Annotated in this window: 53 protein-coding genes and 1 other RNA gene (1 of these 54 only partly in view); 35 read left to right on the top strand and 19 right to left on the bottom strand. The window is 61.6% G+C overall.

The window, feature by feature from the left end; all coding sequences use genetic code 11:
* Positions 1-159: 159 nt before the first annotated feature.
* The 4 genes from ACGKZZ_RS14820 to ACGKZZ_RS14835 form a co-directional block, all read right to left on the bottom strand.
* A complete protein-coding gene (locus ACGKZZ_RS14820; RefSeq protein ID WP_411224363.1) occupies positions 160-954 on the bottom strand; it encodes a hypothetical protein in 795 nt (264 codons plus the stop codon).
* Positions 955-1,284: 330 nt separating this feature from the next.
* Positions 1,285-2,643, bottom strand: a complete 1,359-nt coding sequence (locus ACGKZZ_RS14825; protein WP_411224364.1) for a tyrosine-type recombinase/integrase — start codon at positions 2,641-2,643, stop codon at positions 1,285-1,287.
* Between the two features lie 266 nt (positions 2,644-2,909).
* Positions 2,910-3,248 carry a hypothetical protein gene (locus ACGKZZ_RS14830; RefSeq protein WP_411224365.1) on the bottom strand — a complete coding sequence of 113 codons (339 nt, stop codon included), beginning with the start codon at positions 3,246-3,248 and terminating at the stop codon, positions 2,910-2,912.
* A complete protein-coding gene (locus tag ACGKZZ_RS14835; protein ID WP_411224366.1) occupies positions 3,245-4,192 on the bottom strand; it encodes a DnaJ C-terminal domain-containing protein in 948 nt (315 codons plus the stop codon). Before ACGKZZ_RS14835 ends, ACGKZZ_RS14830 begins: the two co-directional genes overlap by 4 nt.
* A gap of 178 nt (positions 4,193-4,370) precedes the next feature.
* On the opposite strand from ACGKZZ_RS14835, the gene ACGKZZ_RS14840 reads away from it, so the two are divergent.
* Entirely contained in the window at positions 4,371-6,326 is a 1,956-nt protein-coding gene (locus ACGKZZ_RS14840) for an autotransporter domain-containing protein (protein WP_411224367.1), read from the top strand.
* A gap of 34 nt (positions 6,327-6,360) precedes the next feature.
* Here ACGKZZ_RS14840 and ACGKZZ_RS14845 read toward each other — a convergent pair whose 3' ends face one another.
* Positions 6,361-7,134 (bottom strand): lipo-like protein, encoded by a 774-nt coding sequence (locus tag ACGKZZ_RS14845; RefSeq protein WP_411224368.1) that lies wholly within the window; start codon positions 7,132-7,134, stop codon positions 6,361-6,363.
* A gap of 142 nt (positions 7,135-7,276) precedes the next feature.
* Positions 7,277-7,846: a YcbK family protein gene (locus ACGKZZ_RS14850; RefSeq protein WP_411224369.1), complete on the bottom strand. Its 570-nt coding sequence runs from the start codon at positions 7,844-7,846 to the stop codon at positions 7,277-7,279.
* 347 nt (positions 7,847-8,193) lie between these two features.
* Here ACGKZZ_RS14850 and ACGKZZ_RS14855 point away from each other — a divergent pair, with 347 nt between their 5' ends.
* The 8 genes from ACGKZZ_RS14855 to ACGKZZ_RS14890 all read left to right on the top strand — a co-directional run bounded on the left by ACGKZZ_RS14855 (position 8,194) and on the right by ACGKZZ_RS14890 (position 16,677).
* The gene (locus ACGKZZ_RS14855) at positions 8,194-9,804 is read left to right on the top strand and encodes a L,D-transpeptidase family protein (RefSeq protein ID WP_411224370.1); all 1,611 of its coding nucleotides are present in this window, start codon (positions 8,194-8,196) and stop codon (positions 9,802-9,804) included.
* 29 nt (positions 9,805-9,833) lie between these two features.
* Complete coding sequence (gene lpxD, locus ACGKZZ_RS14860) at positions 9,834-10,925, top strand: UDP-3-O-(3-hydroxymyristoyl)glucosamine N-acyltransferase (protein WP_411224371.1); 1,092 nt, start codon at positions 9,834-9,836, stop codon at positions 10,923-10,925.
* Between the two features lie 40 nt (positions 10,926-10,965).
* Entirely contained in the window at positions 10,966-11,226 is a 261-nt protein-coding gene (locus ACGKZZ_RS14865; protein WP_411224372.1) for an acyl carrier protein, read from the top strand.
* Positions 11,227-11,232: 6 nt separating this feature from the next.
* Positions 11,233-12,441, top strand: coding sequence for a beta-ketoacyl-[acyl-carrier-protein] synthase family protein (locus ACGKZZ_RS14870; RefSeq protein WP_411224373.1), 1,209 nt, complete (start codon positions 11,233-11,235; stop codon positions 12,439-12,441).
* A gap of 383 nt (positions 12,442-12,824) precedes the next feature.
* Positions 12,825-15,614 carry a glutamine-synthetase adenylyltransferase gene (locus tag ACGKZZ_RS14875; RefSeq protein ID WP_411224374.1) on the top strand — a complete coding sequence of 930 codons (2,790 nt, stop codon included), beginning with the start codon at positions 12,825-12,827 and terminating at the stop codon, positions 15,612-15,614.
* A gap of 3 nt (positions 15,615-15,617) precedes the next feature.
* Positions 15,618-15,881, top strand: a complete 264-nt coding sequence (locus tag ACGKZZ_RS14880) for a hypothetical protein (RefSeq protein ID WP_411224375.1) — start codon at positions 15,618-15,620, stop codon at positions 15,879-15,881.
* A 134-nt stretch (positions 15,882-16,015) separates the two neighbouring features.
* On the top strand, positions 16,016-16,270 hold the full coding sequence (locus ACGKZZ_RS14885; RefSeq protein ID WP_411224376.1) for a hypothetical protein: 255 nt from the start codon (positions 16,016-16,018) through the stop codon (positions 16,268-16,270).
* A 65-nt stretch (positions 16,271-16,335) separates the two neighbouring features.
* Positions 16,336-16,677: a hypothetical protein gene (locus ACGKZZ_RS14890; RefSeq protein WP_411224377.1), complete on the top strand. Its 342-nt coding sequence runs from the start codon at positions 16,336-16,338 to the stop codon at positions 16,675-16,677.
* A 101-nt stretch (positions 16,678-16,778) separates the two neighbouring features.
* Here ACGKZZ_RS14890 and ACGKZZ_RS14895 read toward each other — a convergent pair whose 3' ends face one another.
* From ACGKZZ_RS14895 to ACGKZZ_RS14910, 4 genes are all read right to left on the bottom strand, one after another.
* Complete coding sequence (locus tag ACGKZZ_RS14895; RefSeq protein ID WP_411224378.1) at positions 16,779-17,285, bottom strand: bactofilin family protein; 507 nt, start codon at positions 17,283-17,285, stop codon at positions 16,779-16,781.
* Positions 17,275-18,588: a DUF5930 domain-containing protein gene (locus ACGKZZ_RS14900; protein WP_411224379.1), complete on the bottom strand. Its 1,314-nt coding sequence runs from the start codon at positions 18,586-18,588 to the stop codon at positions 17,275-17,277. Before ACGKZZ_RS14900 ends, ACGKZZ_RS14895 begins: the two co-directional genes overlap by 11 nt.
* A gap of 211 nt (positions 18,589-18,799) precedes the next feature.
* Positions 18,800-19,630 (bottom strand): ferritin-like domain-containing protein, encoded by an 831-nt coding sequence (locus ACGKZZ_RS14905; protein WP_411224380.1) that lies wholly within the window; start codon positions 19,628-19,630, stop codon positions 18,800-18,802.
* Positions 19,631-19,700: 70 nt separating this feature from the next.
* The gene (locus ACGKZZ_RS14910; RefSeq protein ID WP_411224381.1) at positions 19,701-20,168 is read right to left on the bottom strand and encodes a peroxiredoxin; all 468 of its coding nucleotides are present in this window, start codon (positions 20,166-20,168) and stop codon (positions 19,701-19,703) included.
* An 81-nt stretch (positions 20,169-20,249) separates the two neighbouring features.
* Between ACGKZZ_RS14910 and ACGKZZ_RS14915 the strand changes: the two genes are divergently transcribed.
* The 5 genes from ACGKZZ_RS14915 to ACGKZZ_RS14935 all read left to right on the top strand — a co-directional run bounded on the left by ACGKZZ_RS14915 (position 20,250) and on the right by ACGKZZ_RS14935 (position 28,335).
* Entirely contained in the window at positions 20,250-23,543 is a 3,294-nt protein-coding gene (locus ACGKZZ_RS14915) for a DUF3971 domain-containing protein (RefSeq protein ID WP_411224382.1), read from the top strand.
* Between the two features lie 107 nt (positions 23,544-23,650).
* The gene (locus ACGKZZ_RS14920; protein WP_411224383.1) at positions 23,651-25,045 is read left to right on the top strand and encodes a PAS domain S-box protein; all 1,395 of its coding nucleotides are present in this window, start codon (positions 23,651-23,653) and stop codon (positions 25,043-25,045) included.
* Between the two features lie 102 nt (positions 25,046-25,147).
* Positions 25,148-26,194 (top strand): tRNA preQ1(34) S-adenosylmethionine ribosyltransferase-isomerase QueA, encoded by a 1,047-nt coding sequence (gene queA / locus ACGKZZ_RS14925; protein WP_411224384.1) that lies wholly within the window; start codon positions 25,148-25,150, stop codon positions 26,192-26,194.
* A 131-nt stretch (positions 26,195-26,325) separates the two neighbouring features.
* Positions 26,326-27,630: an MFS transporter gene (locus ACGKZZ_RS14930; protein WP_411224385.1), complete on the top strand. Its 1,305-nt coding sequence runs from the start codon at positions 26,326-26,328 to the stop codon at positions 27,628-27,630.
* 126 nt (positions 27,631-27,756) lie between these two features.
* Complete coding sequence (locus ACGKZZ_RS14935; protein ID WP_411224386.1) at positions 27,757-28,335, top strand: DUF924 family protein; 579 nt, start codon at positions 27,757-27,759, stop codon at positions 28,333-28,335.
* A 28-nt stretch (positions 28,336-28,363) separates the two neighbouring features.
* On the opposite strand, the gene ACGKZZ_RS14940 is transcribed toward ACGKZZ_RS14935, so the two are convergent.
* The 3 genes from ACGKZZ_RS14940 to ACGKZZ_RS14950 all read right to left on the bottom strand — a co-directional run bounded on the left by ACGKZZ_RS14940 (position 28,364) and on the right by ACGKZZ_RS14950 (position 31,985).
* Complete coding sequence (locus ACGKZZ_RS14940) at positions 28,364-29,251, bottom strand: fructose bisphosphate aldolase (RefSeq protein WP_411224387.1); 888 nt, start codon at positions 29,249-29,251, stop codon at positions 28,364-28,366.
* Positions 29,252-29,337: 86 nt separating this feature from the next.
* Complete coding sequence (locus ACGKZZ_RS14945) at positions 29,338-30,726, bottom strand: cytochrome P450 (protein WP_411224388.1); 1,389 nt, start codon at positions 30,724-30,726, stop codon at positions 29,338-29,340.
* A complete protein-coding gene (locus ACGKZZ_RS14950) occupies positions 30,723-31,985 on the bottom strand; it encodes a hypothetical protein (RefSeq protein ID WP_411224389.1) in 1,263 nt (420 codons plus the stop codon). The genes ACGKZZ_RS14945 and ACGKZZ_RS14950 overlap by 4 nt, the downstream gene beginning before the upstream one ends.
* Before the next feature lie 132 nt (positions 31,986-32,117).
* Between ACGKZZ_RS14950 and ACGKZZ_RS14955 the strand changes: the two genes are divergently transcribed.
* The 4 genes from ACGKZZ_RS14955 to ssrA all read left to right on the top strand — a co-directional run bounded on the left by ACGKZZ_RS14955 (position 32,118) and on the right by ssrA (position 34,205).
* Positions 32,118-32,477: a DUF4345 family protein gene (locus ACGKZZ_RS14955; protein ID WP_411224390.1), complete on the top strand. Its 360-nt coding sequence runs from the start codon at positions 32,118-32,120 to the stop codon at positions 32,475-32,477.
* Between the two features lie 65 nt (positions 32,478-32,542).
* Positions 32,543-33,442, top strand: coding sequence for an MBL fold metallo-hydrolase (locus tag ACGKZZ_RS14960; RefSeq protein ID WP_411224391.1), 900 nt, complete (start codon positions 32,543-32,545; stop codon positions 33,440-33,442).
* Between the two features lie 9 nt (positions 33,443-33,451).
* Positions 33,452-33,838, top strand: a complete 387-nt coding sequence (locus ACGKZZ_RS14965; RefSeq protein ID WP_411224392.1) for a rhodanese-like domain-containing protein — start codon at positions 33,452-33,454, stop codon at positions 33,836-33,838.
* Between the two features lie 14 nt (positions 33,839-33,852).
* Positions 33,853-34,205, top strand: a transfer-messenger RNA (tmRNA) gene (gene ssrA, locus ACGKZZ_RS14970).
* A gap of 23 nt (positions 34,206-34,228) precedes the next feature.
* Here ssrA and ACGKZZ_RS14975 read toward each other — a convergent pair.
* Positions 34,229-35,494 carry a SulP family inorganic anion transporter gene (locus tag ACGKZZ_RS14975; protein ID WP_411224393.1) on the bottom strand — a complete coding sequence of 422 codons (1,266 nt, stop codon included), beginning with the start codon at positions 35,492-35,494 and terminating at the stop codon, positions 34,229-34,231.
* Between the two features lie 158 nt (positions 35,495-35,652).
* Between ACGKZZ_RS14975 and ACGKZZ_RS14980 the strand changes: the two genes are divergently transcribed.
* The 5 genes from ACGKZZ_RS14980 to ACGKZZ_RS15000 all read left to right on the top strand — a co-directional run bounded on the left by ACGKZZ_RS14980 (position 35,653) and on the right by ACGKZZ_RS15000 (position 38,930).
* Positions 35,653-36,300 (top strand): DUF1194 domain-containing protein, encoded by a 648-nt coding sequence (locus tag ACGKZZ_RS14980; protein ID WP_411224394.1) that lies wholly within the window; start codon positions 35,653-35,655, stop codon positions 36,298-36,300.
* Positions 36,301-36,393: 93 nt separating this feature from the next.
* Positions 36,394-36,891: an SspB family protein gene (locus ACGKZZ_RS14985; protein WP_411224395.1), complete on the top strand. Its 498-nt coding sequence runs from the start codon at positions 36,394-36,396 to the stop codon at positions 36,889-36,891.
* 89 nt (positions 36,892-36,980) lie between these two features.
* Entirely contained in the window at positions 36,981-38,375 is a 1,395-nt protein-coding gene (gene fumC, locus ACGKZZ_RS14990) for a class II fumarate hydratase (RefSeq protein WP_411224396.1), read from the top strand.
* Between the two features lie 136 nt (positions 38,376-38,511).
* On the top strand, positions 38,512-38,685 hold the full coding sequence (locus ACGKZZ_RS14995) for a DUF4169 family protein (RefSeq protein ID WP_411224397.1): 174 nt from the start codon (positions 38,512-38,514) through the stop codon (positions 38,683-38,685).
* Positions 38,682-38,930 carry a ribbon-helix-helix domain-containing protein gene (locus ACGKZZ_RS15000; protein WP_411224398.1) on the top strand — a complete coding sequence of 83 codons (249 nt, stop codon included), beginning with the start codon at positions 38,682-38,684 and terminating at the stop codon, positions 38,928-38,930. Before ACGKZZ_RS14995 ends, ACGKZZ_RS15000 begins: the two co-directional genes overlap by 4 nt.
* Here the strand turns inward: ACGKZZ_RS15000 and ACGKZZ_RS15005 are convergent.
* The 3 genes from ACGKZZ_RS15005 to ACGKZZ_RS15015 form a co-directional block, all read right to left on the bottom strand.
* A complete protein-coding gene (locus ACGKZZ_RS15005; protein WP_411224399.1) occupies positions 38,914-39,363 on the bottom strand; it encodes an RDD family protein in 450 nt (149 codons plus the stop codon). The two genes, ACGKZZ_RS15000 and ACGKZZ_RS15005, sit on opposite strands and share 17 nt — an antisense overlap.
* 68 nt (positions 39,364-39,431) lie before the next feature.
* Positions 39,432-39,854, bottom strand: a complete 423-nt coding sequence (locus tag ACGKZZ_RS15010; RefSeq protein WP_411224400.1) for a DUF2852 domain-containing protein — start codon at positions 39,852-39,854, stop codon at positions 39,432-39,434.
* 108 nt (positions 39,855-39,962) lie between these two features.
* Positions 39,963-40,430 carry a YbaK/EbsC family protein gene (locus tag ACGKZZ_RS15015; RefSeq protein WP_411224401.1) on the bottom strand — a complete coding sequence of 156 codons (468 nt, stop codon included), beginning with the start codon at positions 40,428-40,430 and terminating at the stop codon, positions 39,963-39,965.
* Positions 40,431-40,871: 441 nt separating this feature from the next.
* Here ACGKZZ_RS15015 and ACGKZZ_RS15020 point away from each other — a divergent pair, with 441 nt between their 5' ends.
* Entirely contained in the window at positions 40,872-43,694 is a 2,823-nt protein-coding gene (locus ACGKZZ_RS15020; protein WP_411224402.1) for an Rne/Rng family ribonuclease, read from the top strand.
* 56 nt (positions 43,695-43,750) lie between these two features.
* Here ACGKZZ_RS15020 and ACGKZZ_RS15025 read toward each other — a convergent pair whose 3' ends face one another.
* Complete coding sequence (locus ACGKZZ_RS15025; protein ID WP_411224403.1) at positions 43,751-43,972, bottom strand: sulfurtransferase TusA family protein; 222 nt, start codon at positions 43,970-43,972, stop codon at positions 43,751-43,753.
* 92 nt (positions 43,973-44,064) lie between these two features.
* Between ACGKZZ_RS15025 and ACGKZZ_RS15030 the strand changes: the two genes are divergently transcribed.
* A complete protein-coding gene (locus tag ACGKZZ_RS15030) occupies positions 44,065-44,817 on the top strand; it encodes a cytochrome c biogenesis CcdA family protein (protein ID WP_411224404.1) in 753 nt (250 codons plus the stop codon).
* Positions 44,818-44,831: 14 nt separating this feature from the next.
* Here ACGKZZ_RS15030 and ACGKZZ_RS15035 read toward each other — a convergent pair whose 3' ends face one another.
* On the bottom strand, positions 44,832-45,554 hold the full coding sequence (locus ACGKZZ_RS15035) for a FadR/GntR family transcriptional regulator (protein ID WP_411224405.1): 723 nt from the start codon (positions 45,552-45,554) through the stop codon (positions 44,832-44,834).
* Positions 45,555-45,621: 67 nt separating this feature from the next.
* On the opposite strand from ACGKZZ_RS15035, the gene ACGKZZ_RS15040 reads away from it, so the two are divergent.
* The 10 genes from ACGKZZ_RS15040 to ACGKZZ_RS15085 all read left to right on the top strand — a co-directional run.
* Positions 45,622-46,374, top strand: a complete 753-nt coding sequence (locus ACGKZZ_RS15040) for a DUF2182 domain-containing protein (protein WP_411224406.1) — start codon at positions 45,622-45,624, stop codon at positions 46,372-46,374.
* Positions 46,375-46,388: 14 nt separating this feature from the next.
* Positions 46,389-47,054 (top strand): DUF1326 domain-containing protein, encoded by a 666-nt coding sequence (locus ACGKZZ_RS15045; protein ID WP_411224407.1) that lies wholly within the window; start codon positions 46,389-46,391, stop codon positions 47,052-47,054.
* A gap of 98 nt (positions 47,055-47,152) precedes the next feature.
* Positions 47,153-48,139 carry an acryloyl-CoA reductase gene (gene acuI / locus ACGKZZ_RS15050; protein ID WP_411224408.1) on the top strand — a complete coding sequence of 329 codons (987 nt, stop codon included), beginning with the start codon at positions 47,153-47,155 and terminating at the stop codon, positions 48,137-48,139.
* A gap of 298 nt (positions 48,140-48,437) precedes the next feature.
* Positions 48,438-48,851, top strand: coding sequence for a universal stress protein (locus ACGKZZ_RS15055; protein WP_411224409.1), 414 nt, complete (start codon positions 48,438-48,440; stop codon positions 48,849-48,851).
* A gap of 79 nt (positions 48,852-48,930) precedes the next feature.
* The gene (locus ACGKZZ_RS15060; RefSeq protein ID WP_411224410.1) at positions 48,931-50,574 is read left to right on the top strand and encodes a BCCT family transporter; all 1,644 of its coding nucleotides are present in this window, start codon (positions 48,931-48,933) and stop codon (positions 50,572-50,574) included.
* A 122-nt stretch (positions 50,575-50,696) separates the two neighbouring features.
* On the top strand, positions 50,697-51,896 hold the full coding sequence (locus ACGKZZ_RS15065; RefSeq protein ID WP_411224411.1) for an aminotransferase class V-fold PLP-dependent enzyme: 1,200 nt from the start codon (positions 50,697-50,699) through the stop codon (positions 51,894-51,896).
* A 132-nt stretch (positions 51,897-52,028) separates the two neighbouring features.
* Entirely contained in the window at positions 52,029-53,444 is a 1,416-nt protein-coding gene (locus ACGKZZ_RS15070; RefSeq protein WP_411224412.1) for a cryptochrome/photolyase family protein, read from the top strand.
* Between the two features lie 174 nt (positions 53,445-53,618).
* A complete protein-coding gene (locus ACGKZZ_RS15075) occupies positions 53,619-54,827 on the top strand; it encodes a class I SAM-dependent methyltransferase (protein WP_411224413.1) in 1,209 nt (402 codons plus the stop codon).
* Between the two features lies 1 nt (position 54,828).
* On the top strand, positions 54,829-55,269 hold the full coding sequence (locus ACGKZZ_RS15080; RefSeq protein ID WP_411224414.1) for a TrgA family protein: 441 nt from the start codon (positions 54,829-54,831) through the stop codon (positions 55,267-55,269).
* 6 nt (positions 55,270-55,275) lie between these two features.
* Positions 55,276-56,130, top strand: partial view of an NUDIX domain-containing protein gene (locus ACGKZZ_RS15085; protein ID WP_411224415.1) — the 5' portion only. Its footprint extends 282 nt past the window's final position; 855 of the gene's 1,137 nt are visible here — the first part of the coding sequence; the start codon lies at positions 55,276-55,278; its stop codon lies beyond the right edge, outside the window.

The following is a 56,130-nucleotide window of genomic DNA, read 5'->3' on the forward strand; positions in this document are numbered from 1 at the left end:
CTTCGTTCATAGCCGCCTCAGATTGTGCCTCCTCGATGCAAACTTTCCAAACCTGTGCCTGCGATTCCTTAGGGCAGGTAATCAAAAACAATGCTGTGAAAGCAAGATGACGCAGCCTAATCCTCTTGCTGATCAACAATTCAATACTCCGATTTGCGATTAACGTAGGCGCCTGAATGCTTCGGGAAGTCTCTCTTTTGGAGAATACTTGACACGGAATTGAAGAAGTGGATTCCCTGGCTCATAGTGTGGATCCCTAATCAATACACTGAAAAAACAAGCTGGATACTGGTCAGACTGTTCCTCTGCTCCGCAGGTCGTGTTCGCACCCGAGCGTATCTTGAGGGACCCAACTTCACCAATTGGTGAGTTCAAACTTATTTCCACAATTCTCGTCGAATCTGTTGCGTCAATTCCACCTACTGACAAGTTGACATTTCGCGCGCGGAGCACAGAATTTATTATTACTATTCGATAATTGTCGTCTCTTGGGTGGAACACAAGATCCGGATTTTCGCCTGCGGCTACCATCGTGCGAATGAATTCGGCTGCGGCGGTTAGCGTCTCTGAGTAGTTCTCACGGCTGGCTCCGACAACGGAATAAGTCGATTGTGCTGCGATCGATGCTTCGATAACCGCCTCTTGGCCAGATAATTCTGATGGAATCCCGGTTATGTTTAGACCGGAGACACCTGTTGAAGACTGACGTCCTGCTACAGTTGCAGGGCTCTTTGACGTTAGCGGGATTTGTAACGTTGTAACCGGTTCGAGTTCGTTGTTTTGAATGTCCCACACAAACATTTGCCCCGGTGAAAGAAATCCCGCGTTTTGAGTGCCAAAACCGCCGGCGTTTGAGTAACGGAAGTCAGTTGTAACGACTGGAATCGTCCCACCAACAGGACCAAAGCAACCTGCGAGTCCAAAAAGAAGAAGTATCAGGACGGAACAGCGCATCAGAGTTTCCTAAGCCGATTGCTATGTCATAGTATCAGAAGGCCCACTCCATGTTAAGTTGCATCGATTTTGGAGGATCGGGCAGAAACCGAAGGCGTCAGAGACGTTTGGGCCGTTTGTGTGTGCGGATCATGTGCAAAGGGCGTGTCGGCGGGTTCCTCTGCAGGCGACAAAGCCGAAAATCGCGTAACCCGCACCTTTTCACGCCGCGCCTGCCAATTCTACGCCGCAACCCGCGGGACCACCCTCTCGACCAGCCGCGAAAATCGTGAGTTGCGAGCCCCCGCAACTAACGGTGGCTGCGATGTGTTCGCAACCCTCGGCGCAGAATCAACGACCCGCTTCACGATATTCAAGCAGCCGTGGCTTTGGCGCAGGCCGCGACTCGATCAACATGTGTTCGATCGCCGACCGTCGAGACTCGCGGTCAAGCGTGTAGGTGTTCCGTCGGAATTCGACGCCTTCCAGCAAGGCTTTCAGATACCCGGCGACCGTGTCGGCCGCCATGATCAGCGTCGAGTCGAGCGTGTGCACGTACCGGCTCGTGACGGAGCCTTTCGCGTGGCCGATCAGGGCAGCGATCGTGATCTCGGTGAAGCCGAGGTCATTCGCGATGCTCGCGAAGCTGTGCCGCAGGACATGCGGTGTCACATCCCAGAGCGGCGTGTCAGTCAGGAGTTTCTTCCAGCTTTGGGGAAAGTTACCCACCGCGTTGTCGATGCCTTGGCCGGGAAAGACATAGGTGCCGGTTCGCGTTGAGCGCTTGCTTTCCAGGTACTCGATCACGGGAAGCCCGATGGGACGCACCGACGCGCCTTCCTTGCTGTCGATCAGCCGCAGGCAACTCCCTTCGATATCGACCTCGCTCCATCTGAGATTGATGATCTCGCCGCGTCGGCAGCCGGTCACGGCGAGGATCCAAAGGATCTCTGCGTGCAGGCGATAGTGGTCGCTCGTCTGCGCCTGTCGCAAGATGCCGCCTAGGATCCGGTACTCCGCTTCGCTCAGCCGGCGGTCGCGCACCTGGTACTTCGGCTTGCGCAATCCATGGGTCGGATTGTGATCGATCACACCGGATTCGACCGCGTAGGAGAATATGCCGCCAAGCAGCCCCATGGTGCGGATGGCCGTGCCGCGACCACCGCGAACGATGGCCTTGCCGCGCAGCTTCTCCGTCTTCATCACGACGCGCGTCTTGCCCGCGATAATATCCTTCATCAGGTTGTTCATGTCTGGCTTGGTGATGTCGCGGACCCGTCGGGTGCCGAGCAGGGGGATGATGTGCCGGCGAATGCGGCCCACATCAATCTCGATCGTCGAGGCCTTTTTGGGGCGACCGCCTTTGCCCATGATCAGGCCGGCCTCCATATCCTCGATATACTGCTCGCAGAGTTGCTTGACCGTCAGCGCCTTGCGCTCCTCGTCGCGTTCCTCGGCCGGATCGTTGCCCCTGGCGACGCGGCTTAGCAGAGCTTTCGCCTCACGTCGTGCTGTCTCGGGCGTCCAGACACCGTGAAGGCCGATCGTGTAGCGGCGGGACCGACCCCGTGCGCGGTACTGGACGATGTAGCTGCGCTTGCCGGAGGGATAGACGCGGAGCCCGAAGCCCGGCAGCTCGTCATCCCAGATCGCTTGGCTTTTGGCCGCCGGTTCGACCGCTTCGACAAATCGTTTCGTGAGCTTCGGCATGCTCCTGATCCTCGCCTGCGCCCGGTTTCGAGTAAGCACCACGCAAGCACGCGGACGGAAAACAAGGCGTATTTTCGGATAGAGCTTTCGGAGCGGCGTTTCAGAATGTCTATATAATTCGGATGGTTATCGCGCTCTGGCGGGCTCTGTCGTACATTTCGGAAAGGCCATTAGGCCAGCTCCGAAGGCAGAGGCCAGAGGTTCGAATCCTCTCGGGTGCGCCACTCTCCTGTATGTCCACTTTCGATGAAAACCCGCCCTCCCGTTCAGGTCGGCCCGGTGTCGAGCAGTCTCTGGGACAGGCGCAACTTGATCTCCGCAGGTTCGGCGCCGATGGCCTGCACGATGCGATCGAGCCGTCCATGCGCGCCGTGCAATTGGTCGAGCAGCGACATGATGATGACGAGCGCATCCTCGTTGACCTCGAAATCGTCGGTCAATTCGCACAGCAGGGTGATGCGGCGCATGTCGATCGTGCGGTAGCGGGGGCCGTCGCGCGTGGTCACCGGAGTGACGATGCGCAGCTGTTCGAAATGACGAAGACGCTCGCGGGTCAGAGGCGCGATGCGCTCGATCAGGTCTTCGGGGGCAAAAACGTCGGTCATGCTGTCTCCTTTCCGCCGCGCGGGTCATAGGCGTGGTCTTTGCGCCAGCTTTCCATGAAGCGTTTCAGATCGTCATCCACCCGGGGCGGCGACACGATGCGCAGGGTGACGCGGTGATCGCCCTTGCCCGAACGGGTTTCGACACCGCGCCCCTTCAGGCGCAGCATCTGACCAGAACTCGCGCCCGCAGGCACACTCATGTTGACGGCACCGCTCAGGGTCTCGACCCGAACCTTGCCGCCCAGGATGGCCTCGTCGATCGAGATCGGAACTGTGGACAGGATGTCGTTGCCGTCCCGCTCGAAATCGGGGTGCGGGCTCACATCAAGCGTGATGTAGGCGTCGCCAGCCGGACCCGCGCCATAGCCCGGCTCCCCCTTGCCGCGCAGACGCAAGGTCTGACCGTCGCGTGCGCCCTTGGGGATCGTGACCTCGAGCGCGGAGCCATCGGGCAGCGTGATGCGGGTCTTCGCGCCGCGTGCGGCATCCAGAAACGGCACCGCAAGCCGGTACTGGACGTCATGGCCGGGAAAATCGCCCGCAGCACCGCTGAAGCCGCCACCGGCCCCACCGCCGCGTCCGCGGGCGAATTGGGCGAAGAAATCATCGGCATCGAACCCGTCTCCGAACGGATTTCCGCCGGGCGGCGCGCCGCGCTGGGTATAGGGGTTTTCCGGTCGCCGCGCCTCTTGGCGGTAGTACCCGCGCGGCGCTTGTTCGGCCCCCGTCGCGTCAATTTCTCCGGCGTCAAAACGGCGGCGCTGTTCGGGATCCTTGAGCAAATCATGCGCCCGTCCCGCCGCCTTGAACCGCGCTTCGGCGCCCGGATCGTCCGGGTTGAGGTCGGGATGATCGGTGCGCGCGATCTTGCGATAGGCTTTCTTGATCTCATCCGCCGTGGCGTCTTTGGTCAGGCCGAGGGCGGCATAGGGGTCTTGTGTCATGTCTGGCTCCGCAATCTGGTATCAATCTATGATATGCGCGCGTGATTGCAACGCGCTGGCGCACCTTGGATTTTTGCGGCGCGATCTACACATTTGCGTTGACTCCCCCAACGTCACTTCTCTTTCCTGTGATCCAAGCACAACGGCTGCCACACGCCGCCACCGGGGAGGACCATCAATGACATTCAAGACACTCGCATGGGCGAGCACAATCCTGACAAGCGCGGCGGCGATGGGTCAGGCGGACGAGCTGCGCTTTGATGACGTCTACATCATCGGCGATTCCCTGAGCGACGCAGGCACCTATTCGCAATCGGTGTTTGCGGCCGGCCTCGGGGCTTTGCCCGATATCGATTACAAGTTCCTGACCAACGCGCCTGACGGATCATCGCTGACCTATGGCGAGGTGCTGGGCCGGGAACTGGGGCTTTCGCTTGGCCCGAACACATATTCTGCCGTGCCGGTGGCCGGAGTGTCCGAAAAGTCGCCCGGCGGCACGATCTACGCCGAGGGCGGAGCGCGGGTGAGCGACCCCAACGGCACCTCGTTCGATCCGTCACTTGGCGTGACCACGCGCTCCCTGACCGAACAGGTCGATCGCCTGTTGGCCGACCGACCGGAGTTTGACGAGAACGATCTGCTGATCCTGTGGGGCGGCGCGAACGACGTCTTTGCCCAGGCCGACGCGGTTGGATCGGGCACTATCTCTGCACAGCAGGCCGCCGCGAACATGGCGCAGGCCGCCACAGACATCACCGGGCTGGTGGACCGCGTCAAGAACGCCGGGGCGGAATCGGTGATCGTGGTCACCGTGCCCGACATCGGCACAACGCCGTTTGGCCTCAGCCTTGGCCCGCAAGGCGCAGGGCTGCAAACGGCGCTGGTGGATGCGTTCAACACCACGCTGCTGTCGCAGATCGGTGACCGCGCGGTTGTTGTCGATGCGGGCAAACTGCTGAGTACGGTGCAGGACGATCCGGTAAAATACGGCTTTACCGCGCCAAACGCCGCCACTGTTCCGGCCTGTCCCGAAAGTGCGCTTGGTTGTCTTCAGGGTATTAATGCCAGCGCTGACAGCGAAGACCGCATCTTTGCGGATGGCGTCCATCCCACAACGTCAGCACACGCGCTGTTCGGCGAGGCGGCCTTCGCCGGGCTTCAGGCCGCGACCCAGACCGGCATCATTGCCGTGTCGGCCATGACCGCGCTGCGCCAGCACGGGCTGTCTATCGAGAACCGGATGAACCCGACCGTCCTGCGCACCACCAACGAAGACGGAACCGCGCGCAGGCGCACCGTCGGAGAGGTCGACGTCTATGCCAGCCTCGATGTCGGCAGGTTCGAGGCGGATGCCCAACAGGTGACACCGGGGCTTGAAGGCAACACGCGCGTGCTCAAGGCCGGAGCCGACATCGCAGTCGCCCCCAATGCCACCATCGGCGCAGGCATCAGCCTTGATTACGGCGAGGTCGATTTCGACAACGATGCCGGCGGGTTCGACACTGACCTGCTGATCGGTGTTGTCTTCGGGCAGGTCGCGCTGTCGCCAAACTATTACCTCAACGCGGCGTTCGGCGGCGGCCGGATCAATGTCGATGACATCACCCGCAGCTTTGACCTGGGCGCGGCGCGGGAACGCTACACCGCCGACACCGAGGGTGATTACCGCTTTGCCCGCATCGGCGGCGGCGGATTGTTCGCACTCAATCCAGAGGTCAGGCTCAACCCGTTTGCGCATTACACCTGGGAGAAGGTCTCGATCGACGGCTTCACCGAGTCGAACGGCGCGGCAAGCCTCTCGTTCGGCGACAGCGAGTACGAATCAAGCCGCCTGACGGCTGGTCTGTCGGCGATCTTCACTCCGCAAAACATGGATGGCTGGGCCTTCAACCTGCGCGGATCGGTGGAGCATGACTTCAACGACGACCCGCTGAAAGTCTCGCTTGGCCCGAATGAAGACGTGCTTGGCACCGTGTCAGCGCCGCGCCCGGATCAGACATGGGGCTATGTCTCTGGCTCCGTCGTCAAGGATTTCGGCTCGGGCGCGTTTCTCAGCCTGACCGGCGCAAGCTCTGTCGGGCTTGACGGATCACGCGGCTTTACCGGCGCGGTGACGTACAAGATGACGTTCTAGGCCGCATCGCTTTGAATTCGGTCCTGGGCAGGGTTCACCTGTCCCAGACCAGTTGATGAAAATTGAACCCCTCTTCAAGCGTCGGTTTGATCACCGCGAAATAGGGCGAAAGATCGAAATCTCGCGGCGCGAAAAGCGATTTGTCACGGATATGGTAAACCTCGCGGCGGGCGGCCGTGTCGGCTGCGTCAATGACAGTGATATCCGGCAGGATCGGGTATTTGACCGTCTGAAACGCCTGCGCAATCAACGACGAACAGATCGCCCGCGTCGGATCTCCCGATCCCGCAGACAGCATCCTGCGCCGCCACCGCGCGGGCAGTGGTGGAGTGGGAAAGAAATAACGCAGCAAATCAAAGATATTGCGCAGATCGTATTGCACCCCGATCTTGCCGATCATGAAATCAAGCAACGCCGCTTTTTCCGCGTCGCTGATCGCGCTGGCGCGGCAGATGCGAAGATTGAAGCCCTCGTATTTGCCCAGAGGAGAGGCCACGCATCCTTCGTGCATGTTCACCTCGATCAGTCGCGGACGTTCGGAGCCGTCCCGAGGTTCGGGCAAGGCGTCGCCGACGAAGAATGCAGCGTGCGACCAGGTGGATTGCGTGAGGTATTTGATCGCGTCGGAGATGCGCTCGTTTCCCTCGACGAGTAAAATATCGCATGGCTGCAGGGTCGCGCATATGTCGTGAAAATCGCAATGTGCGCGTGGTTTGTAATTAGGGTTTTGCGCATGCAACTTGCCAGCCATGACGCGACCAAGCCGGTCAAGCAGGGTGTTGCAGGACTCACGAACGTTCCAGGACATGAAACTGAGTTTACAGACACGGAAGGATTTTCAATATCATTTTGATCGCGGTCGCGTTTTCCATCCGCACCCTGCGTCCTGGCCCCAAACGCGAAAAAGCCGCCCTGAAGGCGGCCTCTTCACGTTGGTCTGCTAGTTGAACCTACCGGCCCCAGGCGCGAACCGGGCCGCAATCCATGTGTACGAAGTTGGAATTGGAGTAGCGCCCGACACCCCCCGCCTTGCAGGCTGCGGCCGCACGGGCCATCTGGTTGACCGAGCGCGCATTCATGCGCAGATCGGCGGCCTGGCCCTTGAGGTGAAGCGAGTTCTTGGCAACGCCCGAGCCGCGGCTGCGCAGCATGTTGTTGGTCTTGGGGCTGCGATACCCGCTGAGCAGCATATAGGGTTCGTTCGATTCCATCAGACTATGCGCGGCGGCCATGATGTCGATGGTGCGCAGGTCGATGTACTTCACGTCATTGGTGCGCCAGTCGCGCATGAAATGGTGCACTTCGCGCACCGCGTCCTCGATATAGTTGCCTTCGATCCAGTAGATCATGTCGATCCGTTCGCCGGTGCGCCCCGAATACATCTTGATCCGTCTGATATCCCCACCGCCGCGCAGGAACCCTGCTGCGTTTGAATAGGTGGGGGTTGCTGCGAGTGCTGTGGCTGCAAATGCGCCAAGCAGTCCACGGCGCGTCATGCCGCCAGATGCGATTTCCGTCATTGTGAAGTGCCTGTCCCGTGTTCACTTTGCTGGTGAGTGACCCACGACGTTGCGCGGGTTCTGCCGAATGCCTTGTGATGTTGCAGACTATTACACAGCACGAATCCCAAAAAAACCTAAAGTTCCCAAATTTAATTTTGCTCAAGCATTTTCGGCAAAAAACTGCTTAAACGCGCGAACTGTGGTAAAGTTCCTCGGTCCTGTGGCAGCGGTGCATCATTACCGCAAGATGCTGGAAAGTTGGTAAAAAACCATTTTGTGAATGGACAGTGTGCAGCCGCACCACGAACCATGGGAAAAACGGCGCTCCTCGTTGTGAGGCAGCGCGGACTTGAGGAGAGCGATTGATGACCCACCGGATGCTTCTGCGCAGCGTAGCGATTCTCGCGATCTGCGCGGCCGGATACACCGCGCCCACCGCGGCCGGTGCGGTACAGGTCACTGCATTCCAGCAGGCGGTCGCCGAAAATGTCTCACGCGACAGCCAGGTGGCTGCCTTTTACCGCGACCGCGGCTTCGCGCCGATCTGGACCGGGGGCACTCAGGAGGATCTGGAGCGGCGCACCGCCTTGCTCGAAGCGCTGAGCAGCGCGCGCCATCACGGATTGCCCGCCGACAGGTACAAGCCGGAAACGCTCCTGTCGCGCATGGCGTCGGTGCGTTCGGGCTATGACCGGGGTGAAATGGAAGTGGCGCTGACGGAACTCTATCTGCGGTTCGCGCGCGATCTGCAAACCGGCATCATCGACGAGCCGCGCAGCGTGCGCCGCGCAATCGTGCGCGACGTGCCACGGCGCGATGCGCAATACTATCTGTCCGGCCTGATGTCGGAGTCACCCGGCGCCTTCATCGCGCAACTGGCGCCGAAATCGCACGAATACGCCCGGCTGATGAAGGCCAAGATGCGCCTTGAACACCGTATCGCACATGGCGGATGGGGCGCGCCGGTGCCGATGGGAAAGCTTGAACCCGGCCAGACCGGAGCGGGCGTAATTGCTTTGCGCAACCGCCTGATCGCGATGGGTTATCTGGAGCGCACCGTGTCGGCCCGCTATGACGCGCCGATCATCGAGGCCGTGCAGCAGTTTCAGGACAGGCACGGCCTGGTGATCGACGGCATTGCCGGCAGTTCCACCATCGAAGAGATCAACGTGACGCCGCAAGAGCGTCTGAAATCCGTCATGGTCGCGATGGAGCGCGAGCGCTGGATCAACAAACCCGAAGGGCTGGGGCAGCGTCACATCCTGGTCAACATCACCGATTTCACCGCCCGCATCTTTGATGACGGTAAGCTCACCTTTGAGACCCGCTCGGTTGTCGGCCATCAGGATTTCGACCGCCAGACGCCGGAATTTTCCGACGAGATGGACCACATGGTCATCAACCCGAGCTGGTATGTGCCGCGGTCCATCGTGGTCGGGGAATACCTGCCCAAGCTGCGCGCCAATCCCGGCGCGCTGTCCCATATGGAGATCACCGACAGCCGGGGCCGCGTCGTCAGCCGCAACCGCAGCTTTGCCGGCTACACCGCCCGCAACTTCCCGTTCTCGATGCGCCAGCAGCCCGGACCGCGAAACGCGCTGGGCACGGTCAAGTTCATGTTTCCCAACAAGTACAACATCTATCTTCATGATACGCCGTCCAAAAGCCTGTTCGACCGAAGCGTGCGGGCCTTCAGCCACGGCTGTGTCCGGCTAAGCGATCCGCATGATTTCGCCCATGCGCTGCTGGCATTGCAGACCGACGATCCCGAAGGGCTGTTCAACCGCTATCTGCGCACCGGGCGTGAAACCCGCGTCAACCTTGAAACGCCCATCCCCGTGCACCTGATCTACCGCACGGCGTTTACGTCGCCGAAAGGCGATGTTCAGTACCGCCGCGACATCTACGGACGCGACGATGCGATCTGGAATGCGCTCAGCGCGGCAGGGGTGGAGATCAGCGGAATTCAAAGCTAAACCTCTTGCCAGTCAGGCCGGAGGTGCGAATGCCATTTACCATCGCTGAGATTGCCCAAGCCCTGGGCGTGCGCGCCGAGGGTGATACGGGTGTCATCGTCACTTCGGTTGCGGAACCCGCCGATGCTTCGGCGGATGATCTCGCGCTGGCGATGAAGTCGGAATTTGCCGAACAGCTGGCACAGGGGGCGGCGCGGGCCGCCATGCTCTGGGATGGCGCGGATTGGCAGGGTCTGGGTTTGAAGGCAGCGTTGCTGGCGCCGCGTCCGCGGTACGCAATGGCCGGGCTGACCGCGATACTGGACGCGGGCCCGCATTACCGGCCGGGCGTACACCCCACCGCGCTGATCGACCCCGAAGCGCGGCTTGACGATGATGTGTCGATCGGACCCTACACCGTGGTCAACGCCGGTGCGACGCTGGGTGCAGGCACGATGATCGGTGCAAACGTGTTCATAGGCCACGGATCGACGATCGGTCCGAACGCCCTGATCCACCCTGGCGTCCGCATTGGCCACAACGTCCGCATCGGCGCGCGTTTCATCGCCCATTTCGGCGCAACGGTCGGGGCCGACGGGTTCTCTTTCGTGACGCCCGAACCCTCGGCCGCTGAGAATGTGCGCGACACGCTGGGCGATCAACGGGACGCACAAGGCCAAAGCTATGCCCGCATCCACTCGCTGGGCGGCGTGGTCATCGGTGACGATGTGGAGCTTGGTGCCAATTCCTGCATCGACCGCGGCACCGTGCGCGACACGCGGATCGGCAATGGCTGCAAGTTCGACAATCTGGCGCAGGTCGGCCACAACGTCGTCATCGGCAACGACTGTCTGATCTGCGCGCAAGTCGGCATCGCCGGATCGACCCGCATCGGCAACAACGTGGTTCTGGGCGGCCAGACCGGTGTCAGCGACAACCTGTTCATCGGCAACAACGTCATCACCGGCGGCGCCACCAAGGTGCTGTCGAACGTACCGTCGGGCCGCGTGATGCTGGGCTATCCGGCGATGAAAATGGACCGCCAGCTTGAGCTTTACAAACAGTTGCGCCGACTGCCGCGGCTGTTGGCTGACGTGGCGATGCTTAAGAAAGCGGTTTCAAAGACAGATGCGACAGACTAGATCACGCCACACGAGCAAACCGTCTGGCGAGGATAAGGAAATGAGTGTCGAAGACCGGGTCATTCGCATCATCGCGGATCAAGCGATGATCCCGCCATCCGATATCGTCCTGACCGACACCATGTCCGATCTCGGTGTCGACAGCATGGGTCTGGTCGAGTGCATCTTCGCGCTTGAAGAAGAGTTCGACATCGACGTGCCCTTCAACGCCAATGAGCCGGCCAAAAGCGATTTCGACATTTCGTCGGTCAGAACCGTGGTGGCGGGAGTCGAACGTCTTATCGCCCAGCAGCACGGATGATCTGACATGCCGCGCGTCGTCATCACCGGGGCAGGGACGGTCAACGCGCTGGGGTTGAACGTGCCAGACACGCTTGAGGCGATGCGCGAAGGGCGTTGCGGCATCGGTCAACTGGCGTTCCGCGACGTGGAGCGCCTGTCGATCCAGATCGGCGCGCAGGTGCATGATTTTCAGGGCGAGGCGTATTTCAACCGTCAGCAACTGTCGCTCTATGACCGCTTTACCCAATTCACCCTGATCGCCGCGCGCGAGGCACTGGCGCAGTCGGGACTTGCGTTTACCGGCGACCTCGCGGCGCGATCCGGTGTCATTCTGGGCAATTCGGGTGGCGGCATGACGACGCTCGACGACAATTACCGCGCGGTTTACGAAGACGGCAAGAACCGCGTGCATCCCTTTGTCGTGCCCAAGCTGATGAACAACGCCGCCGCGTCCCATGTGTCGATGGAGTTCAACCTCAAGGGGCCGTCTTTTACCGTCTCCACCGCCTGCGCCTCAAGCAACCACGCCATGAGCCAGGCGTTCCAGATGGTGCATGGCGGGCTGGCGCCGGTGATGATCACCGGCGGGTCGGAATCCATGCTGTGCTTTGGTGGCGTCAAGGCGTGGGAAGGCTTGCGCGTCATGTCAAAGGACGCCTGCCGTCCGTTTTCAGCCAACCGCAACGGCATGGTTCAGGGCGAAGGGGCTGGCGTCTTCGTATTCGAGGATTACGAGCACGCACGCGCAAGGGGCGCGGAAATTCTGGCCGAAGTGGTGGGCTTTGCGATGACCTCCGATGCCTCTGACATCGTCACCCCATCAAAGAACGGCGCCGCGCGCGCAATGGCGGGCGCTCTGGCTGATGCGCGACTCAACCCCGAGGACGTGGGCTATATCAACGCCCACGGCACCGGCACCGCGGCAAATGACAAGACTGAATGCGCCGCCGTGGCGGATGTGTTCGGCGCCCATGCCGACAAGCTGATGATGTCGTCCACCAAGTCGATGCACGGCCATTGCATCGGTGGCACCGGAGCGGTCGAATTGCTGGCCTGCATCATGGCGGTGCGTGACGGAGTGATCGCCCCCACGATCAGCTACCAGGAACCCGACCCCGAATGCGCGCTCGACGTGGTGCCGAACGAGGCACGCGACGCCAAGGTCAAGGTAGCGCTTTCCAACGCCTTTGCCTTTGGCGGGCTCAACGCGGTTCTGGCGTTGCGTGCAGTGTGACGCGCATTTCGAAATGCCTTCCCCGCGCAACGCCCGCCCTGTTTCCCTAGCCTTAACACCCGACGCCGATGCTTCCCCCACGGTGCGCACCGAGCGGGCAGGGGGGTCTCCCTGTCTGCGACACGATGAACTGACACTTCTCTCACACGCCGAAAGGCCGACCATGAGAGACCGGTCTGAACAGGCTTCGGTATCCCCGGAGTACAGGTCCCGGATTGAATTCCGGATCGTGAGAGAACGGTCAGTCCCGACAGGGCGGCGCCGCTTTTCGTTCAAATCCCGTCATCGACAGATGGCGACACGCATAAAAACCCTCGCCGGATCACTGCCGCGCGGGGGCCTGACCCATTGCACTTCCGACCAACCCATGCCCATCTAGCGGCATGGATTTCGCCCGACGCATCACCCGCCTGCCGCACGCTTTTGACCCCGATCAGGGCGCCGATGGTCTGGCCGCAACGCCTTGGGCAAGTGGCGATATCGCCAAGCTGATCGAGGGCACCGCCGGATGCAGCCCCTATCTCAAGTCGCTGATCGAAAAGGAAAGCGACTGGCTGCAAGAGGCGCTTGACGCCCCCGACGTAGCTTTGCCAAAGGTCGCCGAAACGCTGCGCGGCACCGCCCCCGACGCGCTTGCGTCAAAGCTGCGCGAAGGCAAGCGCCGCGTTGCGATTCTGACTGGGGTGGCCGATCTGGCCGGCGTCTGGCCGCTCGAAACCGTGACGCAAGCGCTGACGGACTTTGCCGATCTGTCAGTCAGTCTTGCCCTGCGCGCCACCATCGGCGCTGAAATCAAACGCGGCAAGCTTCCCGGCCAGAGCGAGGACGATATTGATCAGGCAGGCGGCATGGTGGTGCTGGCGATGGGCAAGATGGGGGCCGGTGAACTGAATTACAGCTCGGACGTGGACCTGATCTGCCTGTTCGATGAAACCCGGTTCGATCCAGACGACTATCACGACGCCCGTGCCAGCTTCGTGCGCGCCACGCGCAAGATGTGCGCGATGCTCAGCGACCTGACCGGCGAAGGCTATGTCTTTCGCACTGATCTGCGCCTGCGCCCCGATCCATCCGTCACGCCCGTCTGCATCGCGATGGAAACCGCCGAGCGCTACTACGAAAGTCTGGGCCGCACATGGGAACGCGCCGCCTATATCAAGGCCCGCCCCTGCGCCGGAGATATCGCCGCCGGTGACGGATTTCTTGACACGCTGACGCCGTTTGTCTGGCGCAAGCATCTTGATTTCGCCGCCATTCAGGATGCCCATGACATGGTTCAGCGCATCCGCGATCACAAGGGGCTCGGCGGTGCGGTCACCCTGGCCGGCCACAACATGAAACTGGGGCGCGGCGGCATTCGCGAGATCGAGTTCTTCACCCAGACCCGCCAGATCATCGCCGGCGGACGCGACCCCGATCTGCGGGTGCGCGGCACCGTTGCGGGGCTTGCGGCGCTGGTCGAAAAGGGCTGGGCCGAGGCGGATGTGGCCGAAAAGCTGACCTCTCACTACCGTGCCCACCGCGAGGTGGAGCACCGGTTGCAGATGATCCGCGATGCGCAGACGCATGACCTGCCGCAATCCCCGCAGGGGTTCGACCGGCTCGCCGCGTTCATGGGCACCGACCGCGCGACATTGCAAAAACAGTTGAACGACCGGCTGGAAGAGGTGCACGAACTGACCGAAGGCTTCTATGGCAGCGATACCCCGCGCTCTGCCGCCGATGTGCCCGAAGACCTCGCCAATTCCGAAATCGTCGGCCGTTGGCGCACCTATCCGGCGCTGCGATCGGCGCGCGGCAGCGGCATTTTCAAACGTCTCCAGCCCGAGATTCTCAGCCGCCTTGCCAAAACCGCGCATCCGCATGACGCGCTGTCGGCGTTTGATGGATTCCTCAAGGGTCTGCCGGCCGGAGTGCAGGTGTTTTCGCTTTTCGAGGCGAACCCCCAGCTGATCGACATGCTGGTGGACATCGTCGGTGTCTCGCCCGAACTGGCCCGCTACCTGTCGCGCAATGCCGCGGTGTTCGATGCGGTGATCGGCGGCGATTTCTTTGCCGTCTGGCCGGGGCAGGCGGCCTTGCAGGCGGCGCTGGACGAGACGTTGGAACGCGAGGCCGATTACGAGGACAAGCTCAACGCGACCCGGCGATGGGGCAAGGAGTGGCACTTCAGAACAGGCGTGCATCTGCTGCGCGGCCTGATCGACGCAGAAGAAGCGGGCCGCCAATACGCGGCTTTGGCCGATCTGACGCTAGGCGCGCTGATGCCGGTGGTGCTGGGTGAGTTTGCCCGCAAGCACGGCGCGCGCCCTGGCAACGGCGCAGTCGTGCTCGGCATGGGCAGTCTCGGCTCCAAACGGCTGCACTCACGCTCTGATCTCGATCTGATCGTGATCTATGACCCGGCCGATGCCGAAACTTCCGAAGGCCGCCGCCCACTTGCGCCGCGCCCCTATTACGCGCGTCTGACACAGGCGTTGATTACCGCGATGACCGTGCCGATGGCCGAGGGGCGGCTTTACGAGATCGACATGCGCTTGCGCCCCTCCGGCAATCAGGGGCCGGTCGCCACCAGCCTGGCCTCGTTCCGCAATTACCAGATGAACGAGGCGTGGCTCTGGGAACACCTTGCCATGACGCGCGCGCGGGTGGTGGCCGGACCGCAAGACGTGAGCGACGCGGTGCGCGCGGTTCAAGCCGACGTCATGTCGATCCCGCGCGACCGCGCCACGGTGCTGCGCGACGTGGCGATGATGCGCAACCGGATCGCGGCCGCGAAAGGTGACGGCGATGTGTGGGATCCGAAACTCGGCCAGGGACGGATGCAGGACATTGAGCTGATCGCGCAAGCCGCCGCCGTTCTGGCCGCGCATCCGGCAGATTCGGTTCCCGACGCCCTGTTGAACGAGGCCGCCCAACGCTGGCTTGGCAAGGACGACGCGCAGCACCTGAGCGACACCTACCAGCTGTGCTGGGCGCTCCAGATCGGTGCGCGTCTGATTTCCGCCGACACGTTGACCCCCAAGGACGACACCAGCCCCGGATCGGTGTTCCTCTGCCGGATCACCGGCACGTACGACATCGAAGATCTGAAACAGACGCTGGCCCGCAAAACCAGCCGCGCCGCCGAGATCATCAACGCGGTCCTCCCCGATGTCGATCAGGAAAGGTAGGCCGTGCGCAAAGGCGATTCCACAGATCCCAAGGGCCTCATCGCCGACGCGTTCAAGATGGACGGCATCACTTACGAGGAATGTCGCTCGATCTTCCTCGACTGGGCGCTCTCGGTGCCGATGGACGCCGACAGCCCGGCGCTGATCGAGAGACTCCTGGCGCGGCAGCCGCGCGCTGACCACCCGATGCGGCGGGTGCTCGAGGAAGGGCTGGCATCGGCCAAAACACCGATCAGGCGCGGTGGCTGGAAAGGCCGACGGAGTTAGCAAATCATTTCCCGAGGCGGCAAGGGGCCGAAACAGGCTCCACGAACATTGAAATGTCGTTCAGTACCACATAGTTAATGTCATCACGCAGAGGTCGGGCTGATGTGTGCGAACCTTGTGATATTGGATAATCCATGAAGATTTTATCCGGCCTTTTGGCCGCCGTGTTGGGCTTTTTCGTCGGCGTCGCAATCCTGAGTTTCTCGGGAAAACCGTCGAATGACCCGGTAAGCCTCAATCCAGTGGACGCGCTATCAACCTACTTCTTTTCTTTCTCCTGGGTTGGCGGCGTGTTCGGCACCATCCTTGGCGCGGTGCTTCTTTTGGCCTATCTGGCGCTTTGGTTTTACGTCGGTGTCAGGATATACGCATGGTTGTCCAAAGCCTAAGCAGCGGGACGATCCGCTCTCATTGGGCCGCACAACACGCGTGAGTTCGACACAATCAAAGGAGCGTGGCCATCCCGACGCATATCAGTTTCCCGCGCCCGCGCGACAACGAGCCATTCGCCTGGGGTCTGTCCGGCCCCGAACCTGTCGAGATTTGGGAGCGGTTTTCCCCGGCATATGAAGCCCAGTTGGAAAGGTTGGTCTCAACTTTGCGCGAGATGGGTTTCAGCCCGGCAATCGGTGGCGCGGGCTCGGAGGATGGGGAATATGTTCGCGCGGAATACCGGGACAACAGCCGCATCGTGTTTTTCTACCATCTCGAAGATCCCGCCGATGCAAAGTTCCTGTTGTCTCTTGATGAGGAATCGTTGCGTGACTGGATCGTCAGGTCTTGGATGGGCGGATAGCCCCAATCGCCCAAACTGCGGCATGTCGCGAGCTGCAATTGGCCGCAGAACGAAAAAAGGCCACCCAAGGGCGGCCTGTCTTCTTCTGCGATGTCCGAGGGTCAGCCCGCCGAGGTGTTCGCCGGAGCCGGTGTCGGCAGCGGTTTGGCCTTCCCGCCATTCAGAGGATCGTCCTGGCGCTGCACGGACCCTTCGAAATGTGCCCCTGATTCGATCGCGATGGTCTTGTGAATGATGTCACCCTCAACCCGCGCGGTCGCGGTCAGGCGGACTTTCAAACCGCGCACGCGGCCAACCACACGGCCATTGACGACGACATCGTCCGCCACCACTTCGCCCTTGATCGTGGCGCTTTCGCCAACGGTCAGAAGATGCGCGCGGATATCGCCCTCGACGGTGCCTTCGACATTGATGTCGCCGGTCGTCTTGAGATTGCCGGTGATGTGCAGGTCGCTCGACAGGGTCGATGCAGCAGGCTTGGCTTTCGGCGCGGACGCCTTGAAATCCGATGCGCCCGAGGGGCGGGATGTGTCAGGCATGGCCGGCTTCGGCGCGCTACCCTCGTCGGCCTTGTGGCCGGGCTCGTTTATCTTGCTTTTAGAAAACATCGTTTGCAGCCTTGATGTAGATCATGGGGTTGACGGGTTTGCCGCCGACACGAACCTCGTAATGTAGATGGGTGCCGGTCGAACGTCCAGTGTTGCCCATAGCAGAGATCTTATCCCCGCGCGAGACCCTTTGGCCCTTCTCGACGTAGAGTTTCGAGTTGTGCGCATAGCGCGTTTCGATGCCGAATTCATGCTGGATCTTGACCAGCCTACCATATCCTGACTGCCAACCCGCCCATGTCACCACACCGTCCGCGGTGGCATAGATCGGCGTGCCATGCGCGCCTGCAAAGTCGGTGCCTGCGTGCAGGCGGCCCCAGCGATAGCCGAATCCCGATGTAAAGCGGAACGAATCCTTGATCGGCATCGCGAAGGGCGCTTTCTGCGCGGCGATGCGATAGAGGTTCAGCTTGTCCATCTGGTTGAGCAGCCGGTTCGCGCGCAGCACATCGCCGGAGGGTTCCTCGCCACGGGTAGAGAACACCAGAGGCATCAACGGGCCACCTTGCCCGGAATAGCCGCTGCGCACCTTGTTCAAAATCTTGTCGGGATTCATGCCCGCCGCTTCGAACATCTTGTCGAGCGGTTTGACCGACACCGTCATCGCCTCTTCCAGCTGGCGGAAGATGGTGTCGTTCTTCTCCTGCATCAGCTTGATCTCGGTTGCCATCTCGTCTGCGGCAACCAGGGCGTCCTGCGCGTCGGCGACCACTTGGTCGCGTTCTTCAGCGGTGCGGGCGAGCGCGGCGGACAGGAAATCGAGTGTCGTCGTATCAAGAGCGCCCGAGGAGGCCAGCGCGCTGCTGCCCTCTTCGATGTCGCCGCGCAGTCCGGCCAGTTCGGTGCGCACATCCTCGCGCCCCCGGATGGCATCGCGCAGCTTCAACTGCACCGCCTCGAGCCCGGTCTCCAGCTCGACGCCGCGCGTTTCGGCATCCAGCAGCTTTGACTGCATCACCGATACCTGCTCAAGCGCACTGTTGAAGCGCTCTTGGGCGGCGACGGCCTCGGCCGCGCGGGTGTTGCGTTCCTGTGAAAGGATATTGAGCCGCAGTTGATAGGTCTCGAGGTCGCGCCGGGCCTGTTCGCGGAAATTCCCCGAGCCGATGGAATCCATCAGCAACACAGCGGTGGCGATGATGCTCCAGGCCAGAACCAGCGACGCGCCGCCAAAGGCCAAAGCCTGCGTGCCGGATTTCAGTCGGATGAACCTTGTGTCGGTGTCGGATCGCAAAAACAGGCGGCGTTCCGGAAAAAATCGTTCGAGTATGCCATGCAGTTTAATCGCAAGTCGTGTGCGCACCTGTATGTTCCTCTGTCCCGTCCCTCTATCGCGCCTCGAAGTTCTTGTAGTCCCGACTTCGGGCGCGCATCGGTTATGGCTCTATCGTCACATTCAGAAAATCGCAACATTTTTGACCTTGTGATTCTATATGCCGCGCGGCCTGCCGCCGAATGAGCAACATTTCGCCGATTTTCCCGTGGTTTAACCTGACGTCAACTTGCGCGCGGCCTCATCCGGTCTCCGTCACGTGCTCTGTAAACGGCCAATAGAAATCCGGCGGCAATCCCGCCTCGGCGCGCTTTTCTTCGTTGAAAGGGGGCTTTAACGCGCCTTTGAAGTATTTTCGCACCAATGCGTGAAAGGCATCTTTCGGGTCCATCTCGTGACGGCCACACAGGAAGTGAAACCACTTCGAGCCATAGGCGACATGACCGACTTCCTCGCCATAGATGATCTCCAGGGCCTCGATCGCACGGGTGTCCTTCGCCTTTCGGAAAATCTCGATCATTCCGGGGGTTACGTCCAACCCGCGTGCTTCGAGCACCATCGGAACAACCGCCAGACGGCCCATGAAATCGTCTGCCGTATCCTCGGCGGCGCGCCACATGCCGGCATGGGCGGGAAGCGCGCCGTAATGGCTTCCGGCGTCTTCAAGACAATCGCACATCAGGTTGAAATGTTTGGATTCCTCGTCCGCGGCCTTGACCCAGTCATCATAGAACCCGAGCGGCATTTTCACATGCGCAAAGCGCGCGATGATGTCCCAGTGAAGATCGACCGCGTTCAATTCGATATGCGCCACGGCATGCAGCAACGCGATGCGCCCCTGCGGTGTGCCGGGCTTGCGCTTTGGCACATCGCGCGGGTTCAGCAAGGCAGGCGCGTCGGGCCGCGCCGGGCGCAGCGGCGGGGCGGCCTGTCCGATCCCGATCGGGCTTTGCGCATCGCGCGCGGCGAACCAGCGCGCGGCGTAACCGCGCGACTTCGCCGCCTTTTCCCGCCCGTCCGCCGTGGTCAGCACATCGACGGCCATTTCGCTCAGTGACATTGCATCAGCCATGACCCTGCTATCCCCTGATCTTCTCCGGTTCAAAAATACCTCGGGAGTATGAGGGCAGAGCCCTCATGTTTCACAACGCCTTGGCGGCCTCCAGAACCTCTTCGGCGTGGCCCGGCACCTTCACCTTGCGCCATGCCTTGGCAATGCGCCCCTCGGCGTCGATCAGAAAGGTCGACCGTTCGATGCCCATGAATTTTTTGCCATACATGGATTTTTCGGTCCAGACGCCAAAATCCTCGGATGCGGTGCCATGTTCGTCCGACAGCAGCGGGATGGACAGGGCGTGTTTGACCATGAATTTTTCGTGACTTGAAATGCTGTCCTTGGAAATTCCGAACACCTTCACGCCGATCTGGCCGAACTCGTCTTCGAGGGCCGTAAATGCCTCGTTTTCCTTGGTGCAGCCGGATGTGTCGTCGCGCGGATAGAAGAACAGAACCACCGGTGTGCCGCGCAATTCTGACAGGGTGATATCGCTTTCGGTGCCACCCTGCGCGGGCAGGGTGAAGTCGGGGGCCAATTCCAGTGTGTCGCTCATTGCAGTATCCTTTAGAAGAGAACGGGCAGGGTGCCATGTTGCCCAGGCCCGACAGAGTAAACCAAAAGGATGCCGCGTCCAGTGACCGAGCCGCCGGAACAGACCGAGACGCCACTGACACCGCACCGCCGGAGTCGGGCACGCTGGGCCTTGGCCGTCGTGCTGACACTGGTGCTGGCAGTCGGACTCACCGGATGGGCGATGCTCGGACGCAGCCTGTCGGCCCCCGACTGGGTGCGCGACACGGTCGAAACTCGCCTGGCCGACGCGCTACCGGGGTTCCGGGTTCTGTTTGGCGACGTGCAACTGCGGATCGAACGCGATGGAGAGACCCGGATCATCCTGCATGACGTGGATGTGCAAACGGCGTCCGGCGGGCCGGTCGCGGTTCTGTCCAATATCGGGATCGGGCTGGCGGCACAGGATCTGGTCCGGCGCAAGATCGTGCTGCGCGATCTCGCCGTGAACGGCGCGATCGTGACGCTGAAACGCGACCGCTCCGGCGCGCTGGGTCTGGCGCTCGGGGATGCCTTCGCCACCGACGGGGAGGCTCCGGACGTGCCGACACTGGTGGCGCAGATCGACCGGTTGCTGATGGACGAACGTCTGTCGCGGTTGCAGAGCGTCGAGGCCAATGCCCTGACACTGCGGTTCGAGGACGCCCGTGCCCGGCGCGGCTGGACGGTGGATGGCGGTCGGTTGCGGATCGAGCGCAACAATGCGCTGTTGCGCCTGTCGGGGGATTTCGCGTTGCTCGGCGGCGGCGCCACGGCGACGCGATTGCAACTGGATGCCTCCTCGCCCATCGGCGAGACCGAGGTCGGTTTCGGTTTGTCGCTGACCGACATGCCGTCGCAGGATATCGCCACCCAAGGCCCCGCGCTGGCCTGGCTGGGTGCGTTGAAGGCCCCGATCTCGGGCGCGCTGCGTGGCACGATGCGCGGCGATGGCAGCCTGGGTCTGCTCAACGCCAGCCTTCAGATCAACGCCGGCGTGGTGCAACCGGGCCGTGACACGCCGCCGATCCCGTTTGACTCCGCGCGCAGCTATTTCACCTTCGATCCCGATCGCTCGCAGATCGAGTTCACCGAGTTGTCGGTCGACAGCGCGATGGGGCGCGCGTTGGCCGAAGGCCGCGCCACCCTTGAAGGGTTGCGCAACGGCATCCCGTCCGAAATGCTGGGCCAGGTTCGGCTCACGGTGCTGGACATCGCACCCGACATCGTTCTGGACGCGCCGCTGTCGCTGAACGCGGCCGAGGTCGATTTCCGGCTGCGTCTGAAACCGTTCGCACTCGATCTCGGCCGCGTCTGGATAGATGATCCGCAAGTGCCGCTGCGGTTGCAAGGGCGGGTATCGGCGACGGATGCGGCCTGGTCCTATGCGCTTGACGGCGCGATCGGTCGCTTGACACCAGAGGCGCTGTTGCGGCTGTGGCCGGTCTCGATGGTGCCCAAGACGCGCAAATGGGTGGTGGACAATATCCAGAGCGGGCAGGTGCAAAAAGGCCAGTTTGCGCTGCGCTCGCAGGAAAACGCGCGCCCGGTCGTTTATCTGAACGCCGCGTTCGACGGTGCCAGCGTGCGCTATGCCCGCACCCTACCGGTGGTGGAGAACGGTAAAGGCACGCTGACGCTGGATGCCAACCGCTTTGCGGTGCGGGTGAACGAGGGCCAGATCATCCCGCCGCAAGGCGGCGCCATCGACGTGACCGGCAGCACGTTTGTCATTCCCGATACCACCAAACGCCCGGCGGACGGGGAGGTGACAATGGCGGGCGAAGGCTCCATCGAGGCGCTGCTGTCCTATCTTGACAGCCCCAGGCTGGAGATCATGCAAAAGGCCAAGCGTCCGGTGGACCTGTTGTCCGGCCGTGTCCGGTTCGACGGCACGCTTGATCTGCCGTTGAAACGCGGCAACCGCCTGCCTGACATGGTGCTGAACGTCACCGGCCGCGCCAGCGATGTGACAAGCGACACCATCGTGCCGAACCGCAGCCTGACGGCGCAGGCGCTTGACGTGGAGGTGACCAACGAAGCCTTGCGCGTCTCGGGCCGCGCCGAAGTGTCCGGCGTGCCGTTCGAGGGGTCGTGGATCCTGCCCATCCCGGAACCCGGCACGCCCGCGACCGGCAGCACGCTTGACGGGGTCGTCACCCTGTCCGATGACGCCGCCAGGGCGTTCGGAGTGACCTTGCCGGGGGGCATGGTCACGGGGGCCGGACCGGGGCGCTTGCGCGTCGATCTGCGCCGGGGCACTCCACCCGAATTCGAACTGACATCGACATTGAGCGGGATCGGCTTGTCGCTGCCGCCCATCGGGTTCAGCCTGCCGCGCGGCGGCACCGGCGATCTCAGGGTTGCCGGAGTGCTGGGCCGTCCGGTGCAGGTGAATACGCTGGCGCTCGATGTGCCGGGGCTGGAGGCGCGGGGCGCGGTGCGTCTCAACGCCGACGGCTCGCTCGACGCGATCGACCTTCACCGGGTGCGCGCGGGCGGCTGGCTCGATGCGCCGGTCACGCTGGGCGGACGGGGCAAGGGCGCGTCACCATCCGTCACCATTCGCGGTGGCCGGATCGACCTGCGCAACGCGCCGTTCGGTGGCGGCGGCGGTCGGACCGCATCGCAAGGCGCGGTGCCGCTGACACTGGCGCTGGATGGGTTGCAGGTCTCCAACAGCGTGGAGCTGAAGGATTTCCGCGGCACGCTCGTGGCGCGCAACGGCCTGACCGGAGATTTTACGGCCAGCGTCAACGGCAAGGCTCCGATCACCGGAGAGGCGGTGTCGCAGGGGGGATCGACGGCATTCCGCATCCGCTCCGACAACGCGGGCCGGGTGTTTCGCGAAGCCGGTATCCTCAAGACCGTGGCGGGGGGCGACATGTCGCTGGCGCTGGTGCCGGTGTCGGGCCAACCGGGCAGTTATGACGGGGCGCTGGATGTCACCAACACGCGGCTGAGGAACGCGCCCGCAATCGCGTCGCTTCTGGACGCGATCAGCATCGTCGGCCTGCTTGACCAGCTTGATGGTCCGGGCATCCTGTTCACCGAGGTCGAGGCGCGGTTTCGACTGACGCCGGACCGTCTGACCCTGACGCGCTCCAGCGCGACCGGGCCGTCGATGGGGATCTCGATGGACGGCTTGTACAATCTCTCGACGACGACACTGGATTTGCAGGGCGTGCTGTCGCCGATCTTCTTCCTCAACGGGATCGGCAGTTTCCTGACCCGGAAGGGCGAGGGGCTGATCGGTTTCAACTTTACCCTGCGCGGACCGGCCAGCGATCCGCAGGTCGGTGTGAACCCGCTTTCCGCCCTGACACCCGGCATGTTCCGAGAGATTTTCAGACGCCCCGCACCGACGCCGGGGCAGTGATCGCAAAGCCAGAGCGGAAATTGCATCTCTTTGGATTCCGTATTATCCTGCACACACAACGAGATACGCCGACACCGAGTTGTTCGTCCAAGCGCGAGGAATTTTCGATGCCTGCAACGGTGGGTAGAAACGATTTATCCAGCCTACTTGGCGTGCTCAATGCGCTGGATGACGAGATTGTTGTACTTGACGCCTCTGGACACATCCTGGCCGTGAATGCGGCGTGGGACAGGTTCTGCGTCGAAAACGGTGGCGATGTGGAAAGCTGTTCGATCAACAGCAACTACTTGGCGGTTTGCACATCCGCCCAAGGCCCGTCCAGCGCGTCAGCCCAGACCGTAAAGGCTGGCCTTGAAAGGACGCTGCAAACCGGAACCACGTTTCGATGCGAATACCCCTGCGACAGCCCGACAGAAAAGCGCTGGTTCGAACTGACCGCCAACCGCTATCAGCAGAACGGCCGTTCGTACCTGATTCTACAGCACCGCAACATCACCCGCAGACATATCGAGCGCGAAGAGATCGAAGAGTCCTACATCAAGGCCAACGCGATGGCTGCATTGATTGCCACGAGCAGCGATGCCGTCATCAGCTTTGATCTGGAGGGGAAAATCATCACATGGAACGCGGCTGCCGAAAAGCTCTATGGTTACAAGAAGCCCGAAATTCTCGGCCTCTCACTCGAAGTGCTTTACCCCGACACATGGCCCAAGCCAGTCGCTTTTTATCGCGATGAGATTATCGCCGGCAGGCTGGATGATTTCGAAGCGACGCGCGTGGCCAAGGATGGAACGGCGCGCGACGTCTGGATCAGCTGCGCGCCCATTCGCAGCCCCGACGGAGAGGTGATCGCGATCTCGAACATTCATCGCGATATCTCGGAGGTCAGAAACGCAGAGCGTGCGCGCGACCTCATCGCGAACGAGGTGATCCATCGGGCCAAGAACATGTTGAGCGTCGTGATGGCGATCCAGCGCCAGACAGCACGCTCCACCGACTCACTGGAAGACTTCAACAAGAAATTCGGCGCCCGCCTGGCGTCGCTTGCGAAATCGACGGACCTCTTGGTTCACAACGCCTGGACAAGTGTCTCGCTCAGAGACGTCGTGGAGGGCCACCTCGAGCCGTTCACATCTGCCGAAGACACCAAGCGCATCGCGATTGCCGGGCCGCATGTGGACCTGCAACCGGAATTTGTGCAGACGATCGGAATGGCGATCCACGAACTGGCGACCAATTCCGCCAAATACGGTGTCATGAAGCAGGGTGTCGGTGAGGTTGCGATTTCCTGGCATGTCAAGGAAGACGACAGTCTTTTTCAGTTTCGATGGCGCGAAACCGGGATTGCCATTCACGAGAAGGCCGACAGCAAGGGCTTTGGACACACGGTCCTGACCAGCCACGCAACGACGGTCCTGGACGCAGAGGCCACCTATGACATCGGTGCTGACGGGGTCGAATGGAAGTTGGAAGTGCCGCCTGCGCATTTCCATGCGCGCTGAGGCGTCTTTGCTCTTTCTCGCGAGGGCAGGGCGAAATGTGCACTTTTGTTGCGCGTCGGGTTTCGCTATGCGGATTTGCAAAACAGCATAGCGACGGATGACATGCAACTCAGCGATTTCGATTTCGACCTGCCGGACGATCTGATCGCGACCCGGCCCGCCGTTCCGCGCTCCTCGGCGCGGCTTTTGCATGTCGAGGGCGGGGCGATGGTGGACCGGATCGTGCGGGACTTGCCCGATATCCTGCGTCCCACCGACCGTCTTGTGCTCAATGACACCAAGGTCATCCCAGCGCGGCTGTTTGGCGTGCGCAGGCGCGTTGGTCAGGCCGGCCCATCCGAGGCGCGGATCGAGGCAACGCTTCTGGAGCCACGCGCCGACGGGACGTGGTCGGCGTTGGTCAAGCCGTTGAAAAAGCTGCGCGATGGCGAAACGGTGGCGTTTTCGCGCGATCTTTCGGCAACCCTTGAAGGGCGCCGGGACGGTCAGGGGCGCTTGCGCTTCAATCTCAAGGGCGACGATTTCGACGCCGCGCTGGCAGAGGCGGGCGCGATGCCGTTGCCGCCCTATATCGCCGCCAGACGCCCCGCGGATGCACGCGACAAACACGACTACCAGACCGTTTGGGCGCGCCGTGCGGGCGCTGTCGCGGCCCCGACAGCCTCGTTGCATTTCGATGCCGCCTTGCTGGCCGCACTCACCGCGCGGGGCGTGGCGATGACCCATGTGACGCTGCATGTCGGCGCGGGAACCTTCCTGCCGGTCAAGGTCGAGGATGTGACGACCCACAAGATGCACGCCGAATGGGGGCAGGTGTCGATGCAGGCGGCGGCCGAGATTGCGGCCACCAAGGCAGCCGGCGGACGGATCATTCCGGTGGGCACGACCGCATTGCGCCTGATCGAAAGCGCGGCCCGCTCCGGCGAAATCGTGAAATGGGAGGGCAACACGGACATCTTCATCTATCCCGGTTTCCAATTCCAGGTGACCGACGCGCTGATGACGAATTTCCATTTGCCCAAATCGACACTGATGATGCTGGTCTCGGCGCTGATGGGGCAGGAGCGCGTGAAGGACATCTATGCCCACGCCATCGAGCAACGCTACAGGTTCTTCTCATACGGCGACAGTTCACTGCTTGTTCCGTGATCCGATGCGCCGGGCATACCGGAAAGGGTGAAAATAAAGTCGCTCATGTGATTGCGGCTGCCGCTCTGCTGATCTAGCGGGGGGCAACCCGATCCAAAGCGATCGCACCCAAGGCTTGAAGGATCCGGCCCATGTTGAGCGTCATGAAAACGTCTTGGCCCCTCTTGCTGGGGATGTTGCTGCTGATGCTGGGCAATGGTCTGCAAGGGTCACTGTTGGGGGTGCGCGGCAGCGAGCAGGGCTTTTCCTCGGTCGAGATGTCGGTGGTGATGTCGGCCTATTTCGCCGGTTTCCTGATCGCCTCGCGGGTGACGCCAGACATGATCCGGCGCGTCGGCCATGTGCGGGTCTTTGCGGCGCTAGGTTCCTTGGTCTCGGCGGCGCTGTTGCTGTTCCCGACGTTTCAGGATCCGATCGCGTGGGTGATGGGCCGCGTCGTCATCGGCTTTTGCTTTTGCGGTGTCTATGTCACTGCGGAAAGCTGGCTGAACAACTCCTCGACCAACGAAAATCGCGGACAGGCGCTGTCGGCCTACATGATCGTGCAGATGCTGGGCATCATCATCGCGCAAGGGATGCTGGTCATTCCGGACCCGTCGGGGTTCTTGCTGTTCGTGATCCCGTCGGTGCTGGTTTCGATTTCCTTTGCGCCCATCCTGCTGTCGATCTCTCCCACACCGGCATTTGACAGCACCAAGCGGATGACCCTGCGCGAGCTTTATGCGGTGTCGCCGCTGGGCTGTGTCGGCATGTTCCTGATGGGCAGCGTGTTTGCGGCGCAATTCGGCATGGCGGCGGTCTATGCCACGCAATCGGGCTTGCGGCTCAGCCAGATCCCGCTGTTCACGGCGTCGTTTTATGTCGGCGCGTTGATTTTCCAGTATCCGCTCGGCTGGATATCCGACCGCACGGATCGTCGTATCCTGATCGCGGTCTGTGCGGCCTTTGCCGGGCTGGCGTCGATTGTCGGGATGGTGTTCGGCAGCAATTACTACGTCTTGCTGTTTGCAGCCTTCATGATCGGCGGGTTGTCGAACCCGCTCTATTCTCTGTTGATCGCCTATACCAACGACTTTCTGGAATACGAGGACATGGCATCCGCATCGGCGGGGTTGTTGTTCGTGAACGGCACTGGCGCCATTGCCGGTCCGTTGGTGGTGGGCTACGCGATGCAGGTCTTTGGCCCGCCGGGGTATTTCATCCTGCTCTCGGTGGTGTTGATGTTGATGGCGGGCTACGCCGTTTACCGGATGACCCAACGTGCGGCGCCGTCGGTCGACGATACCAACCCGTATCACGCCGTTCTGCCCACCGCGTCGCCGGTGACGATCGAGGTGGCGTCGGAATGGGCGATCGAGACGGCCGAAGCAGAAGCGGAAGCCGAAGCCGAAGCGCAGGAGGCTGGCGAGCCGGGCGTGATGGAAAAAACCGGATAGAAACAATGGATTTGCAAGAGTTTATTCATGTGTCGGCACTGACATGAATTGTGACTGTCTGGTCGGGGCGATCTTGGCTAGGCTGAAGTCACAGTGGAGGAGTGCGGAGCAGATCTGGAGAGTGAGATGGTTACGCCTGACGATGTGATGAGTTTCTGGCTGGACGAGGTCGGTCCGGACGGGTGGTACAATGCTTCGGCCAAGCTGGACGATACGGTTCGAGAGCGGTTCGAGGACGCGTGGCAAGATGCCGTGAACGGCAAATACGACCAGTGGTTGTCAAATTCCTCTGGCGCGTTGGCCTATATCATCCTGCTCGACCAGTTTCCGCGCAACATGTTCCGTGGATCGGGCAAGGCATTTGCGTCCGACAAGCTGGCTCTGGCCGCCGCGAAGCAGGCGATTGGCCGACATTGGGATATGAAGGTTGATGAGCCCGCGCGCCAGTTTTTCTACATGCCGCTGATGCATTCGGAAAACCTGTGCGATCAGGACCGCTGTGTGCGCCTGATGCTGGATCGGATGCCGCAAGGGGGCAAAAGCAACTTGTTGCACGCCCGCGCCCACCGAGAGGTCATCCGCCAGTTCGGCCGCTTTCCCTATCGAAACGAGGCGTTGTCACGCCATTTCACGCCGTCCGAGCGTGATTACGTCAAGCATGGCGGCTATGGATCGACGGTCAAGGAATTGCAAAAGGCCGGCTGACCTATGTCGCCGCCGGCCTTGCGCGGTGTTACTTTGACGCGTTGTAGATCTTGTCGATATTGCTGCCCAGGGCGGCGTTGAATTCCGCGTCGGATTGCTGCGCCGACAGGCCTTCTGCCAAAGCGCGCGAGAAACTGGCGATCATCTTGTCGTTGCGTGCCAGTCGTTTGCACGCGTCGTCGGTCGTATAGCCGCCCGACAGCGCCACGACGCGCAGGACGCGGGGGTGTTCGGCCAGTTCGATGTACAGGCCGTCTTCATCCGGAATCGTCAGTTTAAGCATCACATTCATGTCGTCGCTCAACGCTTTGAGTTCAGAAAGAATTTCCTCTTTCAGAATGTCTTCGGCCTCGGCCTTCGTGGGGCTGTTGATGTCGATTTCGGGCTCGATGATCGGAACCAGCCCGGCCGCGCAAACGGTGCGCGCGACCTCGAACTGTTGCGCCACGTTCGCCTTGATGCCCGTCGCATCCGCGTCGAAGATGACCGAGCGTTCCTTGGTGCCGAAGATGCCAAGCGATTTGGCGTCTGCCAGCAGCGCCTCAAGTCCCGGCATCGGCTTCATCAGCTGAACGCCGTTTGCCTTGTCTTCCAGCCCCTTGTCGATCTTGAGAAACGGCACCACGCCGCGATCCTTCCACAGGAACTCCGGCACCGGTTTGCCATTGACGGTATCGCGCATGGTGCGCTCGAACAGGATCGCGCCGAGGATCTTGTCTGATGTGAAGTCGGACGCTGTCATGATGCGGCAGCGCATCTCGTGGATGCGGGCGAACATCTCGTCTTCGCTGGAATAGGCGTCGTCGTCGATCCCGTAGAGGCGCAGGGCCTTGGGTGTCGAGCCACCGCTCTGGTCAAGCGCTGCGATAAAGCCCGCGCCGGTTGCAATGCGGTCTGCCTTGGCGGTGTCGGTCATGTGAGATCCCCAAACTGAATGGCTGTGCTGGTGCGGTGGTAGACCAGGTGGCCGAAAAAAGATAGAGGCAGGTCAGATGGTTAGCGCTAACCGGATGCGCAATTCGCATGATCTGTGGCCGCGTGGTCTCTGAGGTGCGCCCGCAGCCAGATGCCGTCACGCGCGCGCACCGTTAGATGGGCGACCGGCGCGGGTGTTTTGCCCTCGACCGGCGCCAGTGCCACATCGCGCAACAGCATCGACAGCAAGAGCGGCCCCTCGGCCATCGCGAAACCCGCGCCGGGGCAAACGCGGCGACCGGCGCTGAACGGGAGATAGGCGTCGCGGGCGGATTGACGGGCGTCCTCGGTCTGCCAGCGTGCGGGATCAAAGGCGTCGGGGTTGCTCCAGAGACGCGTGTGGCGGTGCAGGTGCCACGGGCTGAGCACCATCTGCGCGCTTTTCGGAATGGTGCGTTTGCGGAACGTCTCGGATTGCGTTGCCTCGCGCACCATCATCGGCACGGGCGGATAGAGGCGCAGAGTTTCGCGGAACACATCGCGGCTGGTGGTCAGGCGTTTGACGTGGCTTGGGTCGTGCAAAGCGGCGGCTTCGGTTGCGATGGCGTCTTGCCACTCCGGATTGGCAGCGCAGAGGTAAAGCGCCCATGCAAGCGCGCTGGCGCTGGTTTCGTGACCGGCCAGAAAGAAGATCGCCACCTGATCGACCATGTCCTCCAGCGTGAACGTATCTCCGGTTTCGGGATCGGGCGTCGTCATGATGCGGGTGGCGAGGTCATCGGGCGCGGTGCCGTTCTGGATCGCTTGCATCCGCTGTCTGGTCAGATCGGTGATCAGCGAACGGATGCGGGCGGCGGCGCGTTTGGTGTCTTTGCGGTGAAAGCGCGGCATCCAGCGCGGCAGGGGCAGAAGCGCGGCCAGGTTCAGGATCGGCTGGCTGCGCTGGTAGGCGCGGAACTCGGTGAATACCTGCGCCGCTGTCGCATCCTCGATCGGGATCGAAAACAGCGTGCGGAAGATCACGTCAGCGGCGGCGTGGCTGGCAATTTCTTCGACCTCGATCGGGGTGCCGTTCGCGGTTTGCGCTTTGACGCGGGCCACCATCGCCTGTCCGGCGTCCCACATCGCGGGCAGGGCGTGCGTGAGCCGTCCGCGCTCGAACGCGGGGTCGATGATGCGGCGCTGGCGTTCCCATGTCGCGCCGTTGGTCAGGAACACCGACTGACCGAGCAGCGGGCGCAACCCTTCGCTGATGCGGTTCGATTTGGGAAAGTCGCGAGGCCTCTCACGCAGGATGGTGCGTATCAGATCGGGATCGTTGACAAGGTAGGAGCGAAAGAACGGTGTGCGGAACTCTGCCATCCACGCAGCGTAAAGCCGGGCGGGCTGGGCTGACAGGATATCCTTTCGGAACAGGCGCATATAGCGCCAGAGCGATACCTGATCGGGGCGCGCTTCGGGCTTGGGCGGGATCACGGCGTCACTGAGGTGTATTTCGACACCGCAACGTCGATCCGGCTTTTGGAGGGTGGCCGACCTGCATAGCGCTGGCCAAGCGTCAGTGGACCGGCGGTGATCTGGAAATAGTCATAATCATGCGGCTGGTCGAACGCGCAGAGATACTGAAAATGCAATCGGAAGAACTTGCGCCGCAGCTCTTGCCAGCGCTCTGGCGACAGGGTGCGCGAGAATTGCGCCGAAAAGACCAGCGGCCATTGCTTGTCGCGGGTGGCGACACCCGACACGCCGACCGGATCGCAGAGCGCAAAGGAGCAGCCGTCGCCGGGGGCGGTGACGTCGATCCAGACGATCTCGTCACGCTCGGACAGGAATTGCAGATCGGCGCGCAGCTTGTGAGCGTCGGGCAGGAACGACACCATCGGGATCACCTGACCGAGGCTGAGAAACGACAGGGCCGGGCGTGCGGGCAGATCCGGCATGGCGCGCAGCAGATCGGCAAGGATCGACACCGCGAGATGCGCGCCCGAGGAATGGCCGACCACCAGCACCTCGTCGTAATCGTCTTGCAGCGCAGCGGCGATGATGTCGCGAAAGCTGTCCATGCGGGTTTGCAATTCGGGCGGCGTCGCGCCGTTATGGGCGGCGGAAAAGGCGAAATCATGCATCAGGTAATAGGCGAAGATGCGGTTGTCGTTGGCCTTGAACCAGCGCAGGACCAAGACCGCGATGACAAAGAACGGCCCCCAGTAAACCAGCGCCGCGCCCCAGCGGGCCACCGCGCCGTCGCCAATGGCCCAGAGCGCCAGCGCGCGCAGCACGCTGGAGAGCGCCCAGCCGACCAGATGCGCCGCCAGCAGGGCGACGATGAATTGCAACAGCAGAACGCCGATCGGGAAGAGCGCTGCGATCAACGGGCCTTTGGGCAGGACAGCCAAACGGCGCAAGGTGCCTGATGCGATATACGTCCAGCTGGTGCGCAAGAGCTGCCAGTAGGTGGCGGGGATGCTGTTTGACATGCTGTCCCGCACGATGTCGGACCAGAGCAGCACCTCGAAATCCGCTGTTACCCGCGTGTCGTCGATCAGGCCCGAAGCGTGCCAGCCGAAACGTCCGTCCTGTCCGCCTGCCTCGACATGCAGGCCATAGTCCGAAATCCCGGCCTGCGCGGCGCCTTCGGTCCGGTAAAGCTCGCGGTAACGGCGGGGCGGAAACGGATCGTAGCCGGGGATGTAGAACACCTTGCGGCGGCGTACGGAGGTGGACGAGGCGGACATGGGCGCGGGCTGCTTTGATATTTTGCGGGAACACTAGCAGTGCCACACAAATGCGCCAATTGTTTGGTGGCTTTTCGGGGCGGCGCGCTAGGTGGGAGTTGAAGACCATCCGCAGCAACAAAAGGAACCGCCATGCTCGACTTGTTCAACATCATCTCCGCGCTCTTGACCATCGCATTGGGCGGATTCGGATTTCTGGCCCCGCGTTATACCGCTGGGGTGCTCGATCTGACGACCGACGGGTCGAACATGGGATTGTCGGAATTGCGCGCCTCGGCGGGGGGGCTGTTCATCGGGCTTGCGGGCGCATGCCTCATTCTCGGCGCGCCGCTGGCCTATGCGATGCTCGGGTTTGCCTATCTCGGTGCGAGCGCCGGGCGGACGATTTCGCTGATCCTCGACAAGCCGCCGTTTCGCAAGGCGGCGCTTTATCTGGCGTTCGAGGTCGTGCTGGCGGCCTGGTTGATCCTGGCGAACCTGCCGCTGGCGTAATGGGTGCAAAAGCTCCTTGAGGAACCATTCGAAGTTTGGAATGTTTCTGTCGAAAGGAGGGTTTTATGACACTGACAAAACACAACCCGTCCAACGGTTCCGGATCAGCCGACGTGACGGGGTTCTATGACGAGGATACTGGCAGCATCCAGTATCTTGTCGGCGACCCCGCCACGCGCAAGGCAGCGGTGATCGACGTTGTGATGACGTTTGATCCCCAGAGCGCGTCCACCGACAGCACCAGCGCAGAGGCGATCGTGGATCACGCCAGGGACAAAGGTTGGGAGATCGAATGGGTGCTCGACACCCACCCCCATGCCGATCACCTGATGGCGTCCGACTTTCTGAAACGGACATTGGGCAAGCCCAATGCGATTGGCGAAAAAGTGGCCGAGATCGCAGAGCTTTGGCGGGATTATTACCACATGCCGGATGCGTTTGCGCCGGAGCGCGACTTTGACCATCTGTTTGCCGATGGCGACACGTTCCAGATCGGGTCTCTGCAGGTGCGGGTGTTGCTGTCGCCCGGACATACGCTGGGATCGATCACCTATGTTGTCGGAAACGATGCGGCCTTCGTGCATGATACGTTCATGCAGCCCGATGTTGGCACCTCGCGCGCCGATTTTCCCGGCGGCACCGCGGCAGAGCTTTATGATTCCCTGCAAGAGATCCTGTCACTGCCGGACAAGACCCGGTTGTTCATCGGGCATGACTACGGCACCGGTGACCGCGAAGCTCCTGAATGGGAATCGACCGTGGCCGAGCAGAGGCGCGACAACGCGCATATCGGCGGCGGTGTGTCCAAGGAGGCCTATGTCGAAAAGCGCGAGGCGCGCGACAAGACGCTGGCGCTGCCCGACCGGATGCTGCACGTCTTGCAGATGAACCTGCGCGCGGGGCAATTTCCCGAGGCGGAATCCGACGGGCACAGCTATCTGAAAATTCCAATGAACCGATTTTGAAAGGAGCGCATGATGGAGAGCGAAAAGACCGAGAATGGCGTATTGGAGCACTGGACGCCTGAAGAGGTGTCAAAAGCGTTCGACAATGACGAGATCATCCTGATCGACGTGCGCACGCCGCAGGAATTCAGCTTTGAGCGCATCGGCGGCGCGCTTCTGGCACCGATGCAGGCGTTCCAGCCGGGGCATATGCCGGGGCAATCGGACAAGCGGATCGTCTTTCACTGCGGGTCCGGCGTGCGGTCGTCCAAGGTGGCTGGAATGTGCCTGGCGCATGGGATGGACAGGATCGCGCACATGAAAGGCGGCTTTGGAGCATGGAAAGACGCCGGGCTGACCTATACCGGAACCGACATGTCGTCGGGCGCGCCCAAGGACATGAAAAAAGAGGGATGAATTTCATTCCGAAACCCCTTGAATTTCACGCGCCAAGGGCCGATATTCAGACTGTTCCCGCAAGGGGACTATGAACATAAACGCGCTCGCAATAAGCGGATCGGACCCGGGGGCGGTACCCGGCGTCTCCACCAACAACCCGTTCATTTGGCGGTCATGGGGACGAAATAGGATCGACGAACGTCTAAAGGGGTTAGCTTTGTTTCGGCGGGGTGCCACCGTATCGGCCCGAAAAGTACAATTGCAAATGACAATCGTGCTCCGGTAGCGCTCGCTGCGTAAGCAGTGGGTAACACCGAAACTTAAGCCCTTGCGCCTAGCAGCGTAAGGCGGGGTTCGCAGGCACCTGGCAACAGAAGCCTGCACTTTCCTCCATTCCGGCAGATGCGATCACCGCTCGGGCGGTGTCCAGTCTTTCTCCATCTCGACATTATGGCGGCGCAGTCGCAGGGCAAGGCCGACGGTCACGCCAACGCCGATCGCCACCGTCAGATCGGCAAACACCGTTAGCACCAGCGTCAGGACAAGAAGAACGCGGTCCGATACGCGGGTCTGCATGTAGCCGCGCCATTTGTGCGGCTCGGTCATGTTCCAGGCCGTCAGAAGCAGCAATCCGGCAAGTGCCGGCATGGCAAGATAGCCCGCCAAGGGCGCGGCGAGCAGCATCACCAGCAAGATGGTCAGCGCATGAACAATGCCGGCGACCGGGGTTTTCCCGCCGGCGCGCACGTTGGTTGCGGTGCGCGCGATGGCTCCGGTGGCGGGCAGGCCGCCGAACAGGGCCGAGCCGATATTGGCAAAGCCCTGCGCCAGGACTTCGGCGTTCGGCCTGTGATCGCCGCCGATCATCTTGTCCGCCACGATGGCCGACAGGAGCGATTCGATGCTCGCCAGAAACGCAATGACAAGCGCAGAGGGCAGCAGCTCGATGGCGCGCTCGAGCGAAATCTCGGGAAGCGCCGGACGGGGCAGGGTGCTTGGCAGCGCGCCGAACTGCGAGAAGATCGTATCGACCGGCAACGCGACCCAGGCGACCAGCGCAGATGTCAGTCCGACGGCCAGGATCAAGCCCGGCATTTTCGGAGCCAGGCGACGCAGCGCGACGATACACACCATCGTCGCCAACCCGATGCCCAGAGCGTAAAGATTGACGCTGTCGCGCGCCGACCAGAGCACTTGCATTTTGGGAATGAACTCCGCCGGAACGTCGGAGGCCGACAAGCCGAACAGATCCTTGATCTGGCTTGCCGCGATGATGATCCCGATGCCGATCGTAAAGCCGGTGATCACAGGTTCGGGGACGAATGCGACGAGATTGCCTGCCCGCAGAACACCTGCGGCCAGCATGATCAGCCCTGCCATGAAGGTCGCAAGGACAAGCCCGTCGTACCCGTATTCCGCAATGACGCCGAACACCACCACGATGAACGCGCCCGTCGGGCCGCCGATCTGCACCCGGCTGCCGCCCAGAAACGAAATCAGGAAGCCCGCGACGATGGCCGTCACCAGGCCTTTGTCAGGCCCGGCCCCGGATGCGATGGCAATGGCCAGACTGAGCGGCAGCGCGACCATCGCGACCGTGACCCCAGCGATCAAGTCGCTGGTGAATTGTCCGCGATCATACGTGCGCAAGGTTGTCAGGATTTTTGGCGTCATGCCATCAGCTACCCCCGCAGGTCACAGGGTTTCAACCTTTCAAATAGGCACGCAGCCGTTCGGGTGCGGTTGCGCTGCGCGTCGTCTTTGATCGTCAATCGCTCGGCAAGCGCACAGAACGCCTTGACGCCACCGGCGCAGCTTGCGTCAATGCGGGTATGCTGTCGCGTGCCTTTCTCGTCGCCCTGTGTCTGGCGCAACCCGCCCATGCCTGCCGCACGGCGCTTGTGCTGGCGATGGATGTGTCGAACTCGGTCGATCCCGGAGAATTCCGGTTGCAGATCGACGGGCTTGCGGCGGCGCTGCGCGATCCGGAAATCGCCGAAATCCTGGTGCGCGATCAGGTTGCGCTGAGTGTCTTGCAATGGTCGGGCGCCGATGCGCAGGATGTCAGCCTTGGCTGGACTCAGATGCTCAGCACGTCGCATGTGCAGCTTTTCGCAAACGCGGTGCAACAGGTGCCGCGTGCCTTTGTGATGTCAAACACCGCCCCCGCCGAAGCGCTGGGCGCGGCGTTGACGCTTTTGGAGAGCAGCCCCAATTGCACCCGTCAGGTGATTGATGTGTCCGGCGACGGCACGCCCAATGCGGGAGGTGAAGTTGCCAAGATGCGCAACGCCGCAGAACTGCGGGGCGTGATCGTCAACGGGCTGGCGATTGAAAGCCTCGGGCGGGCGATCACAAATTACTATACCCGAACGCTCATCACGTCGGGCGGTTTCGTGGAGACGGCGCAGGGCCATCGCGACTATGCGCGTGCAATCCGCCGCAAGATCCTGCGCGAGATCAGCGCACTTTTCGGATGAGGTTTTTCCGGGATTTCGCCGAATTTGCGGCACCGTTGCCCTTTTGTTTTCAGTTTTATCGAATATGATCGTGACAGAAACGGGGGGCCTTGAATGACGACTGGCATCAACTACGGCAATCTGATGCATCAGGCGATGCGCGGTTTGATCCGCACCTTGCTTGAGGACGTGCTCGAGAACGGCCTGCCGGGCGACCACCATTTCTTCATCACCTTCGATACCGGCAATCCGGATGTGGAAATCGCGGATTGGCTGTCGGATCGCTATCCCGGCGAAATGACCGTCGTGATGCAGCATTGGTATGACAATCTGGAGGTGACCAAGGACGGCTTTGCGGTCACGCTGAACTTCGGCGACGCGCCGGAGCGTCTGTATATCCCGTTCGACGCGATCCTGACCTTTGTCGATCCGTCGGTTGAATTCGGTCTCCGCTTCGAGAGCACGGAAGCCAAGGATGACGACGAGGCTCCGGTGCCGGCACCGCGCCCGGTGGAAAGCACACCCGAGAAGGGCGCGCACGTCGAGCCGGATACGCCGAACCCCAAGCGCAAGGACGCGGAAGTCGTCAGCCTCGACACGTTCCGCAAGTAACTCCGCCATCCACCCTGCGCCAGTTTGACAATTGCTCCGCGCGGAAGTTGCCGCTAAACGGCATGCAACCGCATACCGAGGAGTCGCTCATGGCACAAACCCGCACAGAATCCGACAGTTTCGGCCCGCTCGAGGTGCCGTCCGACAAGTACTGGGGCGCGCAGACGCAGCGTTCGATCATGAATTTTCCCATCGGTTGGGAAAAGCAGCCGATTGCCATCGTGCGCGCGCTGGGCGTGATCAAGAAAGCCTGCGCGCAAGCCAACAAGGCGTCGGGCGCGCTGGATGCCAAGCTGGCGGACGCCATCATTCAGGCGGCAGGCGAGGTGATTGACGGCAAGTTTGACGACAATTTCCCGCTCGTCGTCTGGCAGACCGGGTCGGGGACGCAATCCAACATGAATTCCAACGAGGTGATCGCCAACCGCGCCATCGAGATCCTTGGCGGCGAGATCGGCAGCAAAGACCCGGTGCATCCGAACGACCATTGCAACATGGGGCAGTCTTCGAACGATACGTTCCCGACCGCGATGCATATCGCCACCGCGATGAGCGTGCGCGACGTGCTGATGCCGGGGCTGGAAAAGCTGGCGGCCGCGCTGGAGCGCAAGGCGGACACGTTCAAGGACATCATCAAGATCGGCCGCACCCACACACAAGACGCCACTCCGCTGACGCTGGGTCAGGAGTTTTCCGGGTATGCGCATCAGATCCGTCAGGGAATCGCGCGCGTCGAAGCGGCCATGCCGGGCATTTACGAATTGGCGCAGGGCGGAACGGCGGTCGGCACCGGGTTGAACACCAAGAAGGGCTGGGGCGAGACCGTGGCGGCGAACATGGCCGAGATCACCGGACTGCCCTTCGTCACCGCTCCCAACAAGTTCGAAGCCCTGGCCGCGCATGACGCGATGGTGTTCCTGTCCGGAGCCTTGGCGACCGTGGCAGGCTCCTGCTACAAGATCGCCAACGACATCCGCTTTCTCGGCTCGGGGCCGCGTTCGGGGCTGGGTGAATTGATCCTTCCGGAAAACGAACCGGGAAGCTCGATCATGCCGGGCAAGGTGAACCCCACGCAGGCCGAGGCGCTGACGCAGGTCGCGGCTCATGTCATGGGCAATGACGCCGCAATCAAGTTCGCCGGTTCCCAGGGTCATTTCGAGCTCAATGTCTACAACCCGATGATGAGCTATAACCTGTTACAATCCATCCAGCTTCTTGGCGATGCGACCGACAGCTTTACCGAGCGGATGCTTTCGGGGATCGAGGCGAACGAGCCGCGGATCGACAAGCTGATGAAGGAGTCCCTGATGCTGGTGACGGCTCTGGCGCCGACCATCGGCTATGACAACGCGACCAAGGTGGCCAAGATGGCGCACAAGAACGGAACGACGCTGAAAGAAGAGGCGGTTGCGCTGGGCTTTGTCGATGCGGAGACCTTTGACAAGGTGGTGCGGCCCGAAGACATGATCGGTCCGAAGGATTAACGGTGTTGTGTGAGTATTTGGAAAGAGAAGAAGGGCGGGCGCATGTTTCGCTCTTCTTCTCTTCGAAAATACTCAAATTCACCTTGGCCGTGCGACGGACACTGGAAATCGGCGCGCGGTGCTGTAGGCTGGTGACATGAGCAAGGTGACCAATCTCAACCAGGTGCGAAAAGCCAGGGCGCGCGATGAAAAGCGCGTGCAGGCGGATCGCAATGCAGTGAGCTTCGGGCGCAGCAAGGCACAGAAGGCCGAGGCCGCCGCGCAGGCAGCCAAGGCGACGCGCGATCTGGACGGCAAGAAGCGGACATGAGTGGCCGACCGGTCAAGCGGTCGCTGACCCTGCGGGGACACCGCACCAGCGTCTCGCTTGAGGATGCGTTCTGGCAGGCATTTCGCGACATCGCCGCCGAACGCGGAACGCCGATCAACGCGCTTGCGGCGCGGATCGACGAGGAGCGGGACATCGATGTCGGCTTGGCCTCGGCGATCCGGGTGTTCGTGTTGACGCATTACCGCCTGAGAGAACCTGACACGGCGATCACGCGCGGCGATTGATCATCACGGTGCCAAGGATCATGTCGGTCAATCCCTGGCCGCGTTCCGTCAGGAACATCATCGCGATCGAGATCAGTTGCAGCGGGAAAACCGACATCGACACGGTATAGCCGAGCGTGTGCAGGAAGGCCTGGCCGGTGTCGAGACGGTTGCCATGCGCGTCACGCAACTCGATGGCCATTGCGCGCATGCCCCATGTCGCCGATCCGCCCGAGATCGTCGCGACCCGGTAGATGAAGCCGGTCACGAAGAACAGGAAGGACAGGAAGAACAATCCGATGAAAGCGGTCATCACGATGACCGGCACCAGAAGGACAACGATCAGCACTGTGTCGATGACCCAGGCCAGCCCGCGTTTCAGCACGACGCTGTCGTAAAATTCGGGCTGGGCAACCGGATCGGGAAGAAGAGAATAACTTTGGGACGCGTACATGCGGGGGCCTGTGTGTTGCTGTGGTGTCAGGAAGCGGCCCCGCCACGGGACCGCTTTACGAGATTGGATCAGGCGTCTTCGGGTTCGCGGGCATCTTGCGCGGCTTTTGCGCGCTCGTCCATGAACTCGTCGAACTCGGCCTTGTCCTTGGCTTCGCGCAGACGTTCGAGGAAAGCTTCGAAGTTTTCCTGTTCTTCCTCAAGCCGACGCAGTGTCTCGTTCTTGTAGGCGTCGAACGCGACGTTGCCGGATGACCGCATGGTGGTGAATTTGGGGGACATGCGGCGGCTGCGACTGCAGGATGTGTTGAACATGCGTTTGCTCCAGATCATATAGGCGAGGACGGCGAGGCCGACCGGCCAGAAAAAGACGAAGCCGAGGACCATGACGGCGATCCAGGCGCCCTTGCCCTTGTTGTCGAGCCACGCCTCGGCGCGGCTGAACCAACCCATGCGGGCAGGGTAGGATGCGGGAGAGGCGAATGTGCTCATGTGAAACTCCGTTGTTTGCGTGATGTGAATGTCTTTCACATTAAAGAAATCGGAACTATCGGCATTCATTGCAAGAGTGAATGTGAACGTTTTTTACATTTATCGAATTTATGATGTAAATTCATAGACTTGCGCATGAGAAATTTTCATCAAGATGGCCGGATCAACGGCGAAAAGATGACGCGGCGTGCCCGCAGCGGCCCACAGCGAGTCGAATTCCAGCAACTTTGGGTCCATCCATGCGCGGATCGGGTTCAGATGACCGATCGGGGCCACGCCGCCGATCGCAAAGCCGGTTTGCTGGCGGATCAACCCGGCGTCTGCCTTGCCAAGCGGCGCGCCTGCGCAGGCAGATGCCTTGCGCGCCTCGACCTGATTGCCCCCCGCGGTGAGAAACAGGACCACTTCTTCGCGATCGGCCACTTGGAAAATGATGGATTTGACGATCTGGTCGATATGGCAGCCCACGCTGGCGGCAGCGTCCTGAGCCGTGCGCGCCACATCGACTTCGCGGATATCGACCGGTAAATCGGCATCTTCCAATGCTGCGCGCACGCGGTTGAGGCTCTTGCTCATTGGCTCATAATCTTTCTTCAGCGGCTCTCGGCCTCTCATATGGTATGCAAGAGATGCGTAAAAGATGACTTTGCCATTGTGCTGAACACCACTCTGCCCTTATGTTAGAAGGATCCCGACCCGCTGTGCGGTTCTCGGGATCAAGAGTTTCGCTGTTCTGAACATCGGCAAAATGTCCTGAGTTCAGAACAGGCTGATTTGGCCGCAAGGCCTTCTATACAAGCCTGGGGTTTTCGCAACGTCAGGTTCGCAACGGACGCAGCCGGTCATCGGTTTGCGTCGGAGAACAAACGCGATGAAACGCGCGCAGGATACGAGGCTAGAGCAACGGGGCATTTCACCCCGGCCAGCCGCTGCGCCATTTTTCGCCTTAACAAGACACACCCGACCCCGCCCGTTTCTGACAAATTCAGGGCGGTTGCGGCTGTGCATACGGAATTTATGCCTAAGAAAATGCTTATCGATGCCACCCACGCGGAAGAAACCCGCGTCGTGGTGGTCGACGGAAACAAGGTCGAGGAATTTGATTTTGAGTCCGAAAACAAACGCCAGCTTGCCGGCAATATCTATCTCGCAAAGGTAACGCGGGTCGAACCGTCGCTTCAGGCGGCGTTCATTGATTACGGCGGCAATCGTCACGGGTTTCTGGCGTTCTCGGAAATCCACCCCGATTATTACCAGATCCCGGTCGCGGATCGCGAAGCGCTCATGGAAGAAGAGCGGCTTTACGCCGAATCTCAGGCCAAGCGCGACGATGAAGACGAAAAACCCAAGTCCCGCCGCGGGCGGAGCCGGAGTAAATCCAAAGCCGCCAAGGCCGACAGCGACGACGCGGTCGCCACGAAGGATGTCTCGGACGACATCTCGGGTATGGAAACCATCGACCTGAGCGACGACGGCGACGACGACGAGGGTCTGTCACCGATGGAAACCGTCGCCGACACGCCGGTCGAAGAGCCGGAGGGCAACGGGTCGAACGGCGCGGATCAAAACGGGTCCGACGACGACGATGATGACGATGACGAGCCCCAGCCCGCCGACAAGGACGAGAGCATCGAGTCGGTCGCCGATGACGACACGCACGACGATATCCGCCCGCGCCGCAAGACCCGTCCCAAGCGCTACAAGATCCAGGAAGTCATCAAGGTGCGCCAGATCCTTCTGGTGCAGGTCGTCAAGGAAGAGCGCGGCAACAAGGGTGCCGCACTGACGACGTACCTGTCGCTGGCGGGACGTTACTGCGTTCTGATGCCCAACACCGCACGCGGCGGCGGGATCAGCCGCAAGATTACCAACGCGCCCGACCGCAAGAAGCTCAAGGAAATCGCAACCTCGATTGATGTGCCGCAAGGTGCGGGGCTGATCATCCGCACTGCCGGGGCCAAGCGCACCAAGACCGAGATCAAGCGCGATTACGAATACCTCCAGCGCCTGTGGGAGCAGATTCGCGAACTGACGCTGAAATCCATCGCACCGGCGAAGATTTACGAGGAAGGCGACCTGATCAAACGCTCGATCCGCGATCTGTATAACCGCGATATCGACGAGGTTCTGGTAGAGGGCGAACGCGGCTACCGCATCGCCAAGGACTTCATGAAGATGATCATGCCGTCCCACTCCAAGAACGTGAAACACTATGTCGATCCGATGCCGCTTTTCGCGCGTCATCAGGTGGAATCCTATCTCTCGGGGATGTTCAACCCGACGGTTCAACTGAAATCCGGCGGCTACATCGTGATCGGCGTGACCGAGGCACTGGTGGCCATCGACGTGAACTCGGGCCGCGCCACCAAGGAAGGCTCGATCGAGGAAACCGCGCTCAAGACCAACCTTGAGGCTGCCGAGGAAGTGGCGCGCCAGTTGCGTCTGCGTGACCTTGCGGGCCTCATCGTGATCGACTTCATCGACATGGACGAGCGCAAGAACAACGCCGCCGTCGAGAAGCGCATCAAGGACAAGCTCAAGGATGACCGCGCGCGCATCCAGGTGGGCCGCATCTCGGGCTTTGGCCTGATGGAGATGAGCCGCCAACGCCTGCGCCCCGGCATGATCGAGGCGACGACGCAGCCATGCCCAAGCTGTCACGGAACAGGATTGATCCGGTCGGATGACAACATGGCGTTGCAGGTTCTGCGCCAGATCGAGGAAGAGGGCGTGCGCCGCCGCTCGCGTGAAGTGCTGGTCACCTGTCCGGTGTCGATTGCCAATTTCCTGATGAACCAGAAGCGGGAACACGTGGCGCAGATCGAGGCGCGCTACGGATTGTCGGTGCGCATCGAGGGCGACGTGCATCTCGTCAGCCCGGATTTCTCGTTGGAGAAATTCAAGACAGCAACCCGCGCGGTGCCTGAGCCAGTGTCGCATGTGGTTTCGGTGGACACTTCGCTCATGGATCAGATCGACGAAGACGCGGCCGAGGAAGAGGACGATGACGACGATCAGACCGACGCGTCTGACGAATCCTCTGACGACAACGATCAGAAATCCAAGAAACCGCGCCGCCGTTCGCGCCGTGGAGGACGGGGTCGCAACCGCAACAGCAACAACCGCAACCGTCAGGATGGCGGAGACAACGGTGATAACGGCAACAACGGTGACAACGGGTCGGATGACGACAGGTCGTCAGACACAAAGACGCCGAAGGAGCCAATCGCTGCCAAGTCGGAAGATGCGCCGGTTCAAGCGGCGGGCGAAACGTCCGCAGATGCGCCGACCAAGGCGAAGTCAAAGCCGACGACGCGCAGCCGGAGCAAGAAGGATCAGGACGAGGCGTTGGCTGAGAAAGCCGCTGGCGATGATGCGACGATAGCGGAGGCGCCTGCGGCCAAGAAGCCAAGCACCCGCAAGGCACCTGCGTCAAAGAAGAAGACCGAAGCCGAAGCGATGGACGCCACGTCCGGCGACGCGGCCAAGGACGCTCCCAAGAAGAAACCGTCGACACGGTCGCGCAAGAAGCCCGAGCCTGTAGATGGTGCCAATGAAGGTGCGGCGGACGACAAGAAGCCCGCCAAGAGCACGCGTGCGAAACCCAAGCCCAAGGCCGAACCCGAGACCGTATCGAGTGATGCCGCTCCGGTGGCCGAGGTGATCGGCGACGCCGTGCCGGTGGCCGAAGTTGAACGCGCCGAGCCTCAAGCGACACAACAGCCGGCCAAGTCAGAGCCGCAACCGGCCAGTGCACCCGCCGCGCAAGGCAGTTCGGATGCGTCGGATGATGACGAGCCGAAGAAAAAGCGTCGCGGTTGGTGGTCCTTGGGCCTCTGAGCCGACGGACAAGTGAAACGAAACGCCCTCGTGTCCTGCACGGGGGCGTTTTTCGTTCAGGCCTTGCGAATGAGCCAGATCATCGCATCGCCGTCCTCGGTGCTTTGAACCAGCGTATGCCCGGCCTCGGCGCAGAAATGCGGCATGTCGATAATGGCAGCGGGATCATCGGTGCGCACGCGCAGTTCGGTGCCCGATGGCAGAGCTATCAGCCGCTTGCGGGCCTTGAGAACGGGCAGGGGGCAAAGCAGCCCGGTGGCATCGAGGTCGGTGTCCATGACCCGGATCTAGGCGGCAGCGGGGGCGCTGTCCACAAGGATGTGACTGTCGGTCGCGTGACACCTGTGGCGGGGTGGCATATGTCGGGGACATGTTGGAATTCCAGATCATAGACGCCGCCCTGTTCCCTGCGATGAGCGTGGCTCTGCTGGCGGGCGCGCTGTCGTTTTTGAGCCCCTGCGTGTTGCCCATCGTGCCGCCCTATCTGGCCTATATGTCGGGCGTCAGCATCGCCGACATGGAGCATGGCGGCGCAGGACGTCGCCGCGCCGTGATGGCGGCGCTGTTCTTCGTGCTGGGGCTGTCGACGATCTTTATCCTGTTGGGCTTCACCGCCTCGATCTTCGGCGCGTTTTTCCTGCAATATCAGACGATTCTGGCGCAGATATCGGGCCTTGTGGTGATTGTCTTCGGTCTGCATTTCCTTGGTGTGTTCCGCATTCCGTTCCTCGATCAGGAAGCGCGGATGGACACCGGAACCCAGGGCGGCTCGGCCTTCGGAGCCTATGTTCTTGGGCTGGCCTTTGCCTTTGGCTGGACGCCGTGCATCGGCCCGCAACTGGGGGCGATCCTGTCGATGGCCGCGTCCGAGGCGTCGGTGACGCGCGGAACGGTCCTGCTGGCGGTCTATGCCGCGGGTCTTGGAATTCCCTTCCTGCTGGCGGCGATGTTCATGACGCGGGCGATGGGGCTGATGAACCGGATCAAGAAGCACATGCGCAAGATCGAGCTTGCGATGGGCGCGTTGCTGGTCGTGGTCGGTCTGGCGCTTGTCACCGGAGCGTTCACGTCGTTCGCCTTCTGGCTGCTTGAGACGTTTCCGGGGCTTGCCTTGTTGGGATAGGTCGGCGCGCGCTATTATTGGGCGCGGGCGTGCAACACGGTTGCCCCCAACTCGACGGTATAGCGTTCCAGCGCTTGCAACGCGCTGTCCACCAATTCTGCGCGCCTGTGTTCCAGCCCTTCGACCATATGCGTGTGCAACCCGATGATTTCGGCGCGTGACCGGGTGGTGAAGGTAATCATGTTCATCAAGGGCTGCATCGCCTCGACACTGCCGGCAAGATGGTAGCTGAGCACCGGATTGCCCGCGCAGTCGACGAGGGTTCGATGGAACGCCACGTCTGATGCGCAGAACGCCTCGTCCGACAACGCCGGATCGGCTTGCAGCGCGATCTGGGCGCGCATGTCCTGCAACTGCGCCGCGCTCCGGCGCGCCGCAGCAAGCGCGGTGCAACTGCGCTCGAGCGCATAGCGGGCTTCGCAGGCGACCTGAAAGCTGACCGCGTTCATGCCAAGCAGCAATGTCGAGGTGGTCACCTGCTGGGCGCGGGCCTCGTCATATGACAGATGGTGGACAAACGCGCCGCCGAATGCGCCGCGCTCGGTGCGGATCAGCGATTGCGCGGCGAGCCGCTTGAGCGCCTCACGCACCGTGGCACGGGACACGCCGTGCTGTTCGGCCAGCTCTGCCTCGGAGGGCAGACGGTCACCGACCAGAAGCCGTCCATCGACGATATCGGAGTGGATGGCTTCGGCGATTTGGGCCGACAGGCTGGGAACGGGTTTCGCATTTTTCATTTGTCTGACATTTAATTGTCTGACACTTCTTGGCAAGAGCCGAGTCGTATCGCGGGGGAGACTGTGCATGTTGGCAGATCGGATCAGACGTATGGGCGCGCCGCACTGGCTGGCGCTCTACGGTCTGGTGCTGGCCTGCTGGGTGCTGCTGGCGCTGATGGCGGTGCCGCCCGATCTGCGCGAGGTCGCGCGGGTCTTCGGTGGCGCGTTCTGGGAGGCGTTTTGCACCACCACACCCGACGCTGCCGGATTTGCACGCCTGTGGGTGATGTGGGCGTTGATGTCGGGCGCGATGATGGCCCCGACCGCCTTGCCCGCCTTTGCCACTTATGACGACCTTGGACACTCGACCGAAACCAATCTCCCAGGGCTGGTGGGCGGCTATCTTGCTGTCTGGCTGGGCTTTGCGGCAGTGGCCGCAGGGTTGCAGATGGCCTTGTTCGCAGCGGGCTGGGTCAGCGCCTTCGGGGACAGCCGGTCGGGCCTGTTGTCAGGCGGATTGCTGGTGCTCGCCGGTGCCTATCAGTTCAGCGCCTTGAGAGAAGCCTGTCTTGCGAAATGCCGGATGCCGGTGACCTTTTTCATGGCCCACTGGAACGACGGCGCATGGCGCAACGGGGTGCGGCTTGGTGCGGTCTGCCTGGGATGCTGCTGGGCGCTGATGCTGCTTGGCTTTGTAGGAGGTGTGATGTCGCTGGCCTTCATGGGGCTGGCGACACTGGTGATGACATTGGAGAAACTGCGCGCCGGGGTGTGGATCACCCGACCGCTGGGGATCGCCCTGATCGTGGCGGGCCTTGGTGTGGCGCTTTGGACATGACAGGGAGAGTTGATATGGCGGAGCTTGGATCCGTGAAGGAAAAGCCGCAGGCGCGGGACAAGCCGGAGATCGCGCCTTGGGCGATCAAGGGAGAGTTGATCCTCAACTGCAATTGCACGGTGTTTTGCCCCTGCGTGGTAAGCCTTGGCAAGCACCCGCCGACCGAAGGCCACTGCCAGACTTGGGGCGGCGTGCGGATCGATTCCGGACATTCCGGCGATATCGATCTGTCGGGGCTGAATATCGGATTGATGATCGAAATTCCCGGCATGATGAGTCGTGGCAACTGGAAGGTGGCGCTGTTCGTCGACGATCGCGCCAGTGACGACGCCTATGACGCGCTGGTGAGTATCTTCAGCGGTGCCGCACGCGGCACGACAGGGCTGTTTCAGGTGTTGGTGAGCGAATTCCTCGGGGCCGAGCGTCAGCCGGTTACCTACGAGACGGAAGGCAAGACGCGCCACATCACTGTCGGGCGCAAGATCCAGGGGGTCGTGCATCCGGTCGGCGGCAAGGATGCGGACAGCGACATCGTGATTTCCAACACCCAATACTGGATGGGGCCGGACATCACCGTGGCGACGGCCACCAAGGGCAAGTTGCGGGCGCATGGCCGGGTCTGGGATTTCGACGGGCGCAGTGCGGAGATTTGCCAGATCGACTGGCACGGACCCAAATAGGGCAAATGGCGGAGCGAGGGGCCAGCCCCTCGCGCTCCCCGAGGTATTTCAGAACCGGAGAAGCCGGGACGGTTTGGTCAGATAGAATGGAGCAAGACATGTTCAATGCGTTGATGGTCGAGAAGGATGAGGACAGCGGCAAGACGAGTGCGTCGGTCAAGCAACTGGCGCTGGACGATTTGCCCGCCGGTGACGTGACCGTGGCGGTCGAGTATTCGACGCTGAACTACAAGGACGGGCTTTGCATCGGCCCCGGCGGCGGGCTGGTGCGCAAGTATCCGCATGTGCCGGGAATCGATTTTGCCGGTACGGTCGAGGCGTCCTCGGATGATCGCTATGCGCCCGGTGACAAGGTTGTGCTGACAGGCTGGCGCGTCGGCGAGGCGCATTGGGGCGGCTATGCGCAAAAGGCGCGGGTCAAGGCGGACTGGCTGGTGCCGCTGCCTGACGGACTGGATACGCGGCGCGCGATGGCGGTGGGAACGGCCGGTTTCACCGCGATGCTGGCGGTGATGGCGATCGAGGATCATGGCATCAAGTCCGGGCCGGTTCTGGTGACAGGCGCAGCGGGTGGAGTCGGGTCGGTGGCGACGGCGATCCTGGCAGAGCTTGGCCACGAGGTGGCGGCGGTGACCGGACGGCCCGAGCAGGCGGACTACCTGAGATCGCTGGGAGCGACGCAGATCGTGGCGCGCGAGGATATCAACGAGACCGTCAAGCGCCCGTTGGAGGGCGAGACCTGGGGCGGTTGTGTCGATGCGGTTGGGGGCGCGATGCTGGCGCGGGTTCTGGGGCAGATGGAATATGGTGCGTCGGTGGCGGCCGTCGGGCTTGCCGGTGGGGCGTCATTGCCCGCCTCGGTGATCCCGTTCCTGCTGCGCGGGGTGAACCTGCTCGGGATCGACAGCGTGCTCCAGCCCTTTGACAACCGCGTGCGCGCCTGGACCCGGATCGCCAAGGATCTGCCGATGGACAAGCTCGACGCGATGGTGCAGATGGCGACCTTGTCGGATTTGCCTGCTTTGGGGGCAGACATCCTCAACGGGCAGGTCAAGGGACGTGTCGTCATCGACGTCAACGGGTGACCCTGTTCGCCCACCCGTCGGCCTGTCGAAGCGACAGGCGGATCGGGGGGTGGCGGCGTGTCGCGCACTGATCTGCGGGTTTTCGATGTATTTGAAATGTCGCAAATGCACCCTTGGCGGTCTCATCGGTTTGCAACGATGCAAGGCTTGCTGTTACGCTTGAACGTCTCTGCGGGCAAATCCGTCACGCCAAGGAGACCGGCGGCGAGGGATGGATCCGGTCATGCACACCGTATCCGGGTTGATCCGCCAAGGCGCGTCACGGCGGATGGCCCGTGGCCAAAACAGGAGGGACGCTGTGTTCAAACGCATTATGGTGCCGGTCGATCTGGCACATAAAAACAAGCTGGATCGGGCGCTGGAGTGTGCGGCGGATCTGGCCAAACGCTATGATGCCATGATCCTGTATGTCGGGGTCACCGCGTCGACACCGGGCGCTGTCGCCCATACGCCCAAGGAGTTCGGCGCCAAGATGGACGCCTTTGCAGCCGAGCAGGCCGAAAAATACGGCGTGTCGGCGGAAGCGGTCACCTTGGTCAGCCACGACCCCAGCGTCGATCTCGACCCCACATTGCTCAAGGCGATCGAGGACAACAACGCCGATCTTGTGGTCATGGCGAGCCATATTCCGAACGTTGCCGATTATATCTGGCCATCTAACGGCGGCACGATCGCCAAGAAGGCCGACGTGTCGGTCATGGTCATCAGGTGAGCTTCGGGACTGCGAATGAAACAGGACGGCAGGCGCGCTGCAACAAGAACCTGCCTGTTTACAACAAGGGAGGCCTTTGATGGCCGATACAAATACCAACCAGGGAATACCCGAACCCGAAGGGGTGTCGCAGGTTATCGATACCGACTATGAAATCGGGCAGGATAACATCGAGACACATATCGGCCCGTTCGGCCTTGATATCCACAACCCGGTCTTTCTGATCTCGGGCATCGGCATTGTCGCCTTCGTGTTCTACACGCTCGTGCTGCCCGAACAGGCGGGGGCGATGTTCGCCTGGAGCTTTGATGTCGTCACCAAAACCTTCGACTGGTTCTTCATCGCATCGGCCAACGTCTTCGTGCTGTTCTGCCTGCTGCTGATCGTTCTTCCAGTGGGATCCGTGCGGCTGGGCGGCGCGGAAGCCACGCCGGATTATTCCTATGTCGGGTGGTTTGCGATGCTGTTCGCGGCGGGCATGGGCATCGGGCTGATGTTTTACGGCGTGTCCGAGCCGATGAGCCATTTCTCGACCTCGCTTGGCGGTCCTGTCTCCGAAGGTGGCGTGCGCACCGACTGGGCGCCGCTGAACGGCGCGGCCGGAAATACCGAAGAAGCGATGCGGCTGGGCTTTGCGGCGACGATCTTTCACTGGGGCTTGCACCCGTGGGCGATCTACGCGGTGGTGGCTTTGGCGCTGGCGCTGTTTTCCTATAACAAGGGCTTGCCGCTGACGATCCGGTCGGCGTTCTATCCCATTCTGGGCGATCGTATCTGGGGCTGGCCGGGGCACATCATCGACATCCTGGCGGTGCTGGCCACGCTGTTCGGCTTGGCGACATCGCTTGGCTTTGGTGCCACGCAGGCCAATGCCGGTCTGAATGAACTCTTCGGAGTGCCGATCGGTTCGACCACCGAAGTGATCCTGATCACGGTGATCACCGCCGTTGCCTTGCTGTCGGTGGTGCGCGGTCTGGACGGCGGGGTGAAAATCCTGTCGGAGATCAACATGGGGCTTGCGGCGCTGCTGCTGTTTTTCGTGCTTCTGGTCGGTCCGACGGTTGCGATCCTGACGGGGTTTGTCGACTATCTGGTGGCGTATTTCCAATATCTGCCGGCGCTTGCCAATCCGATCGGCCGCGAAGACGTGAACTTCAGCCAGGGCTGGACCTCGTTCTACTGGGCGTGGTGGATCAGCTGGTCACCGTTCGTGGGCATGTTCATCGCCCGTGTCAGCCGGGGACGCACGGTGCGCGAGTTCGTCATCTGCGTGCTGTTGATCCCGTCGCTGGTGTGCATCTTGTGGATGTCGGTCTTTGGCGGCGTCGCGGTGCAACAGGTTGTGCAGGATGGCTACACCGCGGCACAGGACGCGCCGCTGGAGCTGAAGCTGTTCAAGATGCTCGACCAGTTGCCGCTGGCCAACATCACCAGCTTTATCGGCATCATTCTGGTGATCGTGTTCTTCGTGACCTCCTCTGACTCGGGGTCCTTGGTGATCGACACGATCACAGCCGGTGGCAAAGTGGACGCACCGGTGCCGCAGCGGGTGTTCTGGTGCATCTTCGAAGGCGCCGTGGCGATTGTCCTGTTGCTTTCGGCGGGGGGCTTGAGTTCGCTGCAATCCATGGTGATCTCGACCGGGCTGCCGTTCACGGTGGTGTTGCTCGTCATGTGTTGGGCGATCTGGAAAGGCCTTGTCGCAGAGCGGCGCGCGCGCTGAGCGCTGAGTCGCAAGACCGGTATCACCCCGTCCCGGCCTGCGCGCCGGGGCGGGGTTTTCTTGTGCGATCGACTTGATTTGTCGGCACGCGCGGGGTCACTTGCGGGCAAAGGAGTTTTGACATGCTAGATACCGATTTCGTGCGCGCCCAGTTTCCGGCGTTTACCGAAGAGTCCCTTCAGGGACAGGCGTTTTTTGAGAATGCCGGCGGCTCTTATGCCTGTGCCCCGGTCATCGACCGGCTGACGCGGTTTTACAGGCAGCGTAAGGTTCAGCCCTACGGGCCGTACGACGCCTCGCGACTGGGGGGAGAGGAGATGGACGAGGCCCGGCGGCGTCTGGCGGGGCTTTTGGGCGTCGACACGGACGAAGTCAGCTTTGGCCCCTCGACCACGCAGAACACCTATGTGCTGGCACAGGCGTTTCGCCGGTTCCTGTCACCCGGCGACGCCATCATCGTGACGAACCAGGACCACGAGGCCAATACCGGCCCCTGGCGGCGCCTGGCGGATGAGGGGATCGAGCTGCGCGAGTGGCAGATTGACCCCGATACCGGACATCTTGATGTGGCGGACCTCGAAGCCTTGCTGGACGAAAAGGTCCGGCTGGTCTGTTTTCCCCATTGCTCCAACGTGGTGGGAGAGATCAACCCGGTTCTCGACATCACCGCGTTGTGCCATGCGGCAGGGGCGTTTGTTTGCGTTGACGGCGTAAGCTACGCACCGCACGGTTTTGCCGATGTCGGGCAGCTGGGGCCGGATATCTATCTGTTTTCAAGCTATAAGACCTATGGTCCGCATCAGGGGATCATGGTGATCCGCCGCGCGCTGGGAGAGATGTTGCCAAATCAGGGGCATTTCTTCAACGCAGGCAGCCTCTACAAGCGGTTCACACCTGCCGGGCCGGATCACGCGCAGGTCGCGGCCTGTGCGGGGATGGTGGATTATGTCGAGGCGTTGGGCGCGCATCATGGAGTTGCCTCGGAGGGGGTGCATGACCTGATGCGCACCCATGAGATCGCGCTGCTGCAACCGCTGCTGGACGCGGTGAAGTCGCGCAATTCGGTTCGCCTTCTTGGTCCGTCCGATGCCGCGTCGCGCGCGCCGACGGTGGCGCTGGCGCTCAACCGTCCGGCGGGCGAGGTGGCGACGGAACTGGCGGCGCGCGGGGTCATGTGCGGCGGCGGAGACTTTTATGCCCGCCGTGCGTTGGAAGCGATGGGTGTTGATCTCGAACGCGGTGTGCTGCGGCTGAGCTTTGTGCACTACACGTCGCAAGACGAGATCGACAAACTGATCGAGGCGCTGGATGACGTGTTGTGATGGGGGGGCTCTGCCCCCGGCGCGGTGCGCCTCCCCCGAGGTATTTTCGGCCCAAAGAAACCCCGATCATGGTTTGACCTTTGCCGACATCCGATTAGCTCGACGGTGTAAATCTGGCACGGGAGGTGACCCATGGCTGACCCGACACTGGTCTGGATCAGGCGCGATCTGCGCATGAGCGATCACGCGGCGTTGAGCGCTGCCGTGGCGCGCGGAGGGCCGGTGGTTCCGGTCTTCGTGTGCGACGATCTCGTGACCGGCCTGGGTGCTGCGCCGAAGTGGCGGTTCGGGCTGGGGATCGAGTGCTTTGGCGCCGCGCTGAAGGACAAAGGCAGTCGGCTGATCCTGCGCGCAGGGGATGCGCGCGTGGTGATCCCGGCACTGGTCAAAGAGACCGGTGCGGGGGCCGTCTATTGGCAGCGCGCCTATGACCCGGCCTCGATCGAGCGCGACACGGATGTGAAGGCCACGCTCAAGGACATGGGTTGCGAGGTCGAGAGTTTCACCGGCCATGTGATGTTCGAGCCGTGGACCGTCGAAACCCAGCAGGGCGGTTTTTACAAGGTCTATACGCCGTTCTGGAAATCGGTGCGCGACAGGTCGGTGCCGGAACCCGTTGCTGCGCCGTCTGATGTGCCAGCGCCCGATGTCTGGCCCGACAGCGATACGCTTGAGGACTGGGATCTAGGTGCCGCGATGGATCGCGGCGCCGACATTGTTCGCCCGTTCGTGCAACTGGGCGAGGGCGCGGCGCAATCGCGGCTGGGGGCGTTCATGGCGTCCAAGGTGGCGGATTACGAGACAACGCGCGATATTCCGGGTCTCGACGGAACGTCGAACCTGTCGGAAAACCTGAGCCTTGGAGAGATCAGCCCGGCGCAATGCTGGCACGCGGGCCAGCGCGCGAAAGACGAGGGCAAGGCCGGCGCGCAGACTTTTTTGAAGGAGCTGGTCTGGCGTGAATTTGCCTATCATCTGATGTGGCATACACCGCGCATCCTTACGGACAACTGGCGCGAGGACTGGGACGCGTTTCCGTGGAACGAGGACGAACGCCGTGCCGAGGTCAAGGCGTGGAAACAGGGGCGCACCGGCATCCGGTTTGTCGATGCGGCGATGCGCGAGATGTATGTGACGGGAAGGATGCACAATCGCGGACGGATGATCGTCGCGAGCTATCTGACGAAACATCTGCTGTGCCATTGGCAGATCGGGCTGGACTGGTTCGAGGACTGCCTGATCGACTGGGATCCGGCCTCCAACGCGATGGGATGGCAGTGGTCGGCAGGCTCCGGGCCGGATGCGACGCCGTATTTCCGCGTCTTCAATCCGGTGACTCAACTGGACAAGTTCGACAAGGATCGGGACTATGTCAGCCGGTGGATTGCCGAAGGATACGATACCCCGCACGAAGATGCGCTGGCGTATTTCAAGGCCATTCCGCGATCGTGGTCGATGACACCCGAAAGCGACTATCCCGACCCGATCGTGGCGCCGGACGAGGGCCGCAAACGTGCGCTTGAGGCCTATCAGGATCGCGATTTCTGAATATTGACCGGGCGTGCGAGGCATCCATTTACCATGACGCGCGCGCTAAAAACTCCGGCTTACGTTCTGTTTTGACTTGCCTTTGTTGATCTGACGCTAATTCCCGTTAAGACTTGCCTGCCGACACGACCTGTCGGACGGTAGATTTCGGTAATTTCCACGGACTCAACACACATGATCCTGACCTCGACGCATGACCAACCCGATCTTCCGCGCTATTTCCCGCAGGTTTTCGCCATGGCGGACAAACTGCGCAAAGGGCGGATCGATTTTATCCTGCCCGATGGCCGCCATTTCCGGGCCGACGGCGCGGAGCCGGGACTCGTGGCCGAAGTGCATGTGCACAACACCGAATTGTTCGCGCGTCTGATCCGCGATGGTGATCTCGGCTTCAGCGACGCCTATCTCGACGGGTGGTGGAGCACGCCGGATCTTCAGGCGTTCATGGATTTCCTGCACGGCGAAAACAACGAGGTGTATGACGGCTTTCCGGCGATGAGCCTCGTGCGCTGGTACGAGCAGTTGCGGTTTTGGCTGCAATCCAATTCCAAGCGTCAGGCGAAACGGAACATCCGGCATCATTACGATCTGGGAAACGCATTTTACGGGCTTTGGCTCGATGATACCATGACCTATTCCTCGGCTTTGTTCGAGACGGGGCAGGAAAGCACCGAGAAGGCGCAGATCGCCAAGTACGAAAGCATGGTCGATCAGATGGGCGCGCAACCGGGGGATCATGTGCTTGAGATCGGCTGCGGTTGGGGCGGATTTGCCGAATACGCGGCGCGCGAACGGGGGTTGCGGGTGACCGGGCTGACCATCAGCGACGAGCAGTACCGATATGCCGTGGAGCGGATCGCCAAGGCGGGATTGTCGGATCGTGTGACCTTCAAGTTGCAGGATTACCGAGATGAGACCGGCCAATATGACGGCATCGCGTCGATCGAGATGTTCGAAGCGGTGGGGCAAAAATACTGGCCCACCTATTTCAAATCGGTGAAGGACTGCTTGAAACCCGGCAAGAGCGCAACACTCCAGATCATTACCGTGGAAGAGACGCGCTGGGAGATTTACAACCGAGGCGTTGATTTCATTCAGAAATATATCTTTCCGGGCGGGATGTTGCCCAGCCCCTCGGTGTTGCGGCGCGAAATCGAGGCGGCGGGCCTCAAGGTGGCGCGCTCGATCGAGTTTGGCGAAAGCTATAGCCTGACACTGCGGCGCTGGCATGAGACGTTCAATGAAAAGTGGGAGCAGGTGGCCCAGCTTGGATTTGACGATAGATTCCGGCGAATGTGGAATTTTTATCTGACCTCTTGCGCGGCGACATTTCATAGCGGAAACTGCGATGTGACGCAGATAACCATCACGAGACCGACCTGACATGCCCACAGCCGCCAAGACGATCGCAGCATTGTGTATGGCGGCCTTGGCGTTTCTGGCATCGGAACTTGTGAAGACCCTGATGCCGGACATTCAGAATTTCGGCAATTTCTCGATCTTCAATGCGGTGGTTGGGATCGTTGTCGGCTGGTTCGTCGTGGGACACCGGGCCGGGCGCGGCACCAAGGATGCGATCGGCAACGGGCTGACAGGGGTTGCTGCGTTGATCTTCTGGACGCTGTTCATGCAGGCCGGATACAGGATGGTCCAGCAATCGCTGAAGCACCGCTATGACGGTCCGGTCGAAGCCTTCGCCGCGATCTTCGAGATCGGGATCGAATATGGGTCTCTTTTGATGAATCCGATGATGATCGCGGTGTTCCTGTTTGGCGCGTTGATCACCGGATACTTGTCGGAATACGCCGCCCGGCATTGGAGATAGCGCGGTGTGACGGCACTGTTTTTCTATGGAACCTTATGTCATGTCCCGCTTCTCGAAGCGGTTGTCGGCGCAGCCCCCGGCGCGCTGGATGCGCGGTTGAGCACAGCCGTCCTGCCGGGACATCTTGTGTCATGGGTGAAGAACGAAGCCTATCCGATGATCGAGGCCGTACCGGGATGCGATGCGACCGGGGTGCTGTTCTCGGATGTCACAGAGGATGAAGAAGCGCGCCTAAGTTATTATGAAGGCGCGTTTTCCTATCATTTGAGCGAAGTTCTGGTGCGCTCTGACGACAGCGAGCGGACGGCGCTGTGTTATTACCCGATGTCGGCAAAGGAAACGCGCGGTGCGGATTGGGTTCTCGCCGATTGGGTGCGGGTCTGGGGTGAGATGGCGGTGTCTGCAGCCAAGGATGTGATGGCGCGGCGGGGGCGGTATGACGCAGAGACTGCGGCTGGATTGCGCCCGTTTCTCATGGCGCGGCACTGGTCCAGAATGTTGGCACGCGACACTCCGACGCCGGCATCGCTGCGCTACACCCCCGATCCTGGCGACGTGACCGTTCACGAACGTCTGCCGGGATTTCGCGGCTTTTTCGAATTGGCGGAGTTTCGGCTTGATCATCGCCGGTTTGATGGAACGCGCAGCCCGGTGGTAACGCGCGAGGCGTTTCTGGCATTCGACGCGGCGCTGGTGCTGCCCTATGATCCGAAGCTGGATCAAGTTCTTTTGATCGAACAACTGCGCTTTGGTCCATTATGGCGAAGTGATCCGCGTCCTTGGGTTTTCGAGCCGATCGCCGGATTGGTCGATGCAGGCGAACGCCCGGCGGATACGGCACGGCGCGAGGCCATCGAGGAA

The sequence above is a fragment of the Marivita sp. S2033 genome (assembly GCF_046592965.1).
Taxonomy (GTDB): Bacteria; Pseudomonadota; Alphaproteobacteria; order Rhodobacterales; family Rhodobacteraceae; genus Marivita.

Excerpts from the sequence above, each read along its gene's own strand:
- ACGKZZ_RS15045 (WP_411224407.1), top strand. The coding sequence starts at position 46,389 with ATGGCGGAGCTTGGATCCGTGAAGGAAAAGCCGCAGGCGCGGGACAAG.
- ACGKZZ_RS14895 (WP_411224378.1), bottom strand. The coding sequence starts at position 17,285 with ATGTTTTCTAAAAGCAAGATAAACGAGCCCGGCCACAAGGCCGACGAG.
- ACGKZZ_RS14985 (WP_411224395.1), top strand. The coding sequence starts at position 36,394 with ATGACGACTGGCATCAACTACGGCAATCTGATGCATCAGGCGATGCGC.
- ACGKZZ_RS15060 (WP_411224410.1), top strand. The coding sequence starts at position 48,931 with ATGGCCGATACAAATACCAACCAGGGAATACCCGAACCCGAAGGGGTG.
- ACGKZZ_RS14935 (WP_411224386.1), top strand. The coding sequence starts at position 27,757 with ATGGTTACGCCTGACGATGTGATGAGTTTCTGGCTGGACGAGGTCGGT.
- ACGKZZ_RS14930 (WP_411224385.1), top strand. The coding sequence starts at position 26,326 with ATGTTGAGCGTCATGAAAACGTCTTGGCCCCTCTTGCTGGGGATGTTG.
- ACGKZZ_RS15025 (WP_411224403.1), bottom strand. The coding sequence starts at position 43,972 with ATGGACACCGACCTCGATGCCACCGGGCTGCTTTGCCCCCTGCCCGTT.
- ACGKZZ_RS14820 (WP_411224363.1), bottom strand. The coding sequence starts at position 954 with ATGCGCTGTTCCGTCCTGATACTTCTTCTTTTTGGACTCGCAGGTTGC.
- ACGKZZ_RS14920 (WP_411224383.1), top strand. The coding sequence starts at position 23,651 with ATGCCTGCAACGGTGGGTAGAAACGATTTATCCAGCCTACTTGGCGTG.
- fumC (WP_411224396.1), top strand. The coding sequence starts at position 36,981 with ATGGCACAAACCCGCACAGAATCCGACAGTTTCGGCCCGCTCGAGGTG.
- ACGKZZ_RS14835 (WP_411224366.1), bottom strand. The coding sequence starts at position 4,192 with ATGACACAAGACCCCTATGCCGCCCTCGGCCTGACCAAAGACGCCACG.
- ACGKZZ_RS14950 (WP_411224389.1), bottom strand. The coding sequence starts at position 31,985 with ATGTCCGCCTCGTCCACCTCCGTACGCCGCCGCAAGGTGTTCTACATC.
- ACGKZZ_RS15020 (WP_411224402.1), top strand. The coding sequence starts at position 40,872 with ATGCCTAAGAAAATGCTTATCGATGCCACCCACGCGGAAGAAACCCGC.
- ACGKZZ_RS14865 (WP_411224372.1), top strand. The coding sequence starts at position 10,966 with ATGAGTGTCGAAGACCGGGTCATTCGCATCATCGCGGATCAAGCGATG.
- ACGKZZ_RS15070 (WP_411224412.1), top strand. The coding sequence starts at position 52,029 with ATGGCTGACCCGACACTGGTCTGGATCAGGCGCGATCTGCGCATGAGC.
- ACGKZZ_RS15040 (WP_411224406.1), top strand. The coding sequence starts at position 45,622 with ATGTTGGCAGATCGGATCAGACGTATGGGCGCGCCGCACTGGCTGGCG.
- lpxD (WP_411224371.1), top strand. The coding sequence starts at position 9,834 with ATGCCATTTACCATCGCTGAGATTGCCCAAGCCCTGGGCGTGCGCGCC.
- ACGKZZ_RS14850 (WP_411224369.1), bottom strand. The coding sequence starts at position 7,846 with ATGACGGAAATCGCATCTGGCGGCATGACGCGCCGTGGACTGCTTGGC.
- ACGKZZ_RS14845 (WP_411224368.1), bottom strand. The coding sequence starts at position 7,134 with ATGTCCTGGAACGTTCGTGAGTCCTGCAACACCCTGCTTGACCGGCTT.
- ACGKZZ_RS14840 (WP_411224367.1), top strand. The coding sequence starts at position 4,371 with ATGACATTCAAGACACTCGCATGGGCGAGCACAATCCTGACAAGCGCG.
- ACGKZZ_RS15015 (WP_411224401.1), bottom strand. The coding sequence starts at position 40,430 with ATGAGCAAGAGCCTCAACCGCGTGCGCGCAGCATTGGAAGATGCCGAT.
- ACGKZZ_RS15035 (WP_411224405.1), bottom strand. The coding sequence starts at position 45,554 with ATGAAAAATGCGAAACCCGTTCCCAGCCTGTCGGCCCAAATCGCCGAA.
- acuI (WP_411224408.1), top strand. The coding sequence starts at position 47,153 with ATGTTCAATGCGTTGATGGTCGAGAAGGATGAGGACAGCGGCAAGACG.
- queA (WP_411224384.1), top strand. The coding sequence starts at position 25,148 with ATGCAACTCAGCGATTTCGATTTCGACCTGCCGGACGATCTGATCGCG.
- ACGKZZ_RS14855 (WP_411224370.1), top strand. The coding sequence starts at position 8,194 with ATGACCCACCGGATGCTTCTGCGCAGCGTAGCGATTCTCGCGATCTGC.
- ACGKZZ_RS14995 (WP_411224397.1), top strand. The coding sequence starts at position 38,512 with ATGAGCAAGGTGACCAATCTCAACCAGGTGCGAAAAGCCAGGGCGCGC.
- ACGKZZ_RS14885 (WP_411224376.1), top strand. The coding sequence starts at position 16,016 with ATGAAGATTTTATCCGGCCTTTTGGCCGCCGTGTTGGGCTTTTTCGTC.
- ACGKZZ_RS14870 (WP_411224373.1), top strand. The coding sequence starts at position 11,233 with ATGCCGCGCGTCGTCATCACCGGGGCAGGGACGGTCAACGCGCTGGGG.
- ACGKZZ_RS14825 (WP_411224364.1), bottom strand. The coding sequence starts at position 2,643 with ATGCCGAAGCTCACGAAACGATTTGTCGAAGCGGTCGAACCGGCGGCC.
- ACGKZZ_RS14980 (WP_411224394.1), top strand. The coding sequence starts at position 35,653 with ATGCTGTCGCGTGCCTTTCTCGTCGCCCTGTGTCTGGCGCAACCCGCC.
- ACGKZZ_RS14905 (WP_411224380.1), bottom strand. The coding sequence starts at position 19,630 with ATGGCTGATGCAATGTCACTGAGCGAAATGGCCGTCGATGTGCTGACC.
- ACGKZZ_RS15000 (WP_411224398.1), top strand. The coding sequence starts at position 38,682 with ATGAGTGGCCGACCGGTCAAGCGGTCGCTGACCCTGCGGGGACACCGC.
- ACGKZZ_RS14940 (WP_411224387.1), bottom strand. The coding sequence starts at position 29,251 with ATGACCGACACCGCCAAGGCAGACCGCATTGCAACCGGCGCGGGCTTT.
- ACGKZZ_RS15010 (WP_411224400.1), bottom strand. The coding sequence starts at position 39,854 with ATGAGCACATTCGCCTCTCCCGCATCCTACCCTGCCCGCATGGGTTGG.
- ACGKZZ_RS15005 (WP_411224399.1), bottom strand. The coding sequence starts at position 39,363 with ATGTACGCGTCCCAAAGTTATTCTCTTCTTCCCGATCCGGTTGCCCAG.
- ACGKZZ_RS14910 (WP_411224381.1), bottom strand. The coding sequence starts at position 20,168 with ATGAGCGACACACTGGAATTGGCCCCCGACTTCACCCTGCCCGCGCAG.
- ACGKZZ_RS15075 (WP_411224413.1), top strand. The coding sequence starts at position 53,619 with ATGATCCTGACCTCGACGCATGACCAACCCGATCTTCCGCGCTATTTC.
- ACGKZZ_RS14955 (WP_411224390.1), top strand. The coding sequence starts at position 32,118 with ATGCTCGACTTGTTCAACATCATCTCCGCGCTCTTGACCATCGCATTG.
- ACGKZZ_RS15080 (WP_411224414.1), top strand. The coding sequence starts at position 54,829 with ATGCCCACAGCCGCCAAGACGATCGCAGCATTGTGTATGGCGGCCTTG.
- ACGKZZ_RS15030 (WP_411224404.1), top strand. The coding sequence starts at position 44,065 with ATGTTGGAATTCCAGATCATAGACGCCGCCCTGTTCCCTGCGATGAGC.
- ACGKZZ_RS14965 (WP_411224392.1), top strand. The coding sequence starts at position 33,452 with ATGATGGAGAGCGAAAAGACCGAGAATGGCGTATTGGAGCACTGGACG.
- ACGKZZ_RS14830 (WP_411224365.1), bottom strand. The coding sequence starts at position 3,248 with ATGACCGACGTTTTTGCCCCCGAAGACCTGATCGAGCGCATCGCGCCT.
- ACGKZZ_RS14960 (WP_411224391.1), top strand. The coding sequence starts at position 32,543 with ATGACACTGACAAAACACAACCCGTCCAACGGTTCCGGATCAGCCGAC.
- ACGKZZ_RS15065 (WP_411224411.1), top strand. The coding sequence starts at position 50,697 with ATGCTAGATACCGATTTCGTGCGCGCCCAGTTTCCGGCGTTTACCGAA.
- ACGKZZ_RS14875 (WP_411224374.1), top strand. The coding sequence starts at position 12,825 with ATGGATTTCGCCCGACGCATCACCCGCCTGCCGCACGCTTTTGACCCC.
- ACGKZZ_RS14975 (WP_411224393.1), bottom strand. The coding sequence starts at position 35,494 with ATGACGCCAAAAATCCTGACAACCTTGCGCACGTATGATCGCGGACAA.